Origin of the sequence: Ruminococcus sp. D54t1_190329_F1 (genome assembly GCF_015551645.1) — a bacterium.
Classification (GTDB): Bacteria; Bacillota; Clostridia; order Lachnospirales; family Lachnospiraceae; genus Blautia_A; species Blautia_A faecis.
In genome coordinates, this window is sequence record NZ_JADNDC010000019.1 from 1 (window position 1) to 57,671 (window position 57,671).

Below are 57,671 nucleotides of genomic sequence, written 5' to 3' on the forward strand. Positions count from 1 at the left end.
TTTCTACCACTTCGATTATACTCACGACTTAATGACTTCTTGAATACTTGCCGAAAAAGAAAAACTGCCATCGGTTTGACAGCAGTTCTTCTTCGGTTGGTATCCGTTAGGAATACACAATATCATTCAATACAATCTCATCGGCACAGGCTCGAATGTTATTCATCAATCCTATCCATCTCATCATATCCGTTGCTTTCAGTTCTTCCGTTACACCCTGCTTCTTTGCCATTTCCTTTATCAGATATTCCGCCATATCACGAGCCGAAGTATCAATTTCGGCAAGGTGTTCATATAACTTTCCGCTTGTCAGCAGATTAAAATATAGCACACGCTTATGTTCCCTCAAATATCGTTGCCGCAACCGTCCGTATTTTGAAAGGGGAGGACTTTCCTCTACTATCAGGCAGGGATAATAGTAATCTCCGATGAGTTCGTATCGGATACCTGTTCTTTCGTCTGTAATAAATCTTTGCATAGTGTTTTCTCCTTTTGCTTCTTGTGGTAAAACTCCAATGATTTTTTGTTGTGGTTTACCTTTGTACATTCATCTGAACAGAATTTCTGCTGACTGTGTGTAGGCCAGTAGGTACTGCCACACACAGCACATACACGCTGACGATAATAGTGATTGAAGAACGGTTACTGCGCTGTTGCAAAATGCCATAAATGTGTAACTCCTTGTACGATGCGCCCTAATGGGCTGATGAATAGTGAATGTCCCCCTGCATGTGCACCTGCAAAAGGGCAAAAAAATAGCCAGGTCTCCCATTTCAATCAGAAACCTGGCTATGTAAAAAGGGCGGCTCACCGCCGCCCTCATCGTTAATATTCTGTGCTCAATAGAAAATCTGCAATGTGCATACTCTTAATGCCCTGGTAATTGCCTCCGGCAAATTCATCGGTTCTTAAAACATACTTCGGATAGTTATCCCGGATTTCCAGCAGCCGTTCATATTCGCGCTTTTCTGTTTTTTCGGATTTAATCTCCTGTGTGACCTGCACATACAACCGGTCATTCTGCTTCTGCGCCACAAAATCGACCTCACCATCCGGCGTTTTTCCAATCGTCACGGTATATCCTCGTCTGCAAAGTTCCAGATACACCACATTTTCCAGACTGGAAGCGACGCTGTCTGGTGTGTAGCCCAGCACGCTGTAACGCAAAGCGGTATCGGCAAGATAAAACTTCTCCTGCGTTTTCAGAATCTCCTTTCCGCGCAGATCGTATCGAGAACAGCGATGAAGGAGATATGCTTTCTCCAGCTTTTCCAGATAGCTGTACACCGTTTCATTGTCGATAGAACGATGCTCTGATTTCAGATAATCAGAAATTGATTTTGCTGAGAATGAATTTCCCACATTCGCAAATGTGTACCGAACCACCCGTTCCAGCTGGTCGATCTTGCGAATCTGGTTTCTCTTTACGATATCCGAGAAAATCGTGGAATTATAGATATCCCGGACAATCGTATAAACCTCATCCTGTGAATACTCTCGCAGGTGCGTTGCAGGGAAGCCGCCCAAGCGGATATAGTCTGCCAGTTCAGCATGGATATCCTTTACCTGTGTATACTGCTTTTTAAATTCCAGATATTCCTGAAACGAAAGCGTATAGATACAAAAGGAAACATATCGTCCGGTCAAGTAAGTCGCTATTTCCGAAGACATCATTCTGGAATTGGAGCCTGTCACATAAAGGTCAACATCATAATCCGTTGCCAGGGAGTTTACTACTTTCTCCCAGCCTTCAATTTCCTGAACCTCATCCAGAAAGAGATACGTTCTCCCCGTTGGATTTAGCTTTTCTTTGACAGCCTTGAACATATCCTTCGCTGTCATATCCTCATAATCCATGGAATCGAAGCGCATGCTGACAATCCTCTCAGACGGAACACCATGCTCCTGTTGCAGCTTCTCCATGATCATTTTAAGGACTGTGGATTTTCCGCAGCGGCGAACACCCGTCAACACTTTTACAAAAGGTGTGTCGGTGTAGGCCATAATCTTATCGACGTAGAGCGGTCTGTCTATCATAGGAACCACCTCCATGGTTCCATAATACCGCAAGCACATAAAAAAATCAATATGTTTTGCGATTATAAACCGCAACTCACATTGATTTTCATTGACTTTTTCGGATGGTGTCGAATTCTGTTTCTTTGCAGTTTCAGAATATCGTAGTTTAACCAAAAAATCCAGAAAGCAGCGGCACCAGAGTCGTGCCGATCAGTGCCACGCCGCCAGCCATCAGCTGTTTTATCCCCAATTAGGTGTAAAACTCTGCTCGATGGCGGGCGGCGGCGTACAAAAAATCTATATGGTGTTTTTAAGAGAACCGTCCCGGCGGGACAGGTCAGGCAGTGACCTGTTCCACCTCCGGGATGGGTTTGAGATTAAAATGAATTTCGATAGAAATGTGTCTTGTTTTATCTTCGTCAATGCGCTCATGCACGACGATTTCTTTGATTAAGCGGTTGAGGGTGGCTGCGTCCAGTTCTGTAATGTTGGCGTATTCCTGAATGGCTTCCACCCATTGTTTTGCGTCATTGGCAAGCTGGACTTCATCGGACAGCCGCTTTCTGCCCTCGGACACTTTTGTTTTAAGTTCCGTCTGCTCGGTCTGTGTCTTTTCCAGCATGGTGTTGAAGTTCTGCTCACTGATACGCCCTGCAATCATATCTTCATAAAGCCGCATTACCATTTTGTCCAGAACCTCAATCCGTTCCTCGTCCCTTGTAAGGGAGCGTTCCATTGCTTCCCGCTGTTCCCGCTGCTCGGCTTCACAGGTATTGGTCAGGCGGTCAGCAACCGCTTTCCCGTCCATCAGGGCAGCTCTGGCACATTCCCGGATTTTCCGCAGCACATGACTGTAAAGGGTGTCATAATCAATCCGGTGCTGGGTGCAGTGGTTCTTTCCAAAGGCATTGTAGGTCTTGCAGGAGTAAATCTGCTGGGGATGTTTTGCGTTTGTGTAGCGTACCGTCAGAGACTTCCCACACTCGCCGCATTTTATCAGTCCGGCAAACAGGCTGATTTCATTGGTCTGCCCCGGACGCTGGCGGGATTTCAGCTTGTTCTGCACAATGTCAAAGCTCATGCGGTCAATCAGCGGTTCATGCTGTCCTTCCACTACAATCCAGTCCTCCGGCTTCTTTTCCCCAATCGTGCCGATTTTGAAACGGTAGTCCTTTTTCTGGGAAGCAATCGCCCCAGTGTAAACGGGATTCATCAAAAGGTCTTTGATAACGGAAAAGTCCCACATATACCGCCCGTTTTCCGGGTCTTTCTTTTCCCATTTGGTGCGGGTATTGCGAAGCCCCCGTTCCCGGTTCCACCATGTGGGGCAGGGGATTTTTTCTTCCTCCAGCCGTCTGCGGATATAGTTCGGACCATGACCGTTTAGGGCATATCCGAAAATCAGCCGCACAATCGGGGCGGTTTCCTCGTCAATGAGCAGATGGTTTTTGTCCTCCGGGTCTTTCCGATACCCAAACGGGGCAAGACACCCGGTAAACTGTCCTTTCTGCGCTTTCAGAAGATAAGAGGAATGGACTTTCTTGGAAATATCCTTGCTGTACATCTCGTTCAGGATATTCTTGAACGGGGCGATGTCGTTGTTATCCCGCAGGGTGTCGATACCGTCATTCATGGCGATATAGCGGACACCGTTTCTTGGGAAAAAGTCCTCAATCAAATGCCCTGTTTGCAAATAGTTACGCCCCAGTCGGCTGAGGTCTTTCGTGATGACAAGGTTGATTTGCCTGCGCTCAATGGCTCTCAACATTCTCTGTAAATCAGGACGCTCCATATTAAGACCTGTGAAGCCATCGTCCTGATAGACTGCCACAACCTCCCATCCCTGCTTTTCGCAGTATTTTTCCAGCATATCACGCTGGTTTGCGATACTGGCACTTTCGCCTTGCAGGTCATCGTCCTTTGACAGCCTGCAATAGACCGCCGCACGATAGCCCCCGGCAAGTGCTGAACCGATTGTTTTGTATTCCATTTCGTTCATCATAGCCATTTACCCACACAATCCAGACGGTATCTGGCTCTGTTGAACCTCATCTTCATTATACTTCAAATCTTTCTTTTTAGCAAGATATTCTTTTGTATTTGTTTTGCCGTATTTCTGGGAAATCAGGCTGACGAACACATCGGTGGCGTCCAGTTCCCCGTCAAATACGGTTGTCACTTCAATCTTGGTCTTATTTTTCGCCATAGGCAGTTATCCTCCATACATGAAAATAGCCAGACAGAGAACGGTCGGCAACGAAGTCCGGCAACGGGCTTCAAAAGACCTTGCAAACAATCTCAATCTGGCGTTGATTACTATTTATACTTTTCTTTTATTTTTCTGTTGTTTTGGTTGTCAGAGAGGGAAAAAGCCCGGAAATAAGGGATTTTCCCCGGCAACCGGCTCGGCAACGGGATAGCAACGAAGTCGGCAACGGGCTGTCATTTTCAGAATGGAAGCTCCATCTGCTCTGTGACCTCCACAAAACCGTCCATAGATTTTTCGGGCGGGTTGTCGGTGTCCGTTGCCGGGATTTCACGCTCCCAGCCCTTTTGTCTGCCGTATTCCGCAAACATCCTCGGATTGGAAAAGTAGTTCCACCCGGTAATGCACTGGTTCATTATCTCGTTGATTTCCCGGATTTCCCATTGCTTCGGCTCATCAAAGGTGTGGTTTAAGGCTTCCTTGTAGAGCTGCTTGGAGCAGACCGTTTCCCCGGTGTACTTATCAAGGTAAGCCTGTATCATCCCGGCTTTGGTGTCCTCCGGCATAAAATCCCGCTGGTGTTCTTTGAGATACCGCTGCATGGCTGGGCTGAATGACAGCTTGAACATGCCGCTTCGGTAAATCTCCATTGCTTCCGCCCACATCTGGCTGATATAGGCTCTGGAAGCGGCTTCGTCCTCCAAAATGTGAACCTCGGCTTGCTCCGGGTACACCATGACCGGGATAAATCGGCGGTTGCCGGAACGGTCAAGGGGGAGAAAGTCAAGGGCGTTGGAAGTGCCGCCGAACACGCATTGACGGGGGCGGTCTGCCGGGTGAGTTTCATAGGGAATTTTGTAAACCTCTTTCTGGCGGCTTAGAAAGGACTTGATTTCCTCAATGCTCTTGGCATTGGCGGTTGCCATCATTTCCGACATTTCAATTATCCAGTGACCTTGCAGCTTGCGGTACACGTTATCATCGTCCAGCTTCCGCAAATCATCGGAAAACCACTCGTCCCGGACTGCCAGCAGCCGGAAGAAGGTGGATTTGCCAGCCCCCTGACCGCCTACCAGACACAGCATGATTTCAAACTTGCTTCCGGGCTTAAATGCCCTTGTAATCGCCCCCAGCATGAACAGCTTCAAGGCTTCATAGGTGTAATCGTCCACATCAGCTCCCAGAAAGTGCCGCAGACAGAAGCGGATGCGCTCAGTCCCGTCCCATGCAAGGCTGTTCAGAAAATCCCGGATGGGGTGGTACTTATTCTCATTCGCCACAATCCCGATGGCGGTTTCAATCTTTTTCTCACTGGTAAGCCCGTAGGTTTCCTCCAGATAGAGAAGCAGATACTTCATGTCCGTATCGGTCAGGGCTGTGCTTTCTCTGTGAAAACCGATGGGCTTTATGATGTCCTTGCGGTCGGTCAGGATGTTGTAGGCGATTGCCCCGGCAAGCACAGGGTCACGCTGGAATACGGTCAGGCAGTTCCGTATGCTCTGGCGGACGCCGCCTTTCTCGGTGGTTTCCAGAGTTGCCTTTACTTCCTCAACGCTCTGGGGCGGCTGCATGGCGTTCATGGTGTTTTTTAGTTCTTGCTGCGTCTGCGGCTGCAAGCTCTGCCATTCGCTGTTCAAGCTGTATCACATCCTTTCCGTAGTCCATAATCAAAACCGCTTTTTCCTCTGTCTCCCCGAACAGCAGCACATCCAGCAGATATTCCACATGGGCTTGCTTCTGCAAGGCTTCCACGAACCGGGGATGAAACGCTTCCTCCGGGGAGTGCGGGGCATAGTCGGTTTTCCATACCCGTAAGAGGTGTAGATAATCGGCAAGGACACGGAAGCAATGTGCCTTTGCTTCCCGGAACTGTTCTTCCGGGGATTTCTGCCGGGGCTTGGGCTTCCTTGCCCTGCCCGGTGGCTTCCAGTCCTCATAGGCAAGCCCGAAGTCACTCGCCAACTGTGCGGCGGCTTCCTTTTTCCCCAGCCCGTACAGGGCAGCTACAAAATCAATCACATCCCCATCTGCACCACATCCGAAGCAGTGGAAACGCTTGTCCAGCTTCATGCTGGGGGTCTTATCGTTGTGGAACGGGCAGCAAGCCATCCCGTTTCTGTTTACCCGGATTCCGTAATGCTCCGCAGCCTGTCTTGTCGTAACGGACTGCTTCACAGCTTCAAATACATTCAAATCAATTCCTCCTTGTAAAAAAGAAAAGGCACTTATCATTCTCAATCTGAAAATGGCAAGTGCCTGTTAAAGTTCCATATCCTGTTGTTTGTGTTTCGTCTGCGCCGGGGCGTTTTTCTGTGCTTTCTTCTCGTCAGCCTTATCCTGCAAGACTTCTTTGAGGGGCTGCTTCTTGGGCGGCTCTTTGCTTTCCTCTGTGCCGGGTGTGGCTTTCCGTACCCAGTAGCGGATGTCCCGCAGCTTCTTCAAATCTTCCTGCACCTCGGTCAACGGTACTTTCAAGTCTGCGATTTCGCCCACAAGCTTCGCCTGTTCCTGCAAAAGCTCCTTTTTCGTGCTGTCCTTATCATCCGGGTGCTTGGCAAGGTAGGCACTGGCTTTCTCAAACCGGGCAACCTCCGGGTGTTCCAGCTTGAATTTTTCCTTAGTTTTCTTGAAAAATATCTTCTGGTATTTCTCATAAACGGGCTTACATTCCTTACAGTCCGTCCGGGCGGCAAGGATAGCGTCAATCACGTTGCTGCGGGTTTCCTTTGGCTTCATCTGCTTTCGGTAGTCGGCGGCAGATTTCCCGGACGTTTCTATAAAGTTTTCCAAATCCTCCACGGTGGAAAGTCCCTTTCTCTGAAGATAGGACAGGGCTTCGCTGACTGCCTTTAAGTCTTTGGAAGTTCCACGGTTTTGTCCCGCCCGTGTCCAGTCGCTCCGTTCTGCCTTTCGTACCTCCATGTACTTCATCAACAGATTGGGAAGAAATACCGCTTCCTCCGCAGCTTTTTCCGCAAGCAGTTCTTTTCGTTTTTCACTAAGCTCGATAATCCAGCCTTTGAGATTTTTAATAAGCTGCCGGATAGACTTCATCAGGCTGTTGGCGGCTTTGATTTCCCGGTTCAGATTTCCGATGTTGGTCTGAATCCCTCGCTTTTCCATCTGCCGGACAGCAGCACCCTCATGGACGGTAGGGATAATATCAAGCCCCTGTCTTTCATAAGAACGGAGATCCACCCGCTCCGGGCGGTTGTTGGCTTCCAGATAGCGGTTCTGGATGATCTCCCATTCATGCCGCCAGATTTCACAATACTTGCGGTCGTTCCAGTCAACCGTATCTTCCTTGTGACTTTTCCATCTGCCGGACGGAAGTTTTATCCGTTCCCCGTTCTCGTCAAGGTCATAAACCTTGCGGCTCTTGGGAAGCCATTTCCCATGTTCATCCATTGCCCGCATAGTCAGCATGACATGAGCGTGAGGGTTTCCGTCCCCTTTGTCATGGATGGCAAAATCCACGCACATTCCTTTGGAAACAAACTGCTGATTGCAGAAATCCCGGACAAGGGCGGCGTACTGGTCGGGCGGTATCTCTCTGGGAATGGAAAGCACCCACCGCCTTGCAAGCTGGGAGTTCCATTGCTTCTCAACAGCTTCGGCGGCGTTCCATAAGGTATTGCGGTCTGCATACTCTGGCGGGGCATTTGCCGGGAGCAGGATTTCATTATGGACGATACCACGCTTTTCTGGGTAGTGCTTCACTTGCTGGTCGTATTCACAGAACAGCTTTTCGCCGCTTTGGTAAGCAGCGGCGGCAACAGCAGACTGGCGGTTGCTACGCTGGACGATGGAGATTTGATTGTGTGGACAGGGCATTTAGTGTTCCTCCTTTCCGATTTTAGGTATAAAAAAAGCAGGAGACCTTTTTCAGATTTCCTGCTTGGTGTGCCGCTGGGGGCGGCGGGTATTTAGTTAAAATTCAAGATTACTTAACTTTATAATAGTTTTCTATTGCCTGTGCAAAGAAATCAGAAGCCCCTTCACCGTATTTTTCGTCTATCATTGGTTTGATTTGTTCATTGCGGTAATACTGCGTCTGTGCCATCATAAAGCCTTTTTCTTCTTTTATCTGGGCAAGCTGTTTCATAACAAAGCCATATTCTCCAACAAGCTCTTTTACTTCAAAAGAATCTATGTCACAATTCTGTTTTGCAATCAGTTTTTGCAAAATCGCTTCTATCCGTTTGTTATAGCTTTCTGCAACTTCTTTGCTGACGGGAGTTCGGGCAACAGACAGAAACTTGTCCTTTCCACCATACCATTCAACTACCTTTGCATAGCCTTTCTGCATTTCTTCCGAAGATACGACTTCCATATAATGCTTTTTCCATTGTTCAATGCTACCAAATTCTTTAATTGCAATGTTTCTCATATTCTCCGGCATATGCTCAAGCATGGTTTGGAACATTTCTTCTACTTCTGTTTTGGTAAAAATTGTAAAATCCATTTTGTTCTCTCCTTTCAGAATGTCATCAATGCTGGCAATCAGACGTTCCATTCGTTCTTTCTTTGTTACCAACATTTTTCGCTGTACTTGTAGAATCTGATTTCTTTCAAGAGCCGGATTGTCCAAAACAGCTTTGATTTCTTTCAAGGAGATATCAAACTCACGGAAAAATAAAATCTGTTGTAATGTTTCCAGTGCCTTATCGTCATAAAGCCGGTATCCCGCATCACTTTTTTCTGTTGGCTTTAACAACCCGATTTCATCATAATAGTGAAGCGTGCGAACGCTGATACCTGTTAAATCTGATATTTCTTTTACTGTCCTCATAGCTGCTGATCTCCTGTTCCTGATAAGGTAACTTTAATCTATGACGTTCCGTGAGAGTCAATAGGCATTTTCATTTTTTAGTATAACATTTTTCATTTCTTCTCAAAAGACAGAAAACTGATTCTGTAAAACTTGTCGGCTGGGAACAGCTTGCAACGCAAGGTGTCCCCAGATGGCAAGTCCACAAAAGGGTAGCTGGCGAAAGCCAGCGCAGGGGAAGTGTAGCGTCCCCTGTTTGATTTGGAGCAGTCCGTGGCTGCGGAAAATCACAGCCCTCCGGCGAGGAGCCTTCGGAGAACGCAATGCACCAACCTTTGGGTGGTGTATAATTGCGCCCTTAGTAAACTAAGGGGTTTCCAGCTTCTCCCGTTCCAGCAGTTTTTTCAATAGTTCCTGCGTGTCCTGCCTGTGAAAAATGAGTTTCAACAGCAGCATGACATCATCATCTGTCAGGCGTTCCGGCTCTTGCAGAAAACTTTCCAGCATACCGCCACGAGTACAGAGCCGATGCGTCCGTTCCTTTCGGGTAAGCTGCTTCAACTGGTGCTGCAATGCCTTTTCATCATTGATGGCTTTCCGCAGTTTCTTTTCGCTTTTTTCCAACTCCCGGTTGAGCTTTTCCAGTTTTGAGGTATCAGGCAAGGGCAGCGTCCTCCTTTCCCGGTATCAGCACATAAATCCTGTTTGGTTCTCCAATGCCCTGACGCACCCGCATGATAAGTCCGGCGGTTTCCAGTTCATTCAGAGAACGCTTGACCGTCATGGGGCTGCGGGACAGGACTGCGGCAATGGCTGTGATGGGGAAGCAGACAAACAGGATTCCGTTCTCGTCCTCCTTCCCTTTGGATAGCATAGCGTCCAGCATCCGGCAGTACATGACCTTTGCGGTGCTGCTGACTGGAAATCCTGTCAACGCTCTGGGAAATGGCATACAGGGCGGTAATGGTGTGTCTATCGTCATAAATTCAAAATTCATTCGGTGTGTTCCTCCTTTTTCTTTGCTCGTTTGGATAAATAACAGGGGCAGTCAATCACAACCGCCCGGAAGCTCTGCTTGCACCCATGCTGGCATTTCCGGCATAATTCGTTGTAAGTGACACGCCCCCGGTCATTGAGGTAAAAGGAAAGCTCATGCTTCCTCTTTTTGCTCATTCTCGGCATATTGTGTTTCCTCCCGTTTTAGTGTATGGTCTCGGGGCGATTTTCGGCAAAATTACAGCCATAGAGCCGCTTAAAATCTCCCGAAGTATCAGCGATAGGGTAGACTATCCCCCTATCAGATTGTCGTGTTTCGGTATCATTTCGGTGTCAGTTCGCCAGTTCTCCCCGGTGTCGTTCCTCCCCTGAATCTCACAGCGGCGTATCGCTCCCTTTGGTACGCTCGTTTCGGTCAGGGTTCCTCCATATCCCTGCCAAAATTCATGGCGCTACATCGCCGGGGAAGCATATCCCACACAGGCTGGTCATTCGATTGGAATAATCCATCGATGAACTACCTGTATCATAGAACATTTTTGTGCCCTGTGCCGTATGTCCACAAAGTAGGAATTAAGGGTAAAAATCAGAAATTTCCACGATTACGGAAAGTGTGATATAATCCAGATAAGCGGCAGCAATGAAACCGTTGGAAAGGAGCGTGTGCCCATGAAAGGAGCAACAAGCATACAGGAACGCCTTTGGGAACTCCGCAAGGACAAAGGCTTAAATCTGGAAGAACTATCAAAACTAACGGGTATTTCTAAATCAGCCCTTGGCAGTTATGAAAAAGAAGATTTTAAGGAAATCAATCATGGCAACCTTATCACGCTGGCAGACTTCTATGGGGTTTCCGTCGATTATCTGCTGTGCCGGACAGAGAACAGGGAGCAGATCAACACGCCACTGACGGAGCTGCATTTGAACGATGAAATGGTTGCACTTCTGAAAAGCGGACGGATCAACAACCGTCTGCTCTGCGAACTTGCCACCCATAAGGACTTTATCAAGTTTCTTGCGGACATTGAGATTTATGTGGATGGGATTGCCACCATGCAGATTCAAAACCTCAACACCCTTGTCGATACTGTCCGGCATGAAATCATAGAACGGTATCGCCCTGGCGAAGATGACCCACATTTGAAAGTGCTGCAAGCCGCCCATATCAGTGATGATGAATATTTCAGCCACATGGTTCTGGATGACCTAAACCTGATTATCCGGGATATTCGGGAAACCCATAAAAAGGATAGTGAGAGTGCGCCCCAGACCACTGTTGCCAATGAACTGAAAGAAAATCTGGAAGCGGTCGAAAATTTCAAGGGCAGCCGTTTGGAAAAACTGGCAGTGCTTTACTGCAAGCAGCTCGGTATCAACTATAAAAATCTGTCAGATGAAGAATTTCGCTGGCTTATTCGGATTCTCCAAAAATCAAAGAAAACGGGAACGCCTATCAACCAGAGGAAAAAACGGTAAAGGAAAACCGCTGTTGCATGGTTTGTTGGATTCCATGTAGCAGCGGTTTGTGCTGTGGTTATTACTTCATTCGTTTTCTTAATATTCGGCGATAATTTGTTTCTCCCTTTGGTGCGTCCTGTATAATTTCCAACACACCATCTTCAAGCATTTTATCAATGCGATTGGAAATCCATACATCACTAATTCCAAGTTGATATTTTCCTAAAACATTACCTATGACAATAGCCATTTTGAATTGCTCTGGCTGTTCCGCAATTTCACGAAGAATGAAACTATCATATATATCTTCTGAAACGCTTTGCAATTTACCATTTAACATTGCACGCAAAGGTGCATTTTCATTTTGAAGTTGATTCCATTTCATAGCACAAGCTGAAAGAAATACAGGATTAGCTTTCTCTTGTAGAGTTATATAGTTTCCCCATTCGCCAGGAGAGACCTCGCCCCATGCTATTTTGGATGTCATAGTATTTTCTTTTCCATATTCCCATGTAGGTAACTTAACCAAATAAATTGTTGTCTGGCAGTTTAAGGGTTGAAGTTGTTTCATAAGCCAATACATACCACAAAGCTCATCTGGATTATAGCTATACCAAATGCGAATTTCTTCCCCAGCTACATATCGTTCAATCACTGAGGTCAATGTAGTTTTAATTTTCTGTATTTTTTCTTCAACCTGATAATCTAAATCCTCTACAAAGCAGACAGACAGCATTTTCTTGAAAACATTTTTCCGCTGTTCGCCAATTCCATTATCAGAAATATCTCCCACACTAAGAGCCATATCAAAACAATAAACATCACAGCTCTTGCCTCCCAATGGAATAGCATTCTCCCAAGCAATGCGTTCTTGTTCCTGTGCTTGAAGCTGTGCTTTTTTCATTTCATCTGAAGATGGAACACTCCCGTCTTCATGCCTCATAAATATTGAAACAGCACTTCCTCTATACTTTCCCTTGCCGTAAGTTTGGGCAATTTTCAAACTTCCACAGGCACTTTCACCAAATACAATTTCAATCATCTTATATACCTCCGATTTAATTGCTCCCGTTATGAATAAATCATCTCATGCAAAACAATTTCTTCTGCCCGGTTATGAATGTTATTGCAACGCTGCACCCATTCCATTTGGTGGGTACGCTTCAATTCCTCGGTTACGCCCTCGGCAGTTTTCATCTGCTCCATGATGGTGTCTAACCGTTCCTGTGCCTGTTCGTTCAGGTCTGCAAGATATGTCCACAATTCCCCGGTCAGTATCAATGTATTCAATCTGGCTGGGTGGACTTCCCTTAAATATTCCCGGTGCATCCGTCCGTACTTTCCGATAGGGCGGTGTTCCTCCGGCAGTTTCAAGTCCGGGATGTAATAATCTCCGACAAGGATATAATCAATTCCGTTTTCCGTTATTCTTGGTTTCAATTCGCTCATGTTCCTTACCTCCTGTGGAAGCAGGCTCGTCTGGTACTAACTCAATCACATCGGTAATCTCACAATTCAGCGTTTCGCAGATACGGGCTAATGTATCCATGCTGATGTGCTTTCCCTCTTTGCTCATGTTGGCAATCATATTTGTTGTCATACCAGCGGCAAGCCTTAAATCCTCTTTTCTCATATCACGCTCTAACAGTGTGTGCCAGAGTGGTTTATAGCTGATGTGCATATTGTTTTCCTGCCTTTCTATCCATACCACCGGGGCGGCTGCCCCGGCAGGAACTTTTCTCTTATTATAGCACCAATCTTGTGAAATCACAATTTATTCTTGTAGCCTGCCGCTGATACCGTCTGGATTGTGCTCTTCCTTTCGTTTTTTGTTCCAACTAATTAGCCATGAACTGTTTCATGCCCTGAGACTTGGCACCGGATAGCGATAGGTAATCCTTTGAAGTTATCTCCGGATTTTCCCCCGCTCCACACCGTGCATGCGACTTTCACCGCACACGGCGCTCCATCGAATTCAGCCATCCAGGGCTTTTAAACACAACTTACACACTTCGTTACAGCATTAAATTCAAAGAATAATAGGTGGCATTTCTGCCATAATACGAAGTTTGTTAAGCTTTTCTATTTGTTTATTGTCAAGATTTAAGGATTTCAGGTACTTCTCAATCGTAAGTTCTGAAGAAGCATGGATAAGGATATGAACCGCTTTGCTGACAAGAATAAGATTTGCGTATTCATCCGAACCGCCATTGCTAACCGGCACTTTATGGTGGCAGTGAATATCGTGGGAATCCATCGGAATTCCTGTCACTGCACATTTACCATACTGTGCCGCATACAAAGAAATACGGTTATCCGCATATTCAATGGTTCTGCCCTTTACAGGATTTCTTATCAGCCATAACATTGTCGCTGTGTCGATTGCAAGATTCTTATGAATCTGTTCCCGACCTTTGACCGTATATTTATTGATGGATTTCCTTTTATGCTGGGCATTCTTTGACTGGACATATCCCAGTGGAACCACCGGACGTCCATGAAGGAACCTCATCTGTCTGCTTGCTCCATACTTTTCTTTAATGAACCCATTTCTGAGCTGTCCCTTTTTGGATAAGTCTCCTTTCAGTCTGTTTCTGAGCTGTTTGTTGATACTGAAGGCAAGTCTGCTGAAGTCATGGGATACTTCTGTAGAAATACAATAGTATTCATGAAGTCCGGCAACTACAGAGTTATATTTCTGAAGCTGCATGAACTGAGCATTATCATCTGACGAATGAGCCAGTTTCTTTACTTCTTCCGAGACTTTTTCATGAGCCTTTTTGTATGCTTTATCGCTCATATGAGACCGAACCACATATTTCTTATCCTTTTTACGAACTTTCAGCTTGAACCCGAGAAAATCAGAATTCTGTCTTTTGAGATTTACTACTTTGGATTTGTCAGGGCTGATTTCCAGTCCCAGCCTGTCCTTTAGCCATAACTCTGTTGCCTTGTATGCTCTGACAGCATCCTCATGTGTTGCGCAGAAAATTTTAAAATCATCTGCGTACCGAACTGCATGCATCTCTTTTAATCTGCTCCGGCGCAGAGCCCTGTAAGCGTGGCTCTTAATTTCTGTTCCCTGCGCATTGCTCCTCGTTTTGAATTTTGTTTTTGTTGGCATCTCCTCCCATTGTGAGGCAATCCACCAATCCAGTTCATTCAATACGATGTTTGCAAGCAATGGCGACAAAATACCGCCTTGCGGGGTACCCCGTGCGGGATATGTTTTCTTCCCATCTGGCAGAACAACAGGTGCTTTCAGCATCTCTTTTATAATGCATAACAGCTTTTTGTCCCGGATTCCCAATGCCCATATCTGACGAATCAGCTTTGTATGGCTGATATTATCAAAGAAGCCTTTAATATCGAGGTCAACCACATGGTACAGATGCTGTACCTGTATCAGCCTCATGCATTGCGCAATAGCAGTCTCAGCGGAACGGTTCGGGCGGAACCCGTTGGAGTTCTCACTGAATTTTGCTTCACATATCGGTTCCATGACCTGCAAAATACATTGCTGTACGATCCGATCTACGATAGTTGGGATTCCCAGAGGTCTGGTCTTTCCATTGGGCTTTGGTATCTCCACTCGCCTTACGGGTCGTGGATGATAATTACTGAATTGTTTCCGTATGAGATGGACGTATTCTTCCTCGCTTAACTTTGCGAGGTCGGCTATCGTCCTTTTATCCACTCCCGAAGTATCACTTCCTGTATTCTTCTTTATCGTTCTATATGCAAGCTTGATATTTTCTTCACTCTCGATGATTTCCGTCAGATGGTTGAAGGTTTTATCTTTCTTACTTTCTGCATACAGCCTGTCAAGAGTACCTTCCATGTCGTAATACTCTGAGTTGCGGATTTTTCTCTGTTTACTTTTCCTTTCTTGCTGCCCCGAAGTCAACACAGGCATCCTCTCCCTTCGGTTTGGATTTTCTTTGTCATACTCGAAGCTGTGTTTGTTGTGTTTTCATTTTCTTTGCTGAATTCGACTTGTGGCTATCCCTCCACCGCTTACTTATTCACGGCTTCACAGGTACTGTGCCACTACTCTCACTGGAATAAAGAATGGTTATTGCCCTCTCGCGAAGGTATTCCCATCCACCACATCACTGGCTTGCAACCGCCTCCGTGTTCCCAGCTTTCCACGTTCCGATATTCCTATCATTGGATATCTTTAGGTTCTTCCTCTAAGCCTGTATCTGGTCATGCATAACCGCACCGCCTGTAACGATGCATGGACTTTCATAACAACCAATTTTACTCGCCCACAGATACCACCATGAAAGGTGTACTGCCTTTCGACAGCATCAACGTTTAGACTCGTACATTCAGAATTTCGTCAGTATTTTCATACATTCTCACCATGGATATCCGACCCCCGGCATATAGGCAACACCATCCACCTCTGGACAGCTTTCGTGTCTGGTCTGAAAACCAGTCTTACGGTTGCTCTCTGCCGACTTCACCGAGCTCTATAAACTTTTGGAGAGAGCCGTTGCATGCTCCCCGCCATTCGGAGTATTAGGGTGGCGCTTCGGGACGTTACCCCCTCATTTCACCAATCGGAATATCAGTTCTCCAAAGTTTCGGGCTACAATTGCCCTTCGACTTTGTGCGTAAGCTTTTCACTTACGAACGTGTCGCACGGTTGTCGTTGCCGTAGCCTTCCAGCAGGTTGATGGCTCCCCAGATGCCGAGACCGGCACCCAGTGCGATGACGAGAGTCTGAAGAACTGTTACTGCGCTGTTGAAAAATGCCATAAATGTGTACCTCCTTGTACGTTGCGCCCTTATGGGCTGATGAATAGTGATTTTCCATCTGCATGTGCACCTGCAAATGGGCAAACATATAGCCAGGTCTCCAATCCCTATCAGAAACCTGGCTATGTAAAGAGGCGGCAGCTCGCCGCCTCTTCTTATTCTGTTGCCAGCAGCGCACCCATGACATCTTCGTCACCGGAATAAACTTACTTGGCATGATCTGCGTCAACCACTTCGTACTTATCGCCGGGCTTGAGCTTCAGCCGATGGTCGAGAAACGCCTCGATGCTGAATGTGTTTTTCTTATCAGCTCCGGCAGTGAGCTTGTAGTTCGGATGCTGGGTCAGATCGTACTTATCTGACTCAAACGGCCTGACACCGCGTAGCTGCAAAATGCACTTTCCGCCATCCAGCACAGCCAGTTCATCCACCGAAGCCAGGTCATGCCCAACCTTTTGGTAATTAGTGCCGTAAGATGGGCTGTTGCCTCTGGTATCGGAAGTGTTGTACAGATCAATCGTTTCTTTCCCCAGTGCCTGATTCAGCTCTTTTAGCGTAGTCGGCTCCGAACCGCCAAGGAAAATACGGGAATCCATATTGCCGATGATAGTATCAGCATTGTCCTTGTAGATCGCCTTCAGCTGGCTCTGCGCCTGAAGTACCAGACATGCCGAGATTTCTCTTGATCGGATGGTGGCTACCAGCTTTTCCAGATTCGGAATCTGACCAATGTTCGCACACTCGTCAATCAGACAACGCACATGCACCGGCAACCTGCCGCCATAAACATCATCCGCTTTTTCGCACAGCAGGTTAAACAGCTGTGTGTAGATCATGGAAATCAGGAAATTAAAAGTCGGGTCTGTATCGCTCATAATGAGGAACAGAGCCGTTTTCTCATCTCCCACTGTATCCAGGGACAGCTCATCATACATGGTGATATCACGAACTTCCTCAATATCGAAAGGAGCCAGCCGTGCGCCACAGCTCACCAGAATCGACTTTAAGGTCTTGCCAGTAACAAAATGTCAATAGTTTTTTAATCACTTTTTCAAAAAAGGCAAAAAAATAGAACGTATAGTTAATTTCCATACGCTCTATCTCACATTTCATATTAAATTTTTGAATTCTACAAACTTGGAGTTGTATCATCACTTATCTTTATCTTTTTTTGAAAAAATAAGACTGCCAGATATGCCAAAAGATATACCCAGACATATTCCAATTCCGGCCATGCTATTTAATGAGTTTATGAAAACAATGCTCCAAAGTATTGCTGCGACTATTCCGATAGTGACTCCTATAATTATCTTTTTGCTTTTCATAAGCTTTGTCCTTTAACTCCCGATTTTACTTTGTGACTATGACTTTTCCTTCCGAATCCAGAAGAGGTGTAATACTGGCTCCATATCCGGACTTCCAACAAAGGTAATTAACTCCCGTCTCTTTATCTACAAGAATTTGGCGAACTCCTTCATCCTTAAGCCCACCTCCATCTCTAAATATAACTTCAAATCTTTTTTCTTTCTTTGCCATGTTTATTCCTCCTTTTTTCAAGCGTTAAATCCCGATTTCCTTGATTCTGCAAACTTTATCGTCTTGTTCCATTCTTATCAAAATTCTTTTTTAATGCTATTTCTGTTGGGAGAATAGACCCAATTAAAGGAATAAGTTGAACACCACAGATAATTCCTCCCATACTCCCAACACAATCTTCATTTTTTCCGATTACTAAAAGCATGAATATTACTGTTATTGGCAACATAACCATTCCACAGACATACCAGACTTTACCACAATATTTATGAGCAAATTCCCATGTGTCTTTATTCTTCATAGACATCGAAGTTCGATATCCAAATACTGAATTTATTTCCTTTGGAGCCTTTTTCATAAAATATCTTCCAAAACCAATCATCGTAAATGGAAGAAGCAAATCCATAATCAACATAAAAATCCAAAACTCCATTGTAAATCTCCTTTACTATATTTCGTTTTTATTCTTTTTTGTGAAATTCTTTCAAATTTAATTCACGTTTCAATTCTTCCTCTGACGGCAGATAGGTGAAATATTTCGATGCAAATATCTGGTGATTATCTTCAGGAAGCGTATATTTTACAATAGAATCTCCCTTATCTGCACAAAGTACAATCCCAATAGGCTGCGTATCTCCTTCATTCATCATTTCACGAGTATAGTAATTCACATACATCTGCATTTTTCCTAGATCCTGATGGGTCAGTTTACCCATTTTCAAGTCAATGAGAACGAAACATTTTAAAATATAGTTGTAAAATACCAGATCAATAAAAAAGTCCTGTCCATCCAATGTAAATCTTTTCTGACGTGCTACAAATGAAAATCCTCTTCCAAGTTCCAAAAGGAAATGTTGAAGATGATCAATCAATGCCTGTTCCAAATCTCCTTCATATACATGTGTGTCAGGCTGAATCTGCAGAAATTCCATAACATAAGGATCTTTCACTATTTTCTCATATTCTGGTTTTGGCTCTGTTGTTTGAATTTCATTTGCAACCGCTATCTTATCCTGGCTTGCTAAAATACGCTGCTAATACATCGTATTGATCTGCCGTTCCAGTTGACGAACACTCCATGCTGCTTTTGCACATTCTTCCATATAAAATCTTCTTGCCTGTTCATCATTTATACGCATCAAGACACGATAATGTGACCAGCTCAATTCAGGACACAGTGTGTCTCGAATTGGAAAAGTGCAATAAAACTGCCTCATCTTACGAAGATTCGATTTATCAAAGCCTTTTCCAAACTCTGCGGTCAGCTGCTCAGAAAGATATTCCAATAATTTCTTTCCGTATTCTGCACGATCATTTTCTCCACATGCTTTAAAAATCTGTTCTCCAATTTTCCAATAAGTTGTTACCATAGCAGAATTTACCGCTGTGCTTAAACGATGTTGTGCCGACACAATAGAATTACGAATAGAATGATAAGTCTGTTCTGCATTTTGATTTTTTTGTAAATTATAATCCATGCTCTTTACTCCTCTGAATTTCTAAAATAGAACTTACTGTTCTTCTATTGATTCAATATTTTCAATCCGCATCAGCTTAACTACCTGCTTATCTTTTTTCTCTGTATAGCAAATTTTTATCCATTCATCATCTGCGTCTATTATCTTGCAGGATAATTCAGTTTTTCCCGCAAAACTAAAAATGAACTCTGATCTGATAATACATTGTTTTCCTACAAGATCATTAATCAGCTTTGACATATATGCCACTCCTCTCTGCTTTTTCTCCAATCGTTTTACTTTCGTTTCTAAACGCTTTACTTTTCCCGGATACGCCGAATAACAAAGTAACAGCAACAATGCTACAATTCCAAACCATTCCATATTATTCTCCTTAGCAAACTTAACGCTAGCATGGCATTTCTTTTGCTATATATAATATAACCTATCCAACACAGTCTTTCAATTTCTTTGCACAGCACCTACCTCTTCTCATAAATATTTTTGTTTTCCCTGAACTCTTTGTTTCTATCGTTGCAATAACTTTCTCCGCTGGGTATAATAAAAAAGAACTTTCTACAACCTCAAAGGAGGGATTTCTATGATAGAACAGCTCATTGCTGAAGCAACCGAATGTGATTTCAAAGTTGCACTTGAAATAAAGAAACCCAAAAGCTAGTTAAAAAGTGTCAGTTCCTTTTCTAATGGAATCGGCGGAACTCTGTTTTTCGGAATCTCTGATGACAGGAAACCTATTGGCTTGTCCGATGTTCAAAAGGATGCTGAGGCGATCAGCCGCTTAATCAAAGAACGAATCACACCATTACCTCAGTTTATCTTAAAACCATTACAGGAAGATGGTAAAAATCTATTAGCTCTGGAGGTTTCTCCCGGCCGCAGCACCCCATATTATTACAAGGCAGACGGCGTGATGGAAGCATATATCCGTGTTGGAAATGAAAGCGTAATTGCCCCTGATTACATTGTGAATGAATTAATCTTAAAGGGAACCAATCAGTCCTTTGATACCCTAACAACAGACGCGGTAAAAAAGGATTACAGCTTTACACTTCTGGAAGCAACCTATCTGGAACGAACCGGCCTCCGCTTCGAGCCATCCGATTATGTCTCCTTCGGTTTGGCTGACAAAAATGGGTTCTTGACCAATGCCGGAAAGCTCATGACCGATCAGCACACAGTTTATAACTCCCGTATGTTCTGTACCCGGTGGAATGGCTTGGAAAAAGGCTCTATCTTTGATGATGCGCTGGACGATAAAGAATACGAAGGGAATCTGATTTATCTACTGAAAAGCGGCAGTGAATTTATTCGCAATAATTCCAAAGTCCGTTTTGTCAAAGAGGCACAGTATCGTGTAGACAAGCCGGATTATGCTGAACGAGCTGTGACAGAGGCTCTTGTCAATGCGCTTATCCATCGTGATTATATTGTGCTTGGCAGCGAAATCCATATTGATATGTTTGATGATCGGGTGGAAATCACATCTCCTGGCGGTATGTTTGGCGGCGGCTCAATTCAGGAATACGATATTTACAGTATTCGTTCCATGCGACGAAACCCTGTGATTGCTGACCTGTTCCACCGCATGAAGTACATGGAACGCCGTGGAAGTGGTCTGCGCAAAATCGTCAGTGAAACCGAAAAGCTGCCTGGATACACAGAGGCATATAAGCCCGAATTTTCCTCAACAGCGACAGATTTCAGAGTCATCTTGAAAAATGTAAACTACAACTTAGAGGGTGATACCCACCAAGTTACCCACCAAGATATTGAACTATCAACGATGTCCAAACAGATTTTGGCTTTTTGCACAACACCAAAATCCAAGAAAGAGCTTGCAGTATTTTGCGGCTTCAAAGATTTAAGAAACTTCACTTTGAAGCATATCAATCCGCTTTTAGAATCCGGGCAATTAGAAATGACTATTCCCGATAAACCTAAAAGTCGCAATCAAAAATATATTACAGTTCGTTCCGAATAAATTATACAAAAAATTACCGCTTACATTCTCTGTAAACGGTAATTTTTATTATATCAGACCTCAGTATCCTTGGCAAACATCTGTATCCTACCCGCCATTATTTTGCTGTCAGTTTTGCATATTCTGTTTTCGCATTTTCCCATGCGTCTTTGAAATACTCCGTTACTTCATCATAGCCAAGTTCTTTTAACTGTTTCTGAATCGCTTCGTATTTCTGATCGTACGCATCCTGTGTATCAGACATTACCATATCCGGAACTGCCTGCTGCAAGTAATCTGCAATTTTTGTCATGCTTCTCTGAACGGCAGTAGGATTCTCTGCCGGCATCAAGTTAATATATCCTTCATAGATAGTAGACTGATTTTTTCTGTTTGTACTTACCTCAATCGGAGTCTCTGCATTATAATACGCACAATAATCCTTGTCTGCATCTGTCATATGTTCCTTCACATAATCATTATTTAATCTCAGATCAATGTACTGCCCTTCATTTGCTGCACTGATCGCATAGGAATCGTAATCCTGCCCAATCATGGACAGATAGCGGTTTGCTCCCTGTTCCAACAGATAATCCGGGGTCTCTTTCATTTTTTCAATACAGTCATCCGTAAACACCGCAACACCATTTTCGTCATAATCCCAGGTAACACCTTTAGGCCCGTTCATAATAGTACGTGCACCATCTTCTGAGAAAATAAAATTCAGTAAGCGCATGATGCCTTTCATCTTTGTCTCATCACATTTTGAGGAAACCACATACGTTCTTGCTGACATTCCAAACTCTGATGCTCTGGACACCCATGCTGGAAATTCTTCTGTGTCTGCCCATGGAATATCTACTACTTTATCTTCTCCTGTTTTGTTCAACTCTGCATTCAGTGTGTCCCAATCCCACTCCATAGAACTGAACAATATCTGTCCTTCATTGATTTTCTGCGTATAATTCTCATTTTTCTGTGTATATGTTTCCGGATCCAGCAGTCCCATCTGGTTGGCTTTAAAATACATTTCCGACGTAATCCAGTACATATGATTTTCATCATACAGATCTATATATTCAAGATCAAGTATACTAAATGATGCTACATCATTAATTCCATATTGTCCCATATATTTCCAGATTACCGGATCTGATAAAGCATGATTTAATCCCCAGTCATTAAATCTGGAAATACCATATGTTTTCTTACCGGATTCTGTTTCCGGATGATTCGTCTGGATCGTCTTTAAAAGATTCAGAAAATCATCAACCGACTGAATCTCCGGACTTCCTGCTTCTTTGTACCAGTCCCATCGGATAAAGTTTCCATATCTGGAAGTAGCCAGCGCCGAAGGCTCTGATTTTCCTCTTGCAAAAATTGCATAAACTTTCTCATTCCCTGCACTCATATACTCCTTACTATACTCAAGCATACCGGAAAAATTCTCTGTTAGATCTGGCGCATATTCCATATAATCATCCAGATTCTGCAACGCGCCGGCCTGAATCAACGGTGTGATATACTTGGCATCCATACGGTTCAGATCATACAAATCTCCACTAGCCGCCATAGCCTGTGCCTTTTCATTGCTGTATAAAACCACATTCAGCGTAACACCCGTCTGCTCTTTAATATACTGTGCAACCGGATCCTCCTGAATTCCCGCTGTCATCGGATTTTCTCCTGCGCTGTCGATAAAAATATCCAGTGTTACCTCTTCCACTCCATCTGTCTGCGCATCTGTATTATTTTCCTGCGTGCTCTGTCCGGAATCACCTGTCGAACTGCTGCTTTCTTCTCCTGTCCCTCCGCACGCCATCATATGTAACGCAAGAATGGCTGCTCCTGCCGTTGCCACGATCCGTTTTCTTCTGTTTTTCCGTTTCATATTATTTCCTCCTGTTCTTTCTTTTCTTACCCTTTTACCGCTCCAATCATAATTCCATTGATAAAATATTTCTGCATAAATGGATAGACTGCCAAAATTGGTATTGTGACTACCATCGTAATCGTCATTCTTAACGTAAATGGACTGATCGCAGCACCCGAAACTGCTCCTGCACCTCCTGTCCTGGCCATATTCGCTATATTGGTGGCCTGATTCAGATACTCCAATAAAGTCATCTGCAACGTTTTCAGATCTATATCATTTACAAGCAATAAGTTATCTGTCCAGGAATTCCATTGTCCTACTGCTGTAAACACAACAATAGCTGCCAGAACCGGCTTGCTGATCGGGATAATAATTTTACAAAAAATTGTAAAATATCCCGCTCCATCTATCATTGCCGATTCTTCAATTCCACTTGCGATAGATTCCATATAGGTTTTAATCAGAATCATACTGTAAGCCGAAACGGCTGTCGGCAAAATATACACCAGAAAATTATCTTTCAATCCGATACTGCGCATTGTCAGATACCACGGGATTAATCCTGCATTGATATACATGGAAATAATTGCAATAGAATAAAAGAATTTTCTGAACGGCAGTTCTTTTTTTGTTAACGTATATGCCAGAATACTTGTAAAATACAACGTTACCGCAGTCCCGACCACCGTCCTTGCAACCGATACAAAAAATGCACGGAGAATCCCATTCAGTTCAAAAATCTGCTTATAATTTTTCAATGTAGGTTCCAGTGGATACCAGGTAATGGTACTTTTCTGCACGGCATCCGGACTGCTGATCGATGCAATAAAGATATAGTAAAACGGATAAATGCAACTAAGTACTATGATGGAGAAAAGAACAATCATACAGACCTGAAAGACAACCTCCTTTGGCTGTATCTTCTTTTTGTTTCTCATCTTCTCATCCTCCTTTCTGTCTGTTACAAGATGGACTGTCCGAGTGTTTTTTTCGACAGTTTATTGACACCAAATACAAGCCCGACACTGATAAAAGTTTTCACCATACTGACCGCTGTTGATGCCGGAATATCATTGTTCAACATCCCGATCCGGTAAACATAGTAGTCTAATACTTCCATTTTTTCCTGGATCATCGGATTGACAAAGACATAATATTGTTCAAATCCGTTATTTAAAATTGCTCCGATTGATATGATCAGTAACGTAATCAGCGTTGGAAGCATGCCAGGTATTGTGATATGTAACATTTTTTTCCATCTTCCAGCCCCATCTACCGCTGCCGCATCATACAACTGGGAATCTATTCCAGTGATTGCCGCAAAGAAAATGATGGAGTTATAACCTACTGTTTTCCATATATTTGTTAAAATCATGAATAACTTTGCCGTATTGGGATTTGTCAGAAGCGTTGTAGTTGCTTCCGTTTCTCCGGTGATCCCCCGAATGACAGTCGTAAGTAATCCATCATTGGAAAACAGAGAAAACATAATTGAATAAATAATGATCCAGCTGATAAAGTTTGGAATCGTAATGGCTGTCTGCACTGTTTTTTTGAACATTCTTCCGCGTACTTCTGACAACAGAATAGCTATCATTCCTGCAAGCGGAAGTCCGAGAAGTCCTGCCAGACTGATAATCAACGTATTTCCGATTACCTTCAGTATATATGGGTCTCCGAATACATATCGGAAATTATCCAGTCCCACAAATTCACAGGTCGATAATTTGTAACCGATCCGGTAATCAAAAAAAGAATAAATCCATCCTGAAATTGGCAAATAGGAAAACACAATAATAAACAAAATTGACGGAACCGTCATCAGTAACAACGTTTTTTGTCCTCTAGTCATGTGTGTGTTTTTGTATCTCCCTGTTGTACTTTTACTACTCATATTACCCCTCCCTTTCTCTGTTTTGTTTTCCTGTTCTGCTTTTATTATCACATATTATCTTTTTTACTGCCATTTCAAAAATCATACATGAGATTACAAAAATTTTATTGTTTTATGCGATTATTTTTATAATTCATCCTATCTTTTTTATAATTTCAAACGATTGACGTAATTATCAATACTGAATATAATATAGATATACCACTTTCATCCTTTTACTCTTTAGAATCGTTTACAGGAGTGACTTTATGAGATCAACAGACAGACAATATAAGATGCACTTTATTTCAAATATCTACCGTTTTATATTTTTTCTTATTTTACTGGCCATCACAATCATTGGAATTATTACTTACTATAATTTTTCGCGTCAGAACCATACCTATAGTATCAACTATAATATGTCCGCAGTATCCGGACTGACCCATATGATTGAAGAACAGGAAGACAGTTTCATGCAGTGTATCAACAACGCTTATCTTGATTACTACTCTTATCGTGAAGGACTTTTCTTTATCTCACCGGATAGCGATGCTCCGATCATTCGCGAAAACTGCTATCGTTTTCTGAGTGAATCGTTTTCTCTGAACCAGCAGATAACGTCTATGTCCATTTATTCTGCATACGATAACCGTATCTATTCTGTGACCAAAAACGGACGATATGATTTTCCGGAAAATCAGGCCGAATTCAGCGCTATGCTTTCTACTTACCAGGATCCTTATACGCGCCTGGGCGTTATACCGTCCAAAGTATATAAGCTGCTCTGCACTTCCACCGGATACAGTTTCCTTTACTGTCTGAAAAATACAATTACTTTTCAGAACATCGGTGCTATTCAGGCGGATTACAGTGCAAAAGGGCTACAGAATTATCTTTCCACCAATTATCCCGGTGTAAAGGGGGCTTTTCTGGTTTTCGATAATGATAACAACATCCTTTTTGAAACGGATAACAAACTGAAGCCCTCAGAGAAAGAACAACTTGCAGCAACCCCTGCCAAAAGTTCTGATACAACCATAGCCTTTCATGGAGAACGATATTATATCAACACGGATAAAACGGAAGATTCTTCTATCCATGTTGTCGGTTTTATCTCTCGCGGCTCACTCTGGAATGATATCCGTTACCCAATTTTTCTGATTCTTTTGATTACGTTTACGGTTACTGTAATTACTTTAATCTGTGTGTATCTTTTTCTGAATAAAAGCACAAACCAGCTAAACAAAATTTATCTTTCTATTCTGGAAGTAAAACAGGGCAATCTGAATACCAGAATCCCTACACAACCGTTACCTAGAAATGAATTTGATGATATTTCATTCGCATTTAATGATATGTTGGAGAATCTGAACAGTTATATTGATAAAGTATATAAATCAGAGATTGAATCCCAAAAGTATCAGTTAAAGCTCCTGCAATCTCAGATTAATCCACATTTTCTTTTTAACACCCTGGAAACCATCCGTATGAACGCACTGTTGCATGGGGATTCTGAAACCACGGAAATGATCTACATTCTGTCAAAGATTCTCAGAAATTCCATCAAGGGAAACAGCATGGTTTCCGTACGGCAGGAAATTGAGAACTGTAAAAATTATCTGCGGTTGTGTGATATTCAGTACAAAAATCTTCTTCACTACAGCTTTGACATTGACAACAGACTATTGTCGGAAACGATTATCCAGCACGCACTGATCATCATGATCGAGAACTTCATTCTTCATGGTTTTGACAGTTCCCATGAGACTAATGTCATCACCATCACAGGAAAACTTCAGGACACCTTCGCCGTATTTCATGTGCGAGATAATGGATTCGGGATCACAAAGGAAGATCTCCATACGCTAAGACAGTCTTTTACCGAAAAATCGCTGGATCATATTGAACGTATCGGTTTAAAAAATATTTATCAGAGAGCACAGCTTTTATATGGACCCGAAAGCAATTTAGAGGTTTTATCGACCCCAGGGGAAGGCACGGAAATCATATTTATATTTCCAGTAAAAGTTTCTCAGAACTAGCAGGGAGGAATTGTTATGCTACATGTAATTCTTATAGACGATGAACCATTAATCCGCAACGGTTTGCAGAAAATGTTTTCCTGGGAGGACTTTCATATGGAAATATCTGCGGTTTTCCCAAACGGAAGTCTTGCATTCGAATATATTCAGACGCATCCTGTCGATCTTGTGATCACGGATATCAAAATGCCCGTTATGACCGGGATAGACTTTATGACAGCCTGCAGAAATCACGGCATAAAAACCAAATTCATTGTTCTGAGCGGTTTTTCTGACTTTGCTTACGTAAAAAGTGCCGCACAGATCGGTATTGAAAACTATTTGTTAAAACCAATTGATCATCAGGAAATGTCCCGCACACTTCGCCAGGTACAAAAGAAGATTGAGGCGGAACAGCGAAATAAAATATTTGTCGATGAAGGAATTCGGATTTTTAAAAACAATCTGCTGTTTCGACTGATCACCGGAAAAATTTCTGTGGAAGATCTGCAGGAACGTCAGGATTATGTAGATCTTCCCCTTGAAAACTGTAATTACCAGATTGCTGTCATCAAGTTTTCTGCTGCCACCATGGATTCCGCACAATTGCAGGGCAAACCGCCTCTGAATTCTGTGATTCACCATTTATCCTGTTATCCGGATATCTTTCCGATTACGGACTACACCGTGCGTTTTTTGTATCTTCTCTTTTGTAATTACGATGGACAGAAAAAACGGATAAATCCCTGCCTTTCCAGGCTTTCCCAGTACCTGTCCGTCACGTCCGACTTCCGTATCTCCATCGCGGTCGGAAAACTGGTAACCACTGTTGACGAGATTGTTGGCAGCTATCGTTCCGCTTTTCTTTTGATCAACACGGCTACTGTCTGTGAATCTGCGGATGAGATCCGCTGGTCGGAAGATCTGGAAAAGAACCATGCATTTATGCTCCCACATATTGAAATCGATCAGCTGGTTCATCTAAATGAAAAATGTCTGTATAAAAGCGAAGATTCGATTCAGGAAATCATTGCAGATGTTCTGTACAACAACCGCTTTATTCCACTGGAAGGACTGCAGATGCTTGCTGTCATGACTCTTTCAAAAGTATATGAAAATTACCTTGATTCCAAAGCAGACTCTGCTCCTTCCAAGACCGATATTCATGACCTGATCAATCCACTGGCCGATTGCACAGACTATCGTTCCATTCGCGATCAGACTTTTGCCATTATTCACACCATTTTCTTGTGCCAGCAAAATAACGGGGAATTTACTACCGGTGCTTCCTGTAAAATGATTCTGCGTTTTCTGGAATCCCACTACGCCGAAGACATTAATCTTAAAACGATCGCTGACCGTTTTCACGTAAATGCATTGTATCTTGGGCGAAAAATCAAAGCAGACACCGGATATACTTTTAACGATTATATCAATCAGTTACGTTTGAAAAATGCCGCAGAGCTCTTGCAAAACACCAGTCTTTCTGCGAAACAGATTGCCAAGCGGGTGGGTTACAGCAATGATAAATATTTCAGTATTCAGTTTAAAAAATATCAGAATATGACTCCAGGAGAGTTCAGAAAAAAATATACACAAATCAATTCATTTTAGGAGGTACTATGGAAACAAGAATTCACGAAGCCCTGAACGAAACTTATCAAAACTACATCCTGCCTTTTTTCTGGCAGCATGGCGAAACCGAAACAGTACTCAGAACGTACATGAAGACCATCCAGGATATGGGAATTCAGGCTGTTTGTCTGGAATCCCGTCCACATCCTGACTTCGCAGGCCCCGGCTGGTGGCACGATCTGGATATTATCCTTGATGAGGCAAAACAGCGGAATATGAAAGTATGGATTCTGGATGACAGTCATTTTCCTACCGGCTACGCAAACGGTGGAATGAAAAAAGTGGGAAAAGAACTGCAAAAGTGCTCAGTCTATCATCTCTGTGTAGATCTTGTCGGTCCGGCTCGAACCTACGTGGATGTAAATGCATTGCTGGGTGAATTTTCCTCTGGATTTCCACTCCCTGAAAACCATCCTCTCGCAAAGGAAAAAGAACTTCTTACAGCTGTTTTGTATCGACGAAAAGATGAGGTATCCGATGATCTGACCAATGAGTGTATTCCCCTTACCTCATCTATTAAAAACGGTCTTTTACCGTTGGAAGTCCCTGATGGTTTCTATCGTTTATTTCTTATCTATAAATCATACCATGCAGGACTTGCCTACAACGATTACATCAATCTTCTGCAGAAAAAATCTGTAAAGGTTTTACTGGATGAAGTATATGAACCTCATTTTGCACATTATCATGAATATTTCGGTAATACCATTGCAGGATTCTTTTCAGATGAGCCTGGATTTTACAATTGTATTGATAGCTTGTTTAATTTTTCCGCGATTGTTGGCAAGACAGATATGCCTCTGCCATGGTCAGATGAACTTGAAAAACTTCTTTATGAAAAAAACATCACTCGTGAAGGTCTTGTCCGTCTCTGGTTTGATGTTTCTCCTGAAACAGATTCTCTGTTTCGTTATCAGTACATGAATCTGGTGACGGATCTGTATAAAAAGAATTTTTCCATGCAATTAGGTCAGTGGTGCCGTGCACATAATGTTGAATATATCGGACATATTCTGGAAGACAATAATTCGTCTTCCCGTCTTGGTCCAAGCGCCGGACACTATTTTCGCGCTATGGCTGGCCAGGATATGGCAGGTATCGACATTGTAACCTCCCAGGTCATGCCGGGGCGTACGCATACACATACCACTCACGCCTCTGTGAATACTTATTCTGACGGAGAGTTTTATCATTATGCCCTTGCGAAACTCGCTTCCAGCGATGCCCACCTTGAACCGGCCAAGAAAGGGCGGGCTATGTGCGAACTATTTGGCAACTACGGCTGGTCAGAAGGACTGGAAATGATGAAATGGCTGACAGATTTTATGCTGATCCGCGGAATCAATATCTTCGTTCCACATGCCTTTTCCGCAAAAGATTTTCCGGATCCGGACTGCCCGCCCCACTTTTATGCCCATGGACATAATCTGCAGGCTCCATATATGAAATACTTATTTACCTATATGAACCGTATGGCACATATTCTGAATGGTGGACGAAGTTGTTCACAAGTAGGTATCCTTTACCACGGCGAAGCAGAATGGGCCGGTGATGCCATGCTCTTTCAGAAGCTTGGAAGGATCTGTATGGAACAGCAGGTAGATTACGATGTTATCCCGGCTGAGAAGATCAGTTATCCAGATCTTCTCTCCTGCCTCAATGATAATCAGGAACTGATACTTGGTACACTCCACTTAAAGTATCTGATCATTCCTTATGCACAGAAACTTCCAATTTCTGTTCTTCATGGGATCGCTGCACTGTCCGAACATGGTTTTCCGGTTCTTTTTATCGATGCTTTTCCGTCTGACTCCTGTGAACATGTTGATGCCACAAAGCTGCTTTCTATCATTCGTAAAAAAGCCACTTGTCTTCCACTCACTGCATTTGCTGCTTTTTTAAAGAATCAACAGCTTCCTATGGTACATATTCTCTCCGAGAAGCCTTACAAAGATTTGCGGGTTTATCAGTATCAGGGGGATGACTATCAGTGTATGATGCTTCGAAACGAATCCATCTGGCAGCCGATTCATGAAGACATAACATTTTCGTTTTTTAAACCTTCTGCGGAATATGATGTCTATCATAACTGTATATACGCACTGAAATCATCTGCTGAAAGTTATATGCTGGATCTCGAACCCGGCGAATCCCGCCTGCTTGTCTCCGGCATAGACACTACTGGAATTCGTATCAAAAAAGTGGATACTTCACTTGTAAAAGAGCGCTATAAACTCGAAACACCCGTAGCTATTTCCGTTTCAACCTACGAAGATCACGGGAGTTTTCGTCCCGTACACGGTCGGAGTTCTTTCGAAAATCTGTGCATAGAGCCAGGCTTTGAAAGCTTCCACGGTATCATACGATACGAGACAACCTTTACCATAGATTCCCCTGCAAAGAGCAATTCCGGTGTATTCCTTGTTATCGAAGGTGCCAATGAAGTCATTCAGCTCACCGTCAACCAACATACATTGTTTCCGGCCATCGGTGCACCTTATCGCTTTGATATTACCGACTATATCGTCCCCGGGAAAAATCAGCTAATTATCGACAATACCACAACTGTTTTTCCGCTGATCAAAGATGCACCTTCTGTCAATACAGGTCTTCATCCTTTGGGAATTGACGGAGCTGTCTGGTTCGAATATATCAACTAAAAACTTTTCTAAATAGAAAAAGCCGCCACTTCAAAATTAACAGTGAAGTGACGGCTCTTTCTATCGCCGGAATACGAGTTCCTGAAATGAAAAAAACACCCAGCATTTATACTGTGTGCTACATCAAATTCATATTTAATTATTCAAATTAGCTCAAACTATGCCAAACTGCCACAGCCAAAAAACGAGGGGAAGGAGGGCTGAAAAGCACCCCAAAAATCGGCTCTCGGTTAACCACTTCCCCCTCTTTTTGGCCAGTTAACCACTTGCGGACCACTAAAAATTGGATGAAATCGGCTCTCGTTTTGCCAAATTTGGTCAAACCATATCAGCCCGTTTAGATATAGCAAAACCCCGGAAAACCTTGATTTTCCGGGGTTTTTGAACCATTTTGATATAGTCTGAGCAGTCGATTATCGTTTGCTGAACTGCGGAGCGCGACGAGCTGCTTTGAGACCGTATTTCTTACGCTCTTTCATACGAGGATCACGAGTAAGGAATCCAGCTGCTTTAAGAACTGGTCTGTACTCTTTGTCTGCCTCAAGGAGTGCTCTGGAGATACCATGTCTGATAGCACCAGCCTGTCCTGTGTATCCGCCACCGTGTACGTTTACAAGAACGTCAAATTTTCCTTCTGTCTCGGTAGCAGCCAGTGGCTGACGAACGATAACTTTAAGTGTATCTAATCCGAAATACTCATCAATGTCTCTTTTATTGATAGTGATTTTACCAGTACCTGGGGTAAGGTAAACTCTTGCTACTGATTTTTTTCTTCTTCCTGTTCCGTAGAATTTTGCGCTAGCCAATGTTTTCTACCTCCTAATTAAAATGTTAAAACTTCCGGTTTCTGAGCCGCATGTTTGTGTTCAGGTCCGGCATAAACGAAAAGTTTTGTGTACATTTCTCTTCCTAATGGTCCTTTTGGAAGCATACCTTTAACTGCCAGCTCAACAACTTTCTCAGGTTTCTTAGCCATCATCTCTTTTAATGTAGTCTCTTTCATTCCACCTACATAATCAGAGTGATTGTAGTAGATCTTCTGATCCATTTTCTTTCCTGTAACTTTAATCTTGTCAGCGTTAACAACGATTACATAATCACCTGTGTCAACGTGTGGTGTAAACTGAGGTTTGTTCTTTCCTCTTAAAACGCTTGCTACGCCAGAAGCCAGACGGCCAAGGGTGCAGCCTTCAGCGTCAACTACATACCATTTTCTCTCGATTTTATCTGGATTAGCCATATAAGTCTGCATGGTTTTACCTCCTGTTATTTATCAACGATTGTTTGTATAAATGCGAATTCTCGCATATGTTAGTAATATGGAAACGATGGTGCAATTACTGCGGAAATGTCCGAAACCGCTGATAAATACCGTCGCCGGGGCTATTGGCTAAAGTATCTCGCACTACGTCACATTGAGTTATTATATTATAAGCCTCCGTTTCTGTCAACCACTTTTTCCCCATATTTCCATCTTTTTTTCAAAAAGTTTTCCACATTCTTCCTGGATTGCTGATCAGCTTTTCCACAAAGCCTGCTTGCTGTCTCCACCTTATACACGCCCATCCACAACAAGTGTCTTTTAGAACAACGATTTATCCACACTTTAATCAGACATTTTATAAATTTTCTCTGGTATTTTTCTCCGCAATGTGCTATATTAGAAAGAATTTATCCACAGGATACACAGTAACTATTTTATTTTTTCAGGTAACTATTCAGCAAGTACTATTCCGCGGAACATTTTCACTATGAAAGCCCCAGGTGGCAGCTGTGGGAATACCGCAGAAAGGTTCACCTTTCTGTGCATCACAAAGCGCGTAACTGTAAAAGAACTGAACAGTTCCTTTTCTTCTTATATTTGAGGTGAAGTTTTTATGATAACATTTTTATCCCGTTTTTTCATCAAAGATTACAAAGACTACAGCTCCCCCCAGGTTCGCCAGTCTTATGGCATGCTCTGCGGAGCTGTGGGAATTGCCTTGAACATTTTTCTTTTTATAGGAAAATGGCTTGCCGGAATCCTAAGCGGCTCTATTGCCATCACGGCGGATGCCTTCAACAACTTATCGGATGCAGGCTCCTCTGTGATCACTCTGGTGGGCTTCAAGCTCTCCGGACAAAAACCGGATACAGAGCATCCCTTTGGACATGGACGCATGGAATATATCTCCGGACTTCTTGTCTCAGTTGCGATTCTGATCATGGGCTTCGAGCTGATCCGCTCCTCCATTGACAAGATCCGCACCCCGGAGCCCATTGAATGCAGCCCGGTTATTATTGCTGTCCTTATTGCATCTATTCTGGTAAAAATATATATGTACTACTATAACCGCACTATCGGTCACAAAATCGACAGTACTGCCATGCAGGCTACAGCCGGAGACAGTTTAAGTGACACAGTTTCCACCAGTCTGGTTCTTCTGGCAACTATCATCAGTCAGCTTACCGGACTGGTGCTGGACGGATGGTTCGGTGTTCTGGTTGGCATTTTTATCTTCTATACCGGAATCACTACAATGAAGGATACCATTGATCCCCTTCTCGGACAAGCCCCGGAGAAAAATTTAGTAGAGGAAATCGAAGAGATCGTTCTTGCCCATCCCCTTGTCCACGGCATGCATGACCTGATTGTCCATGACTACGGTCCAGGCAGACTGATTCTTTCCCTCCACGCTGAGGTTCCCGCCCACGGAGATCTGCTGATCATCCACGATGAGATTGACAACATTGAGCATGAGCTTCAGGACAAACTGAATTGTTCTGCCACCATCCACATTGATCCCATTGTTACAGACAACAAGGAGGTCAATGAAATGCGCAGCCAGATTGAAGAAATCACCCGCAATCTGGACCGCCGTCTTTCCATTCACGATTTTCGCATAGTAGAAGGTCCTACCCACACAAACCTGATCTTCGACGTAGCGGTTCCTTTCGAATGCAAACTCACAAACGTAGAGATCACCAATCTCCTCAAAGAGCGCATCCGCAATATGGACGATGGCAACTATTGTGCTGTGATCCAAATCGACAGAGTATATGCATAAAAAATTCTTTTCCCCCATACAAAAAAAGGCTAGTTCTTCCTGCAGCTACATGAAGAACCAGTCTTTTTGTTATTTCGTCCGCACTGCGTCCGCTTTGAAGCACCTTTCCTTATCGAATATTCAAATAAACATCCTCTCTCGTATGAAATCCCCCATCAATGATCACCTTATCCATATTTTCCGCTGTCACCGCAATTGGATCGATTTTATAATAAGGAATGTCATATGTCCCGTCATTGAAAGTTTCTACCGCCTTGTATTCCCCTTCTCCTGAAGTAATATCCTCTCCTTTGCCAAGCGCTACAGCGAACTCTGCCGCCGTATTCGCTTCCAGTTCAATAGGCTTATAGACGGTCATTTCCTGTGTACCTTCCACAATCCTCTGACAAGCTGCCAGATCCGCATCCTGAGCCACCACAGCAACCTTCCCTGCCAACCGGTTCTCCGACAATACCTTCACTGCCTGACTTGCCAGATCATCATTTCCGCACATCACTCCTACAATATCTTTTGTAACTTCCAACCCCTGAGTCACATAATTTCCGGCCAGCTCTGCCATCCAGTTATCGCAATATTCCGTATAAACCACATTCAGATTACTGCCTTCAATGGCTTTATTGAACCCCCTCACAACTTCATCCACATTTCTGTCTGTAGGAGATCCATTGATGGCAAAAATATTTCCTCCCTCCGGACAAGCCTGGATCAGCGCCTCTCCCATAAGGGTTCCAACCTTTTCATTATCAATGGTAATATACAGATCTGCATTAACATTTTCCACAATGCGGTCATAGCAGATTATATAAATCCCCATTTCCCGGGCTTCCTTCAGCACATCATACAGAGCATTTCCATCAATAGGGATCACCACGATCACATCCATCTTTTTCTTAATGAAATACTCTATCTGGGAGATCTGCTCTTCCACAACGCCTCCGGCCACCTGCACATTCACCTCAGCCCCAAGGCTCTGGGCAGTAGAAACAAACATATCCCGGTCCCGCAGCCATCTCTCAATTACAAAAGAGTCAAAGCTAAGCCCGATCTGCAGCTTATCTTCCTCTTTTGCTTCTTCCTTCTGCGGCTCCTGAGGCTTACTTCCGCAGCCTGCTGCCAATGCAGCTGCCAGGATCAAAACCAGCGACAAGATCAGCCAACGACACTTTCTCATTTTCCATACCTCGCTTTATACTCACTTGGAGTCATATCCATCTGCTTCTTAAAAATCCTGCTGAAATAATTTGGATCTGAATAGCCGCTCTGGATTCCCGCTTCCTTTACGCTCACATTTTCATCCACCAGAAGCTCTTTGGCTTTATCGATCCGGACTCTGGTCAGATACTCAATAAAATTCTCCCCAGTCTCCTCCTTAAAAATCTTGCTGAAATAATAAGGACTGATATTCACCTGGCTGGATACATCATCCAGAGAAATATCCCTGCTGTAATTTTCCTGAATATAAAGCATGGCCTTCTTTACCGCGGAATTAGACTGATCTTCCTTCTGATCCCGGATTGCCCGGCATACATTTACCATCTTTTCCTGAAACCATTTACGAAGATCCTCATAAGTAGAAAGCGACATGGCAGTATCCAAATAGTCTCTGCGGTAACTAAATCCATAATTGATCGCGCCGCTTTCAAAAGCAATCTTCTCTCCCCAGATAATAAACTCCAGTATTTTCAGGCGGATATTATTCATATCCTGTGAATAATGCTCCACCATCCAGTCACAGAAGAAGTTCACCTCCTGGAGCATACCCTCTTCATTTCCTTCCTCAAGGCAGCGGAACATCCGCTTCTCATCATTGCCGGGAAAAGCCTCGTCATAGACACCATTCTGGGAAAGATCCTCTATATGAATTACCCGGCTCAGGCTTCCGTTTAATGCCCGGAGTGCTTCACGGTAAGATCTCTCAAGCTCTTCCATTTCCCATACTCTTCCAATTCCCACACGGAATTTTGCATCCAGTCTGCCTTCCAGCCTTGCCACCAGTTCTCTTGCCTTTTCCACCAGATCAATGCGGTCTTCATAAGGATTCTGAAAAATTTCACAAGGTACTACTACAGGGATACGATTGGACATAATATTTCCAACCACACAAGGAAAAGCAGACTTCACCACATCCCGGAATTCCGGATAAAAGCTCTGGGCTTTCACATTCATTCCAACCGGGCTTACCAGTCTTCCATTTTCATAGCTTTGTCCAAACTGCACCACCATAACATAACCCTGGCTGTATTCAATATCAAGAAGCTGCTGGTAATAATCTGCTGCTGCCATCTCTTTCTGGAAAAGAAGAGAATTTACATAACCAGATTCCACAACCGGGATAACTGTCTCCAGCTTTTCCTGGATTTTCAACAGATTACTTCTCTGATCACGCACCTTATCCACCTTTGCTGTCGCTTCTTCCACCACAGAAATAATCTTACTTTTCGAAATCGGTTTCGTAAGATACTGTTCCACACCAAGATTAATGGCTTCTTTAGCGTAATCAAATTTGTCATATGCGGAAACCACATAAAACAAGGCGGAATTGTTGAACTTCCGGATTTCCCGCATGGCCTGGATTCCGTTAATTCCAGGCATGTGAATATCCATAAACACAATATCCGGGTGAAAAGTCTCCGCCTTCTCGATTACCGCCCTTCCTGTTTTCGCAGTTTCCACACTGCATTTATCTCCGAATTCAGCCAGAATCACTCCTTTAAAAGCCTCCAGCATAAGTCCTTCATCATCTGCTATCAGAATACGGTACATTTTTTTGCTCCCCTTTATTCAGCCTCTGTTCACTGCTCATTGCAGCATACTCCGTGCTATCACTTTTTACTCATTCACTGGTACCTTCAACCTCCACCGGTAAGGTGATATGCACACTGGTTCCAAGTCCCAGACCATCACTTTCTATGGTAAGAAGACCTTTTTGTTTATAATACAGTTCCAATCTGTCAATTACATTTCCTACTGCTATACCTGTAGAATAACGGTCCTCTCCATTATTTCGTGCTTTCCCTGCCATAACAGACCTGATCATCTCCTGTGTCATTCCGGCGCCATTATCACTGACTGTGATTTCCAGATCATCTCCATCCTTGTGAATAGACATTCTGATTTTTCCAGTTTCCATACAGTCGTGGATTCCATGTTGCACTGCATTTTCCACCAGAGGCTGCAAAATCATACTTGGAATCCTGAAATTCCCGATTCCCTCATCCACATCTTTTTCATAATTGATATCTCCGGCAAATCGGACATTTAAAATATAAATATAATTGTCAACTGCATCCACCTCTTCCCAGAGAAGTGCGTCATCCTCCATTTTCCGTACATTATATCGAAAAAAGTCTGCCATCTTTTCCAGAAAAACACCAGTACGCTCTGCATCCTCCAGCATGGCAAGCTGGGCACCAGCATTCAGACAGTTAAACAGGAAATGAGGATTGATCTGAGCCTGAAGATACTTCAGCTGTGCTTCCTTCAGATGGGTCTCCATAAGAAGCTCCCTCTCCTTCATCTGAGCCTGCTTCTCTATACTTTCACGCTGTTGTTTAATATGAATGCGTATGCTGTCCAGCATCTGATTAAAGCTCCGTGTTACCACGCCAACCTCATCCTCGCAGACAACAGGCAGAATTGGCACATTCAGATTTCCCAGGGCAACCTCATGAGCAGTACTGGAAAGCTGGGTCAGCGGCCGGATCATGGATTGCACAAACAGAATGATAATAGCCACGCCTACTGCTGCCACAATGAAAATAACCACCAACGCCAGCCGATACAGTACATCCATAGAAGAAAGCAGGAGCTGGTAATTGGAGGAATTCATCCGGAAACGCAGATTATTCAGCTTGTAAATATAAGAATTGATATATTTATAAAGCTGCAGTTCTTTTTCATAAGAAGCCTTGTACTTCTCAATATTTCTGCCTCGCTTGGCCTGAACAGTCTCGCTGGTCTGATTCAGATAGCTTTCTGACATTCTGCGTATATTTTTTTCCAGCATTTTTACTTCATTGTCCACATTCCGGTCATTCAGCTTATCCAGAAGCTCCCGGTAATCCTGCTCATAGCGATAGTAATTTTCCAGAGCCTTGGTTCCCTTTATATTCAGATATTCGTAAACCGTTCCTTCCAGCTTGTTTAAGGTATCCGAGAGATCATTAATCGCTGCATTGCTGGAAAAAACAGCATCAATCCGGTCTACACCGGTATGGATCTGTTCAAAGATAAAAAAATTGATGCATACTACAAACACCATGACAAGGGCCATAACAAAGCTTAATCTTGTCTGTATGGAATTCTGGACGGAAAGGCTTCCTTTTCTCTCTCTCATTTAATTCCCCTCCGTTCTGTAAGCACCAACATTGCTTCTGGTGATCACATGCTGACCCACACTGTAATAGTTGCTGGTATGTCCCAAGGAGGAAAACTCTTCCAGGGCATTCACGCTGTATCTTCCGATTTCATCCATATCCAGAGCGATAGCTGAAGAAATAATCCCTTTGCTGATACCATCCAGAATTACATCGGAATAATAAAAACCAACTACATCCACATTTCCAACCTGGTTATAGTCAACCAGAGCCTGGTAAACGCACTCTGTCACAACCTCGTCCATGCACACCAGCACATCTGGCAGGTTCTCCTCGCTTACAAAAATATCCCGGACAAATTCCTCTGTATCAAAGCCAGAGCTGCTGTCAATGTTGTATTCTGAAATCGTTACGGTCTGATAATCCTTCTTTTTTTTCTCCAGTTCTTTTTTAATCTGGTAATAGATCAGATTGGTCTCCTGTGTCTTGGACTGGGAATTTGCCAAAAGAAGGACCTGCGTATTCTCATGTTCCTTTAAAAGTCCAAGGATCTGTTCCGTGTAAGCATTTCCCAGCTGATAACTATTCAGTCCAACAAAGCTGATTCTGGCACTGGAGGAATCATCTGTCAGCACCGTAACTACCGGAATATCCGCATCTGAGGCTTCCTGGATCAGTTCCTGCTCTTCATCGCTTCCATCAGCTTCCAGAATGATCCCGTCCACCTGGGAGGCAATTCCAATACGCAGATAATCCGCCTGATTATAATTGGAATCGTGCCCGGGCTCGATCAATTCCAGATAAGCATCTGCATCCTTTGCCGCCTGGCTGGCGCTTTCATAGATAGAATCCCACATCAGGGTATTTTCCGCTCCTGCTATCATCAGATAATGTTTTGCGTAGCTGGATGCACCCTCGCCTTCACCAAGATCCACCTGATCCAGTTTTTTCTGGAAATAAATCCAGATTCCAGAGAGAAATAACATACAGCCTACTATAATAAAAAAAACAGTCAATGTGGATTTTTTCATAATTAATAAGTTCCTTTATTGCCCGCGCTTTTGCCTGTAGGCAAACCGCCATTTTATTATAAAATAAATATGCTTTCAAACATCTACAGTTTACCATATTTGCATGCTATATGCAAAAGAAGCCATTGCATTTCTGCAACAGCTCCTTTCTGATTACTGTTTACTGCACTCTCAGCAGTTTTTTGGCAATTATTTAGTTGGATTTTCTATTAGAGATAACATCAAATACAACTGCGATCAGAAGTACGGCACCTTTTACAACATACTGCCAGGAATCACCGATACCCATGATTGACATACCCATGTTGATAACACCAAGGAGAAGAGCACCGATTACAACACCGCCTACAGTACCACTTCCACCGTATGCAGAAGCACCACCGATGAAACAGGAACCGATTGCATCCATCTCGAAGGATGTACCTGTACTACCATTTACAGAACCTACACGTGCTGCGCAGAGAAGACCGGCAAGACCAGCAAGTAAGCCCATGTTTGCATATGCAATGAAATAAACCTTATTTGTATCGATACCGGAAAGCTGTGTTGCTTTCTCGTTACCGCCGATTGCGTAAAAGTAACGTCCAAACGCTGTCTTGGATGTGATGAAGTTGTAGATCATGCAGATTGCAACTACCCATACAAGCATTACGGAGATACCTTTGTACTGATACAATTTGTAGCAATACCACAGAATAACAACTGCAATCACGGCTGCTCTGCTGTAATCAGAAGCTGCTGTATTCTGGCGATAACCTTTTTTCGCTTTGTTTGCTCTGGAACGCATGGTAGAGAAAATAATGTAGCATGCGATCAGAACACCAACGATCAGTGCTGAATATTTCTTTCCATCATCAAGTCCCGGAATGTTAATGTAGGATGTAAATACATTCAGGAAAGATTTGTTCTGGATAGATACTGTCTTATTATCCAGTACCAGACGTCCAAATCCACGGAAAATGAACATGCCGGCAAGTGTTGTGATAAATGGAGGAATTCTCTTATAACCAATCCAGTAGCCCTGCCATACACCAACCAGAAGGCCGATTACCAGGCAAAGGAGAATGGTGATAAATGGATTGAAGCCCTTGCTGCCAATCAGGACAGCGGCAACACCACCTACAAAACAGATAACAGATCCAACAGAAAGATCGATGTTACCACCAGTTAAGATACAGAGCAACATACCACATGCAAGAACCAGGACGTATCCGTTCTGGAGCATAAGGTTTGACATGTTCTGTGCAAAAAGAAGTCGTCCATCAGTCAGAGCACAGAACAGGATAAATACGATTACAAGCGCAATGACCATCGTATATTTTCTTAAAAAATCCTTGATTTTGGAATTCATAGTGTTTTCCCCTTTCATTATTTCTTCTGATTCTGCATGATATGTGCCATGATGCCTTCCTGGGTTGCTTCCTTTGCATCCAGTTCACCGGCCATCTTACCTTCATTCATAATATAAACCCGGTCGCACATACCAAGGATTTCAGGCATTTCAGAGGAAATCATGATTACAGATTTTCCCTGTTCTACCATCTGATTGATCAGACAGTAAATATCATATTTTGCACCTACATCGATACCACGGGTAGGCTCATCCAGAATCAAAATATCCGGTTCTGTGAACATCCACTTTCCAAGAAGGGCTTTCTGCTGGTTACCACCAGACAGGTTACCAATACGCTGCTCATTGGAAGGTGTTTTCGTTCCCATTTCTTTTGTCATCTGCTCCGCCAGCTGTACCTCAAGGTCCGTGTTGATAATTCCATTATCACAGACTTTGTTCAGACGGGCAAGAGTTGTATTGAAACGAATGGACTCATCAAGGATCAGTCCGTTTGTCTTACGGTCCTCAGTTACATATGCAAGACCATGCTGGATGGCTGCACGAGGATCTTTCAAATCTACTTTTTCACCCTTTATGTACAATTCTCCGGAAATTGCACTTCCATAGCTCTTACCGAAGATGGACATTGCCAGCTCTGTACGGCCTGCACCCTGCAGTCCTGAGAAACCAACAACCTCACCTTTATGTACTTTAAAGGAAATATTGTCGTCTACTATTTTTTCCGGATACAGAGGATGATGAACCGTCCAGTTCTTTACCTCCAGCATCACTTCTTTACTTACATTGTGCTCACGTTTCGGATAACGATCTTCCATAGGACGTCCAACCATTCCTTTGATGATCCTGTCCTCGCTTAAGTCATCCACGCCTTTTGTAAGTGTCTCGATTGTGCTTCCGTCTCGAAGAATGGTACAACGGTCTGCACAGTAAATGATCTCATTCAGTTTGTGTGTGATAATAATAGATGTCAGTCCCTGTTTTTTAAATTCCATAAGCAGGTCCAGAAGCATCTTTGCATCTTCATCATTCAGGGATGAAGTCGGCTCATCCAGGATGAGCAGTTTAACATCTTTTGAAAAAGCTTTCGCAATTTCTACCAGCTGCTGTTTGCCGGTTCCGATATCTTTGATCAGGGTCTGGGCAGATTCATGAAGACCTACCTGAGCCATATGTTTCTCAGCCTCGCTGTATGTTTTATCCCAGTCGATGGCTCCTCTTTTATTTTTGATCTCGTTTCCGAGAAACATGTTTTCACCGATGGAAAGCAGTGGGATCAATGCAAGCTCCTGGTGAATAATAACGATACCTTTTGCCTCGCTGTCATTAAGCTTTTTAAACTTACACTCTTCACCCTCGTAGGTAACCGTTCCAGTATAGCTGCCGTATGGATACTGACCACTTAATACGTTCATCAATGTGGACTTTCCCGCACCGTTCTCACCGATCAGCGCATGAATCTCGCCACGCTGAACTTCAAGGTTAACGTTATCCAAAGCTTTGACACCGGGGAATTCCTTCGTAATGTGTTCCATTACTAAAATATTGTCAGCCAAAATGGCGCCCCCTTTCCCATAAAACAGGCGGGGCTTTTCACCCCGCCCACATTTAAACCTTTATTTTTGATTTGTATGACGTTTTCGTTCAGCCTTCATTAGTTTGCCGGATGAAGATATCCGTCATCATCCATTGTGTAGTATCCTGGGTCAACCAGTGCTTCCTGAAGGTTGTCTTTTGTTACAACTGTAGGAACCAGAAGGAAGGATGGGCATTTGTTGCCTTCAGATGTCTCATAGGACTCTGTATCATATGCACACTCGAAATCCCAACCAGATTTTTCAATCAGAGACTCATCAACTGTATCACCAGCCAGCATTGCTTTTGCAAGGTCAAGTGTTACGACTGCTTCATTGGCAACTGCTTTGTAAACGGTCATGGACTGTTTTCCGTCAACGATGTTTGCAAGGTTTGCTTCATCACCATCCTGTCCTGTGATCAGGACTGTGTTATCACCAGCATAGTCAGACTCGATTGCCTGTGTTACACCAAGTGCTGTGGAGTCGTTGGAGCAAAGAGCTACGTCAAGCTGTGTTCCGTCTGCATAATAGGATGCCAGAATATTCTGCATTCTTTCAAGTGCTGTCTGGGTATCCCATGCAGGTGTTGCAACAGAATCAAAATCAGTCTGTCCGGAAACTACATTTAAGGTTCCTGCATCAATGTATGGTTTTAATACATCAAATGCACCGTTGAAGAAGTATCCGGCATTGTTATCAGCAGGATCACCAGCTGTAAACTCGATATTGTATGTCTTGTCTCCAGCATTGTCCAGATCCAGAGAATCTACTACGTACTGTCCCTGAAGGGTACCTACTGTGTAGTTATCAAAAGAAATATAATAGGAAACAGCGTCGGACTTGATCAGACGGTCATAAGAAATAACCGGGATTCCTGCATCTGCTGCTTCATCCATAACTGTATTAAGAGCCTCGCCATCGATAGCTGCTACAACTAACAGGTTAACTCCATCGGAAATCAGGTTCTGAATATCGTTTACCTGACGGTCTGTCTCGTTGTCAGAGTATGTAAGCTCTACTTCGTATCCAGCATCTTCGAACTGTTTCTGCAGATAGGAACCATCACGATTCCAACGCTCCAGAGACTGTGTAGGCATTGAAATACCGATCTTTCCGCCAGCTGCTCCGTCTTCTGCCATTACCGGAACTGCAAGTGAACCAACTGCCATTGCTGCTACCATTGCCATTGCTACTTTTCTCTTCATGAAAAAACCTCCCGTATCATTTTTATTTGCTATGTTCTATAGCTTTTTGATGGGATTATAATATCATATCGGTACTCTGTGTAAAATGGACTAATTTTGGATTGCTCTTTCAATTTTTGTGTTATGATATGCACAAAATTGTGCTGGACTGGACATTTTTGTTGTGGAATAGTGCTAGATTGTAATTATGTGCTATTGACATTTTTAAGATATGAAGTGTTATAGAATTCCCGAATGTAATTTTGCTATTTAATGTGTTAAAAGTTCTTTAGGAGGGACGCATTTGGACAATGTGTATTACTCACTCGCCGGCGCAACGCTCCAGCGAACTAATCGCTAACTGCGACTAATGCGTTCGGGAGAGCCCTCACGCATAAGTCTACGTAAGCGCTGGATTTCGCTTACGCTAAGAACGCGCCTGAAATGGCTCGCTGGAGTAATACACATTGCCCAAATGCTGTGTGTCGGCTGAAACTGATGCTGTTTAGGAACTTTTAACAAGGAGGTGGTGGGAGTGATTGGTTTCCCGATACTTTCTTGGCAATGATAGATTAGGTAAAACTAATAAATCTGCGAAGTATCAACCATCTAAATGGGATATCGAAGGCGCATAAAATAATATGTCAAGTTTTTTACTTGCAAAACAGCCTTAAAATGTGCAAATACTTCATCGAAATTGTAAAAGCCGCTAATTTCCGACAAGTTCCCCATAAACTTTCGTTTCCGATACAGTATAGGGAAGCCAATCACTCCCCCTCCCCACCTGTTGAAAGTTCCTATGTACAAATAAGTCCCAGCCAGTACACAGCATTCGGACAATGGTGATTGCTCTAGCGAGCCATTTCAGGCGCGGTTTTAGCGTAGGCGAAATCTACTGCTTACAGAGACTTAATCGTGAAGGCTCTCCTGAACGATTTAGTCGCAGTTAGCAGTTAGTTCGCTGGAGCGTTGCGCCGGCGAGTGAGCAATCACCATTGTCCAAATGCGTCCGCCTTGAACAACTTTCAACACACTAAATACCAATTTTCATATTAATCAAAGAACTGTATCCCCATAAGCGTCAACCCCTGTGCGGGAGCGGTAGGACCGGCGGCGGAGCGGTCTTTGGCGTCAAGGATTTTTTGCATGCGTTCCGGAGGATACTGACCGTTTCCTATCTCAATCAGGGTGCCGGAAATGATGCGGACCATGTTGTAGAGGAAACCGGTTCCGGAGACACGGATGGTGACAATGTCGCCGTCGCGGAAAACTTCGATTCCGGTGACGGTGCGGATGGTGGTCTTTACCTGGGCGCCAGAGCCACAGAAGCTGGCGAAGTCGTGGCGGCCGATCAGATAGGAGGTTGCCTCGCGCATTTTGTCTACATCTAATTTATAGTGATAGAAATAGGAATACAGGCGCTCTGTAGGAACCGGAAATTTGCGGTTCAGAATACGGTATTCGTAGGTTTTCTCGCTGTCGCAATATCTGGGGTGAAAGTCTGGTTCCACTTCTTCGGACATCTGAATCCGGATGTCTTCAGGGAGACGCTGGTTCAGGGCATAGGATATTTTGTCGCCGGGGATGCGGGTGTTTGTGTCAAAGACGGCTACATTTCCCAGAGCGTGCACACCAGCATCTGTACGGCTGGCACCGATGGTCTCGATTTTTTCGCCCAGAAGATTGGAAAGGGTATCATTAAGTACACCCTGCACTGTAATTCCATTAGGCTGTGTCTGCCAGCCGCAGTAATTGGTTCCATCGTATGCTACAACAAGTCCAATTCGTTTCATAATCTTCTCCTTGTGAAAATTCCCTCACCTGCTGTATCATGCAAGTGAGGGAATTGTATAAACATTTGTAACTATTTTGTACCTTCACAATTACAAATCAAAGTGCATTTCAAATCACTTTCTTTGAAATCATTTAAGCTTGTATCTCTCGGCAATCTGACATATTCAAACCCGATTGCCTCACAAAATACCACTTCTTAAACAGTTACATATATCATTGATTACTAGAGCGTGTTTGAAAAAGGTTTTCTGCAAGATGTGCGTCACAATTTGTGGGAGATTTTGTCCGGATGAGGGCGCCGTAGCGGGCTACGGCAACCGAATTTGGGCAAAATATACCGCAAAGTGGGGCGTGCAGATTGCGGGAATGATTTTTCAAACAGGCTCTAAGTTTCTTTGAATAAAGCACAAGGTGTCTTGTCAGCTTTATTTCATTCTATCAGATTCCAGCCGCCCGGAACCCAATCGCCACAGCCAGATACGCCACCAGCACCACATAAGCCACATGATCTCTCTTCTTATAAGTAAGCGGTTTCATCTGCGTCCTGTTGTCACCGCCATGATAGCACCTTGCTTCCATGGCCATGGCCAGATCATTTGCCCGGCGGAATGCGGAAATAAACAGTGGCACCAGAAGGGGAACCATGTTCTTCGCCTTCTGGATCAGATTCCCATTCTCGAAATCAGCTCCGCGGGCAATCTGCGCTTTCATGATCTTATCCGTTTCTTCCAGAAGAATAGGGATAAAACGTAGGGCGATCGACATCATCATAGCAATATCATGTACTGGTACATGGAGCTTATTCAGCGGGCGGAGCAGACGCTCCAGGCCATCAGTCAGCTGGTTAGGCGTCGTCGTCAATGTCATAATGGAAGAACCGATCACCAGATAAACCAGTCGGATCGCCATAGTACCTGCCAGCACCAGACCTTCCTTTGTTACCTTAATAAATCCCAGCTTCCATACCACCTCACCAGGGGTAAGAATCATATTAAAAAATATGGTGATCAGAAGCAGCATGAAAATGGTCTTCAGACCTTTAAAAATAAACTTCACCGGAACCTTGGACAACAGGATCATTCCTGCAAGAAATATAGTAGCCACTGCATATCCTGCGAAGGTGTGGAACAAAAATACAGATACAATAAATCCAATGGTTCCTACCAGTTTGGTTCTTGGATCCAGCTTGTGAATCACGGAATCTGCCGGATAATACTGTCCGATCGTAATATCTCTGATCATTCGCTTCTGCCTCCCTTCTTAAGAAGTGAAGGCTTCTGCCTCTTTAAAGCTTCCAGAATCGTATCTCTGGCTTCCTCCACAGTGGTAGCTGTGGTATCCACATTCAGGCCATTTTCGGAAAGCGCATGCATGATATAGGTGATCTGCGGTGCCGCAAGTCCCATTCCTTCCAGTTCCTTATAATGGGAAAATACATTCTTCGGTGTATCGTCAAATACCATTTCCCCATGATTCATAACGATCAGGCGTTCCACATATTTGGCAATGTCCTCCATGCTATGAGAAACCAGGATAATGGTAATTCCTCTCATCTTATGAAGAGCCGCAATCTGATCCAGAATGTCATCTCTTCCCTGTGGATCGAGCCCTGCAGTAGGCTCATCCAGGATCAGGATTTTCGGGTTCATTGCCAGAACACCTGCAATGGCAACCCGTTTCTTCTGGCCTCCTGAAAGCTCGAAAGGAGACTTGGTAAAATTCTCTTCCTTCACACCTACATGGGCAAGGGCCTTTTTTGCCTCTTCCTCAGCCTGCTCCCTGGAAAGTCCCTGATTCATAGGGCCAAAGCAAACATCTGCCAGAACTGTATTCTCAAACAGCTGGTGCTCCGGGTACTGGAATACCAGCCCCACCTCACTTCGAAGAGCCCGGCGGTTATAATTCTCCGCCCACACGTCTTCTCCATTATAAAGGATCTGACCGCTTGTAGGCTGGATCAAAGCATTAAAATGCTGGATCAAGGTTGATTTTCCGCTTCCAGTATGACCAATCACACCAATGAACTGTCCATCCGGAATTACAAGATTTATATCTTTCAGGGCGTGGCTTTCATAAGCAGTACCCTGACTGTAAGTATAGGTCACGTTCTTAAGCTCTATCGACATAATGCACCCACCAATTCCTCTTTCGTCAGTATTCCTTCCGGAATGTCCACGCCAGCCTTGTGAAGCTCATGGGCGAGCAATGTCACCTGGGGTACATCCAGCCGGTATTTCTTCAGTGTCTCTACCTGGGAAAAAATTTCTCTTGGAGTTCCCTGCATTACCACATTTCCACCATCCATCACATAAACCTTGTTGGCATGGATCACTTCTTCCATATAATGGGTAATGAGGACAACGGTTACATTTTCTTTTTTATTGAGCTCGGAAACGGCTTTCAATACTTCTTTCCTGCCATTCGGGTCAAGCATTGCAGTTGGCTCGTCCAGTACAATACAGCTTGGACGCATCGCCACAACACCTGCGATGGCAACTCTTTGTTTCTGGCCTCCGGAAAGCTTGTTCGGAGACTGATAACGGTAAGCGGTCATTCCTGTCTTTTTCAGACTGTCATCCACACGCTTCCAGATTTCGTCTGTAGGTACTCCCATATTCTCAGGACCAAAGCCTACATCCTCTTCCACAACCGTACCAATGATCTGGTTGTCCGGATTCTGAAAAACCATCCCCGCTTTCTGGCGGATTTTCCACAGCTCCGGCTCCTTGGCTGTGTCCATATCATCCACCCACATGGTTCCCTCTGAAGGGATAAGCAATGCATTTATCTGCTTCGCCAATGTGGATTTTCCGGAACCATTGTGCCCCAGAACGGCCACAAAATCGCCGGCTTCAATGTCCAGGTTTACATCATTGACAGCACGCTGCGTTGCTTCCACATTGCCGTCCTCATCATACTTGAGATAGTCAAATCCCAGCTTGAATGCCTTGATAATTCCCATATTCTTTTTCCTCGTCTGTCAGGCCTTCAGCTCGTCCGTAGCTGCCGGAACTGCACCGGTCAACTCGTCCATTAACGCCCAAATTTCATCTTTTCCCTGCTTTGTCTCAGCGGAAAAAGGAATGATCTTACTGCCCGGGCGCAGCTTCAGTCCGTCCTTGATAGCCTTAATATTCTTCTGTACCTGACTTCTTTTCAGCTTATCCAGCTTGGTTGCAATAATGATCGGATTGTATCCGTTATTTACGATCCAGTCATACATCAGCTTATCGTTTGCAGATGGATCGTGCCGGATGTCGATCAGGAGAAATACTGCTTTCAGGGTCTGTGAGGTATGAAGATAACGCTCGATCATCTTTCCCCACTTCGCCTTCTCGGTCTCCGGAACCTTGGCATATCCATAACCTGGAAGATCCACAAGGTACATAAAATCATTTACATTATAAAAATTGATAGTCTGTGTTTTTCCCGGCTGGGAACTTGTTCTTGCCAGCGCTTTTCGGTTCAGCAGACCGTTAATGAGGGAGGATTTTCCCACATTGGATTTCCCTGCAAAAGCAATTTCAGGTCTTCCTGTGTCTGGCAGTTTGCTGGTGATACCACAAACGATATCCAGTGAAACATTTTTAATTACCATTTTTCCTACCTCTCATTTCAGGCAAGTGCCCGTTCCAGCACTTCATTCATATTTTCCACAAACGTGATCTTCAGTCCGTCTGTGATCTCCTCATCCAGTTCTTTGATATCCGGTTTATTGGACTTTGGAACCAGTACTTCTTTAATCTTGGCGTACTTAGCTGCAAGAAGCTTCTCTTTCAGTCCGCCGATTGGAAGTACACGACCTCTTAAGGTGATCTCACCAGTCATGGCAAGATCCGCTCTTACCGGCTTGTCAATAATGGCAGAAAGCATTGCAGTTGCCATGGTAATTCCGGCTGACGGACCGTCCTTTGGCACTGCCCCTTCCGGAATATGTACGTGAATGTCATTTTCCTGGAAAAATTCCTGATTGATTCCATATCTGGCTGCTACAGAGCGGATGTAGCTGATGCCCGCTGTTGCAGACTCCTTCATCACGTCTCCAAGCTGTCCGGTAAGCACAAATTCCCCTTTACCCGGCATAATATTTACTTCGATCTGAAGGGTATCGCCGCCTACCTGTGTCCAGGCAAGACCTCTTGCAATACCAACCTCATCCTTTTTATTCGCCATCAGGTAATTGTATTTCTCCTGCCCCAGAAAGCTCTCAAGGTTCTTGCCTGTGACCGTTACCTTCTCTTTGCCATCTTCCATGATCAGACGTGCTGTCTTACGACAGATCTGACTGATCAGACGTTCCAGATTTCGGACACCGGCTTCTTTCGTATAATTATTGATAATTTTTCGAAGAGCGCCGCCCTGAATGGAAAGTTTGCCTTTCTCAATTCCATTGGCTTCCATTTGCTTGGGAATCAGATGCTCCTTTGCAATGTGCTCTTTCTCATTCTCCGTATAACCGCTGATCTCAATGATCTCCATTCGGTCAAGAAGCGGTCTTGGGATTCCTTGAATATCGTTGGCTGTTGCAATAAACAACACCTCTGAAAGATCCTGAGGAAGCTCCACATAATGGTCATTGAAATGACTGTTCTGCTCCGGATCCAACACCTCAAGAAGTGCAGAAGAAGTATCTCCCTTGTAATCACTGCTTGTCTTGTCAATTTCGTCCAGAAGCATAAGCGGATTGGCAACCTTTGCCTGCTGAAGGGCAACGGTAATCCTTCCCGGCATAGCACCCACATAAGTCTTTCTATGTCCGCGGATCTCAGCTTCATCCTTCACACCACCAAGGCAGATACGGACATAACGTTTGCCAGTGGCTTCTGCAACAGATTTTGCAATAGAAGTCTTACCGGTTCCAGGAGGTCCCACAAGGCAAAGTATAGGAGATTTTCCTTTATGTGTCAGCTTACGTACAGACAGGAATTCCATAATACGCTCTTTTACATCCTTCAGACCATAATGACCTTCTTCAAGAATCTTCCAGGCTGCTTTCAGATCTTCAGAATCTTCAGAGCACTTATCCCACGGAAGGGAAAGAAGTGTCTCAATATATCCCCGCAGAATGCTGCTCTCAGCTGCATTGGTGCTGGTGATTTTAAAGCGGCCGATTTCTTTGAAAATACGATCCTTTACTTCCTGGGAAGCAGTAAGCTCTTTGGCTTTTCTGCGGAACTCCTCAGCCTCATCAGCAGTATTGTCCTCGCCAAGCTCCTCCCGTATCAGTTTCAGCTGTTCTCTCAAAATATATTCACGCTGGTTTTTATCTACACGCTTTTTCAGTTTCTGCTGAAGGTCGTGGCTGATATCCAACACATTGATCTCATTGCTCAAAATGGCACCAAGAAGCTCATATCTGTCTGTCAGTCTGGCTGCCTCCAAAAGCTTCTGTTTGCTCTGCCAGGAAAGAGGCAGATTAATTACGATCTGGTCGATCAGCTCCGGTGCTTTCTCTATATTCATGATCTGGGCAGCCAGTTCTTTTCCAATCTTTCCACCCTTAGCGCAATAAGTTTGGAACAGCTCCCTGATACTTCTGTACATTGCCTCCAGCATCGCCTGAGGCAGTTCCTCTTCTTCCTCATTAACAAGAACAGTCTCTGCTCTTAAATATGGTGTCTCCTGTTCCAGGCCAAGAAGTTCTGCCCTTCTTTTTCCCTCAACAAGAACACGCAGCAGGTTGTCAGGAAGTTTCACAACCTGCTTAATATATGCAATAGTTCCTACCTGAAACAGCTGTACAAATCCAGGATCTTCAATCTGGGGATCCTTCTGGGTTACCAGAAAGATCTTCTGATCCTGAAACATTGCCGCTTCGATTGCCTTTTTGGAACGTTCCCTGCTTACATCGAAATGAATGATCATTTCTGGAAGAATGGTAGTTCCGCGAAGGGCAAGGGCAGGAAGTACATTGATTGGCTCACTCATTTGTAGTCAAATCCCTTCATCAGGCTGTTTCCGGAGTGCCCTTTTTGTGTGCACGCTGGCTTCTTCTGCCTGTATTTGCCGGATTCACCGGCTGTGCAGGAGCTTCCCCATGAACGATCTGAGGTTCACCAGTTCCCTCTACAGCTTCTTTTGTAATAATGCATTTACGAATGGTGTCGTCAGATGGAGTCTTATACATCAGATCCATAAGAGTGCTCTCCATGATCGCACGAAGTCCTCTGGCTCCGGTTTTACGTTCCATGGACTTTCTCGCCATAACACGAAGTGCTTCATCCTCAAAATCAAGCTCTACTCCATCAAGTTCAAACAGTTTATGGTACTGCTTGGTCAGTGCGTTCTTCGGCTCCTGAAGGATGCGAAGAAGTGCGTTTTCATCAAGTCCGTCTAAGGTTACCACTACAGGCACACGTCCTACAAACTCCGGAATCAGTCCATAACGGATCAGATCCTCAGGCATTACCTGCTTGAACAGTTCACCAACATTCTGTTCCTCTTTGGAAGCGACTTCTGCGCCAAAGCCAATTGCCTTGGTATCCTGTCTTCCCTCAATGATCTTCTCCAGACCGTCAAAGGCACCGCCACAGATAAACAGAATATTTGTAGTATCAATCTGGATGAATTCCTGATGCGGATGCTTTCTTCCACCCTGAGGAGGAACACTTGCAACAGTGCCTTCCAGAATTTTCAGAAGTGCCTGCTGTACACCCTCTCCGGAAACATCACGAGTGATGGAAACATTCTCGGATTTACGTGTGATCTTGTCGATCTCATCTATATAAATAATTCCGTACTGCGCTCTGTCAATATCATAATCAGCAGCCTGGATGATCTTCAGAAGAATATTCTCAACATCTTCACCTACATATCCTGCCTCTGTCAGGGTAGTGGCGTCTGCAATGGCAAACGGTACATTCAGAAGTCTTGCCAGTGTCTGGGCAAGAAGTGTCTTACCGGAACCAGTTGGTCCAAGCATAAGGATATTGCTCTTCTGAAGCTCTACATCCAGATTCCTGGAAGCAGTAACACGTTTGTAATGATTGTATACAGCAACAGAAAGTGCTTTCTTTGCCTCATCCTGTCCGATTACATAGTCGTCCAGAATTGCATGGATTTCCTCTGGTTTCATCAGATTGATCTCAGATCCAAGAATATCTTCCTGATCGTATCCTCCAAATTCTTCCTCCATGATCTCCGAGCAGATACCTACACACTCATCGCAGATGTAGGCACCATCAGGTCCGGCGATTAATTTGCGGACCTGATCCTCGGTTTTCTGGCAAAAGGAACATCTTACTTTTCCTTCTCTTATCTTCTCAGCCATGAATCTTTAACTTTTCCTTTCTTTTAAATAAAGCGACCTTATTCAGAGCTATTCTGAAAAAAGTTTTCTTTATTTCTTAAAATTTGAAATTATTCTGTAAAATATACCTATTTTACAAAATTATCCCATTTTACAAGATAAGACTCCTGTTAGTTCAGGAGTCTTTTCTTACAGTAGCATGCAAAAGAAAACTCCGGCTATTAGAGTTCTAAAAGCTCCAGGGGGATTTCTTTTGTTTTCAGTTTAGGCGGGAAAGTTTATACTGGAAATACACAAATATACTACATCTTCATCAGTGTACACTCGGTTATCCAGTTACAGTTTTTCCCTATTTGTGGGTTACAACACCATCGATCAGACCATAAGCCAATGCTTCCTCTGCGGACATGTAATTGTCACGGTCTGTATCTTTCTCTACTACCTCAAGAGGCTGTCCGGTGTTTGCAGCCAGAATTTCATTTAATGTTCTCTTTGTCTTGGCAATGTGATCTGCCACGATCTGGATCTCAGTAGCCTGTCCCTGGGCTCCGCCAGATGGCTGATGGATCATGATCGTAGAATTCGGCAGTGCAAATCTCTTACCCTTTGTACCACCAGCAAGAAGGAATGCTCCCATGCTGGCAGCCATTCCCAGACAAATAGTGGAAACGTCGCACTTGATATACTGCATGGTATCGTAGATAGCCATACCAGCTGTCACGGAACCACCCGGGCTGTTGATATAAAGCTGGATATCCTTTCCAGGATCCTCTGCTTCCAGAAAAAGCAACTCAGCAACTACCAGGCTGGCACTTACATCGTTTACTTCCTCTCCCAGGAAAATGATTCTGTCCTTCAGAAGCCTTGAATAGATGTCGTAGCTTCTCTCCCCTCTGCTTGTCTGCTCAATGACATAAGGCACTAAACTCATATATTCCCTCTTTTCTTATCAGATGCGCTCCACCTGGTCTGCATTATAATGCGCCAGAGAGAGCGCTTTCATAACAAAATAATTTTTCCCTCTTGGGATGTGCAGTTATCTGCCTGCTGATTATTCAGCGTCTGCTGCTTTCTCAACTTCAACTGCTGCATCAGCGATAACAGTAACAGCCTTCTGAACAGCCATATCTTTCTTCATCTGCTCAAGTCCGCTCTCACCGATAGCTTCTCTGATCTTGTCAGCTTCCATCTTGTAAGCATCTGCCATCTTCTGGATTTCTTCTGTGATCTCTTCTTCAGATGGCCGGATGTTCTCAGCCTCAGCTACTTTCTCAAGAACCAGTCTTGTCTGGATTCTCTTGAGAGCCTGTGGCTTCATGTCTTCCATCATCTTGTCCATGCTCTGGCCTGTGAACTGGAAGTACTGCTCCATGGATAATCCCTGCTGCTGCATTCTTCTGGAGAAATCGTCCATCATCTGACGGCACTCAGTCTTTGTCATAAGCTCCGGAATATCCATCTGTGCATTCTCGATTGCTTTATCTACTGCAGCGTTCTCTTTTGCAGTTCTTGCTTCTTTCTCTTTCTTCTCTGTCAGTTTCTTCTTAACATCTTCTTTGTACTCAGCAAGAGTATCAAATTCAGATACGTCTTTCGCAAACTCATCGTCAAGCTCCGGAACCTCTTTGGTCTCGATCTTCTTAACGTCACACTGGAATACAGCTTCCTTGCCAGCAAGCTCTTTTGCCTGATATTCCTCTGGGAAAGTAACCTTAACTTCTACATGGTCACCAGTGTTTGCTCCAACAAGCTGATCCTCGAATCCCGGGATAAATGTACCGGAACCAAGTGTAAGTGCGTAGTCAGTTCCTTTACCGCCGTCAAATGCAACACCATCAACAAATCCTTCGAAATCGATTGTTGTGATATCGCCGTTTGCAGCTGCACGATCCTCAACTGCAACTGTTCTTGCATTCTTATCCTGCTCTTTCTTAACCTCAGCGTCAACTTCCTCGTCTGTTACAGCGATCTCAGACTTCGGAACCTCTACACCCTTGTAATCTCCAAGAGTAACCTCTGGTTTCACAGCTACATCAGCTGTGAAGATAAGAGCTTTACCTGGCTCCATCTGTGTAACATTGATCTCCGGCTGGGAAACGATCTCAAGATCGCACTCGCCAAGAGCTTTTGTATATTCCTGTGGTACAAGAGAATTAACAGCGTCTTCCATAAATACACCCTTGCCATACATGCTCTCGATCATCTTTCTCGGAGCTTTTCCTTTACGGAATCCTGGAAGGCTGATTCTGCTTTTCTGTTTCTGGTAAGCTTTCTCCATTGCTTTGTCTAAATCTTCAGCGGAAACTTCGATGGTAAGCTTCGCCATGTTTTTCTCTAATTTCTCCACCTGTAAACTCATTTTCGTGTTCCTCCTTAATATATATCTCTCTGCATTCTTTCTGCGGTTATAAATGCGCAGGGTTTCCCCCTATTATTACAGTCATTGTAGAAGTATAGCACACCCCAATAAAAAACGCCAGTGTTTTTTATGGTTTTCCCGGTTATTTTTTTGGGGATTTTCCCTGTTATTCCTTGAAAATCAAGGTTTTTCAGAATATTTCCTACTTGTATACTACGGATTCTGCAATCTGCTCTGCTTTTTCCTGTCCAAGGAGCTGGGAAATCAGGGAAAGGGAAAAGTCAATTGCAGTTCCAAGTCCACGGCTTGTAGTAATATTTCCATCAATTACAACCTTTTCTTCAGACTTCACAGCATCTCCAAGACCGTCCATGCAGGCCGGGTATGCAGTGGCCTTCTTTCCATGTAAAAGTCCGATTTCTGCAAAAACAGTAGGTGCCGCGCAGATGGCTGCTATCTTACCTCCATTATTATAGAAGCTTTTAACCAGATCGGTAAGTGGCTCGAATCCTCCAAGATAAGTGGTTCCAGGCTGCCCGCCTGGGAGAACCAGCATGTCCGCGTCGGAGAAATCCGCCTCACAGAAGGTGGTATCGGTCAGCATGGTGATACCATGGGCTGTAGTGATCTGTTTGGTGTTTTTTATAGAAACGGTTGTAATAGTGATTCCTGCTCTTCGCATAAGATCAACTACAGTTAAGCCTTCAATGTCTTCGAAACCGTCGGCGAGGAAGATGTATACTTTTTTGCTCATAGTGGAACCTCCTGATTCATTTTCACAATTATTTACTTATAGTTACTGCTCACTGGTAATATTCCGCGAGGTGTTTTTTGTAGGCAAAGCTCACATTTTCTTTCCTTTATCAGCAGCTCCCTGCAATGCTTCAAACACAGCACTGCGGAAACCATTTTTTTCCAGGATACGCACACCCTCAATGGTCGTTCCTGCCGGGGAGCATACCATATCCTTCAGTTCTCCCGGATGCATACCTGTCTCCAGAAGCAGCTTCGCACTTCCAAGTACAGCCTGGGCAGCAAACTGATAGGCCTGTTTTCTTGGCATTCCCTGTGCCACAGTGGCATCTGCCATTGCTTCAATAAACATAAATACATAAGCCGGAGAGCACCCACTGACTGCGCTGACTGCGTCCATCAGTCTTTCAGGTACCACCTCTGTGCGACCGAAGCTGTTTGTAATGGCAAGAATCTGATCCAGATCCTCTTCTGTTACCCGATCATTGACACAGGCACCTGTCATTCCTGCCCCTACCTGTGCCGGGGTATTCGGCATAAGACGTACCACCTTTAACGGCTGCTCACATTTTTCTTCCAGCCATGCAAGAGTTTTACCGGGCGCAATTCCTACGATCATATGCTGTGGTGTCAGGAAACTTTTAATTTCACCGATTACCTCCTCATAGAATTGAGGCTTTACTGCTAATATAACAATATTTGCATTTTTCACAACTTCACAATTATCCAGAGTTGTCACAACTCCAAGTTTTTCCCGACTTCTTCTGCTTCCTTCTTCTGTGAGATTTGAAACAATAATCTCATTTTTTTCAAACACACCATTTTTCAGGATTCCACCGATCATTGCAGAACCCATATTTCCACATCCGATAAATCCGATTTTCATATCTTCTGCTCCTTTCATGTAGGTCGTTGTTTAGAGCGTGTTTGAAAAAGGCTTTCTGCAAGATGTGCGTCACGATTTGTGGGAGATTTTGCCCGGATGAGGGCGCCGTAGCGGGCTACGGCAACCGAATTCGGGCAAAATATACCGCAAAGTGGGGCGTGCAGATTGCGGGAATGATTTTTCAAACAGGCTCTAGTTAAGGTTCATTATAAAATAAAAATTTTATCTCTTTTTCCCTTTACTTAAGGTACTGTTGTGATACTCTGTGGAATACGTCACATCCTCCCCGAACCACTTTGGCGGCTGGTAAGCGTGGGCGGCTTCTTCGGTGGGGAATTCCACTTCTGCCAGGAGAAGACCTTCGTAGGGGGCTTTGAATACGTCCAGTTCAATGGATAAACCGTCTTTCTCAGGAATCACATAACGTACCTTGGAGATCACGATTCCGTCTGCTTTGGGTTTTAAGTGCTCATAAGCTTCTTTTGTCAGCGGCAGATTGTATTCCTCTCTTGCCAGAAGTCCCTTTGATTTATAAGTCAGATAGTAATTGTCATTGGATTTGCGGATTCGCACTACCGGCTCTGTGCACAGATAGCCTTGCTCAATTGCCTTGTTTGGATACTGTTCCAGGTTTTCCGGAAGGTTTTCTCTCTTAACAAGAAACTTTCTCTCAATTTCCAACTTAGTTTCCTCCTCATGTCTTTTTATGAAAAGCACAAACTTTTCAGCTCTCCGTATATACAAAATTGAGGGCAAGCACCCTTGCCCTCAATTTTACTCTTCTACCTTTTTTTATGCAACAACTGATTAAATATTAAATTTATTCCATTTTCTCTTTCACCGGATCCGGGGTCCAGTTTTTCCT

The 57,671-nt window shown here is 43.9% G+C and carries 53 protein-coding genes and 6 pseudogenes (1 of these 59 running past the window's edge); 8 read left to right on the forward strand and 51 right to left on the reverse strand.

What is annotated here, in order from left to right; all coding sequences use genetic code 11:
- Positions 1–106 precede the first annotated feature (106 nt).
- The 12 genes and pseudogenes from I2D69_RS10225 to I2D69_RS10280 all read right to left on the reverse strand — a co-directional run bounded on the left by I2D69_RS10225 (position 107) and on the right by I2D69_RS10280 (position 10,178).
- Positions 107–478 carry a TnpV protein gene (locus tag I2D69_RS10225; protein WP_173769856.1) on the reverse strand — a complete coding sequence of 124 codons (372 nt, stop codon included), beginning with the start codon at positions 476–478 and terminating at the stop codon, positions 107–109.
- A 347-nt stretch (positions 479–825) separates the two neighbouring features.
- Entirely contained in the window at positions 826–2,037 is a 1,212-nt protein-coding gene (locus I2D69_RS10230) for an ATP-binding protein (RefSeq protein ID WP_195379856.1), read from the reverse strand.
- Positions 2,038–2,185: 148 nt separating this feature from the next.
- Positions 2,186–2,266: pseudogene (locus I2D69_RS10235) on the reverse strand (Maff2 family mobile element protein); the annotation flags it as partial.
- Between the two features lie 90 nt (positions 2,267–2,356).
- Positions 2,357–4,027: a recombinase family protein gene (locus I2D69_RS10240; RefSeq protein ID WP_195379857.1), complete on the reverse strand. Its 1,671-nt coding sequence runs from the start codon at positions 4,025–4,027 to the stop codon at positions 2,357–2,359.
- Positions 4,028–4,225 carry a hypothetical protein gene (locus I2D69_RS10245; RefSeq protein WP_002595176.1) on the reverse strand — a complete coding sequence of 66 codons (198 nt, stop codon included), beginning with the start codon at positions 4,223–4,225 and terminating at the stop codon, positions 4,028–4,030.
- A gap of 242 nt (positions 4,226–4,467) precedes the next feature.
- Positions 4,468–5,805: a virulence-associated E family protein gene (locus tag I2D69_RS10250; protein ID WP_008394605.1), complete on the reverse strand. Its 1,338-nt coding sequence runs from the start codon at positions 5,803–5,805 to the stop codon at positions 4,468–4,470.
- Positions 5,774–6,418 carry a CHC2 zinc finger domain-containing protein gene (locus I2D69_RS10255; RefSeq protein WP_025544160.1) on the reverse strand — a complete coding sequence of 215 codons (645 nt, stop codon included), beginning with the start codon at positions 6,416–6,418 and terminating at the stop codon, positions 5,774–5,776. Before I2D69_RS10255 ends, I2D69_RS10250 begins: the two co-directional genes overlap by 32 nt.
- A 66-nt stretch (positions 6,419–6,484) precedes the next feature.
- Positions 6,485–8,059, reverse strand: coding sequence for a MobQ family relaxase (gene mobQ / locus I2D69_RS10260; RefSeq protein ID WP_025544159.1), 1,575 nt, complete (start codon positions 8,057–8,059; stop codon positions 6,485–6,487).
- A 109-nt stretch (positions 8,060–8,168) separates the two neighbouring features.
- On the reverse strand, positions 8,169–9,017 hold the full coding sequence (locus I2D69_RS10265) for a MerR family transcriptional regulator (protein ID WP_025544158.1): 849 nt from the start codon (positions 9,015–9,017) through the stop codon (positions 8,169–8,171).
- Between the two features lie 345 nt (positions 9,018–9,362).
- Positions 9,363–9,659, reverse strand: a complete 297-nt coding sequence (locus I2D69_RS10270; protein ID WP_117628259.1) for a DUF3847 domain-containing protein — start codon at positions 9,657–9,659, stop codon at positions 9,363–9,365.
- Complete coding sequence (locus I2D69_RS10275) at positions 9,652–9,993, reverse strand: DeoR family transcriptional regulator (RefSeq protein WP_005924748.1); 342 nt, start codon at positions 9,991–9,993, stop codon at positions 9,652–9,654. The genes I2D69_RS10270 and I2D69_RS10275 overlap by 8 nt, the downstream gene beginning before the upstream one ends.
- Positions 9,990–10,178: a hypothetical protein gene (locus I2D69_RS10280; protein WP_117536679.1), complete on the reverse strand. Its 189-nt coding sequence runs from the start codon at positions 10,176–10,178 to the stop codon at positions 9,990–9,992. The genes I2D69_RS10275 and I2D69_RS10280 overlap by 4 nt, the downstream gene beginning before the upstream one ends.
- A gap of 483 nt (positions 10,179–10,661) precedes the next feature.
- Between I2D69_RS10280 and I2D69_RS10285 the strand changes: the two genes are divergently transcribed.
- Positions 10,662–11,468: a helix-turn-helix transcriptional regulator gene (locus tag I2D69_RS10285; protein ID WP_005924756.1), complete on the forward strand. Its 807-nt coding sequence runs from the start codon at positions 10,662–10,664 to the stop codon at positions 11,466–11,468.
- A gap of 61 nt (positions 11,469–11,529) precedes the next feature.
- Here I2D69_RS10285 and I2D69_RS10290 read toward each other — a convergent pair whose 3' ends face one another.
- The 12 genes and pseudogenes from I2D69_RS10290 to I2D69_RS10340 form a co-directional block, all read right to left on the reverse strand.
- The gene (locus I2D69_RS10290; protein WP_005927687.1) at positions 11,530–12,492 is read right to left on the reverse strand and encodes a DUF3658 domain-containing protein; all 963 of its coding nucleotides are present in this window, start codon (positions 12,490–12,492) and stop codon (positions 11,530–11,532) included.
- Between the two features lie 29 nt (positions 12,493–12,521).
- Positions 12,522–12,899, reverse strand: coding sequence for a TnpV protein (locus I2D69_RS10295; RefSeq protein WP_005927690.1), 378 nt, complete (start codon positions 12,897–12,899; stop codon positions 12,522–12,524).
- Positions 12,859–13,131: a helix-turn-helix domain-containing protein gene (locus tag I2D69_RS10300; protein ID WP_002593556.1), complete on the reverse strand. Its 273-nt coding sequence runs from the start codon at positions 13,129–13,131 to the stop codon at positions 12,859–12,861. Before I2D69_RS10300 ends, I2D69_RS10295 begins: the two co-directional genes overlap by 41 nt.
- A gap of 348 nt (positions 13,132–13,479) precedes the next feature.
- Positions 13,480–15,366 (reverse strand): group II intron reverse transcriptase/maturase, encoded by a 1,887-nt coding sequence (gene ltrA, locus I2D69_RS10305; RefSeq protein ID WP_062807140.1) that lies wholly within the window; start codon positions 15,364–15,366, stop codon positions 13,480–13,482.
- A 737-nt stretch (positions 15,367–16,103) separates the two neighbouring features.
- Positions 16,104–16,217 (reverse strand): annotated as a pseudogene (locus I2D69_RS10310) (Maff2 family mobile element protein); the annotation flags it as partial.
- A 206-nt stretch (positions 16,218–16,423) separates the two neighbouring features.
- Positions 16,424–17,233, reverse strand: a pseudogene (locus tag I2D69_RS10315) (VirD4-like conjugal transfer protein, CD1115 family); the annotation flags it as partial.
- Between the two features lie 135 nt (positions 17,234–17,368).
- Entirely contained in the window at positions 17,369–17,542 is a 174-nt protein-coding gene (locus tag I2D69_RS10320) for a hypothetical protein (protein WP_187565451.1), read from the reverse strand.
- A 25-nt stretch (positions 17,543–17,567) separates the two neighbouring features.
- A complete protein-coding gene (locus tag I2D69_RS10325; protein WP_187565450.1) occupies positions 17,568–17,753 on the reverse strand; it encodes a DUF6440 family protein in 186 nt (61 codons plus the stop codon).
- Positions 17,754–17,808: 55 nt separating this feature from the next.
- Positions 17,809–18,186 (reverse strand): SdpI family protein, encoded by a 378-nt coding sequence (locus I2D69_RS10330; RefSeq protein ID WP_161276517.1) that lies wholly within the window; start codon positions 18,184–18,186, stop codon positions 17,809–17,811.
- 28 nt (positions 18,187–18,214) lie between these two features.
- A complete protein-coding gene (locus I2D69_RS21015; RefSeq protein WP_330608443.1) occupies positions 18,215–18,703 on the reverse strand; it encodes a PDDEXK nuclease domain-containing protein in 489 nt (162 codons plus the stop codon).
- Between the two features lie 84 nt (positions 18,704–18,787).
- Positions 18,788–19,231, reverse strand: coding sequence for a DUF1016 N-terminal domain-containing protein (locus tag I2D69_RS21020; protein ID WP_330656033.1), 444 nt, complete (start codon positions 19,229–19,231; stop codon positions 18,788–18,790).
- Between the two features lie 33 nt (positions 19,232–19,264).
- Entirely contained in the window at positions 19,265–19,594 is a 330-nt protein-coding gene (locus tag I2D69_RS10340) for a hypothetical protein (RefSeq protein ID WP_015515227.1), read from the reverse strand.
- 217 nt (positions 19,595–19,811) lie between these two features.
- Here I2D69_RS10340 and I2D69_RS10345 point away from each other — a divergent pair.
- Positions 19,812–21,212 (forward strand): annotated as a pseudogene (locus I2D69_RS10345) (ATP-binding protein).
- 97 nt (positions 21,213–21,309) lie between these two features.
- Here I2D69_RS10345 and I2D69_RS10350 read toward each other — a convergent pair.
- From I2D69_RS10350 to I2D69_RS10360, 3 genes are read right to left on the reverse strand one after another with little or no spacing between them, the layout of a single operon-like run.
- A complete protein-coding gene (locus I2D69_RS10350) occupies positions 21,310–23,082 on the reverse strand; it encodes an extracellular solute-binding protein (protein ID WP_195379858.1) in 1,773 nt (590 codons plus the stop codon).
- Between the two features lie 26 nt (positions 23,083–23,108).
- Positions 23,109–24,005 carry a carbohydrate ABC transporter permease gene (locus I2D69_RS10355; protein ID WP_195379859.1) on the reverse strand — a complete coding sequence of 299 codons (897 nt, stop codon included), beginning with the start codon at positions 24,003–24,005 and terminating at the stop codon, positions 23,109–23,111.
- Between the two features lie 23 nt (positions 24,006–24,028).
- Positions 24,029–24,961, reverse strand: coding sequence for an ABC transporter permease subunit (locus tag I2D69_RS10360; protein WP_195379860.1), 933 nt, complete (start codon positions 24,959–24,961; stop codon positions 24,029–24,031).
- A 248-nt stretch (positions 24,962–25,209) separates the two neighbouring features.
- Between I2D69_RS10360 and I2D69_RS10365 the strand changes: the two genes are divergently transcribed.
- Genes I2D69_RS10365 through I2D69_RS10375 form a run of 3 tightly spaced genes read left to right on the forward strand, consistent with a single transcriptional unit; the run spans position 25,210 to position 31,259 of the window.
- Positions 25,210–26,985: a histidine kinase gene (locus I2D69_RS10365; RefSeq protein WP_195379861.1), complete on the forward strand. Its 1,776-nt coding sequence runs from the start codon at positions 25,210–25,212 to the stop codon at positions 26,983–26,985.
- Positions 26,986–27,000: 15 nt separating this feature from the next.
- A complete protein-coding gene (locus tag I2D69_RS10370) occupies positions 27,001–28,578 on the forward strand; it encodes a response regulator (protein ID WP_195379862.1) in 1,578 nt (525 codons plus the stop codon).
- A gap of 8 nt (positions 28,579–28,586) precedes the next feature.
- Positions 28,587–31,259 (forward strand): glycosyl transferase family 2, encoded by a 2,673-nt coding sequence (locus I2D69_RS10375; protein ID WP_195379863.1) that lies wholly within the window; start codon positions 28,587–28,589, stop codon positions 31,257–31,259.
- 413 nt (positions 31,260–31,672) lie between these two features.
- Here the strand turns inward: I2D69_RS10375 and rpsI are convergent, their stop codons facing one another.
- Positions 31,673–32,065, reverse strand: coding sequence for a 30S ribosomal protein S9 (rpsI, locus tag I2D69_RS10380; RefSeq protein WP_118580486.1), 393 nt, complete (start codon positions 32,063–32,065; stop codon positions 31,673–31,675).
- Positions 32,066–32,082: 17 nt separating this feature from the next.
- On the reverse strand, positions 32,083–32,511 hold the full coding sequence (gene rplM / locus I2D69_RS10385) for a 50S ribosomal protein L13 (protein WP_117853326.1): 429 nt from the start codon (positions 32,509–32,511) through the stop codon (positions 32,083–32,085).
- A 625-nt stretch (positions 32,512–33,136) separates the two neighbouring features.
- Between rplM and I2D69_RS10390 the strand changes: the two genes are divergently transcribed.
- Entirely contained in the window at positions 33,137–34,306 is a 1,170-nt protein-coding gene (locus tag I2D69_RS10390) for a cation diffusion facilitator family transporter (protein ID WP_173717156.1), read from the forward strand.
- Positions 34,307–34,415: 109 nt separating this feature from the next.
- Here I2D69_RS10390 and I2D69_RS10395 read toward each other — a convergent pair whose 3' ends face one another.
- From I2D69_RS10395 to I2D69_RS21025, 9 genes are all read right to left on the reverse strand, one after another.
- Positions 34,416–35,477: a substrate-binding domain-containing protein gene (locus I2D69_RS10395; RefSeq protein ID WP_173717155.1), complete on the reverse strand. Its 1,062-nt coding sequence runs from the start codon at positions 35,475–35,477 to the stop codon at positions 34,416–34,418.
- Positions 35,474–37,069, reverse strand: a complete 1,596-nt coding sequence (locus I2D69_RS10400) for a response regulator (RefSeq protein ID WP_173717154.1) — start codon at positions 37,067–37,069, stop codon at positions 35,474–35,476. The genes I2D69_RS10395 and I2D69_RS10400 overlap by 4 nt, the downstream gene beginning before the upstream one ends.
- Positions 37,070–37,139: 70 nt before the next feature.
- On the reverse strand, positions 37,140–38,642 hold the full coding sequence (locus I2D69_RS10405) for a histidine kinase (RefSeq protein ID WP_173717153.1): 1,503 nt from the start codon (positions 38,640–38,642) through the stop codon (positions 37,140–37,142).
- Positions 38,643–39,653, reverse strand: coding sequence for a substrate-binding domain-containing protein (locus tag I2D69_RS10410; RefSeq protein WP_173717152.1), 1,011 nt, complete (start codon positions 39,651–39,653; stop codon positions 38,643–38,645).
- A gap of 193 nt (positions 39,654–39,846) precedes the next feature.
- A complete protein-coding gene (locus tag I2D69_RS10415; RefSeq protein ID WP_173717151.1) occupies positions 39,847–41,004 on the reverse strand; it encodes a sugar ABC transporter permease in 1,158 nt (385 codons plus the stop codon).
- Positions 41,005–41,021: 17 nt separating this feature from the next.
- The gene (locus I2D69_RS10420; protein WP_118580468.1) at positions 41,022–42,560 is read right to left on the reverse strand and encodes a sugar ABC transporter ATP-binding protein; all 1,539 of its coding nucleotides are present in this window, start codon (positions 42,558–42,560) and stop codon (positions 41,022–41,024) included.
- A gap of 98 nt (positions 42,561–42,658) precedes the next feature.
- Complete coding sequence (locus I2D69_RS10425; protein ID WP_148461696.1) at positions 42,659–43,786, reverse strand: sugar-binding protein; 1,128 nt, start codon at positions 43,784–43,786, stop codon at positions 42,659–42,661.
- Positions 43,787–44,817: 1,031 nt separating this feature from the next.
- Positions 44,818–45,558: a tRNA pseudouridine(38-40) synthase TruA gene (gene truA, locus I2D69_RS10430; protein WP_173719373.1), complete on the reverse strand. Its 741-nt coding sequence runs from the start codon at positions 45,556–45,558 to the stop codon at positions 44,818–44,820.
- Between the two features lie 214 nt (positions 45,559–45,772).
- Entirely contained in the window at positions 45,773–45,895 is a 123-nt protein-coding gene (locus I2D69_RS21025; RefSeq protein WP_308768463.1) for a DUF6783 domain-containing protein, read from the reverse strand.
- On the opposite strand from I2D69_RS21025, the pseudogene I2D69_RS21030 reads away from it, so the two are divergent.
- Positions 45,854–45,958 (forward strand): annotated as a pseudogene (locus tag I2D69_RS21030) (DUF6783 domain-containing protein); the annotation flags it as partial. The gene I2D69_RS21025 and the pseudogene I2D69_RS21030 sit on opposite strands and share 42 nt — an antisense overlap.
- A gap of 39 nt (positions 45,959–45,997) precedes the next feature.
- Here the strand turns inward: I2D69_RS21030 and I2D69_RS10435 are convergent.
- The 11 genes from I2D69_RS10435 to I2D69_RS21035 all read right to left on the reverse strand — a co-directional run bounded on the left by I2D69_RS10435 (position 45,998) and on the right by I2D69_RS21035 (position 56,949).
- Positions 45,998–46,801 carry an energy-coupling factor transporter transmembrane component T gene (locus tag I2D69_RS10435; protein WP_173770240.1) on the reverse strand — a complete coding sequence of 268 codons (804 nt, stop codon included), beginning with the start codon at positions 46,799–46,801 and terminating at the stop codon, positions 45,998–46,000.
- Complete coding sequence (locus tag I2D69_RS10440) at positions 46,798–47,685, reverse strand: energy-coupling factor transporter ATPase (RefSeq protein ID WP_195379864.1); 888 nt, start codon at positions 47,683–47,685, stop codon at positions 46,798–46,800. Before I2D69_RS10440 ends, I2D69_RS10435 begins: the two co-directional genes overlap by 4 nt.
- Positions 47,676–48,521 carry an energy-coupling factor transporter ATPase gene (locus I2D69_RS10445; protein WP_118582720.1) on the reverse strand — a complete coding sequence of 282 codons (846 nt, stop codon included), beginning with the start codon at positions 48,519–48,521 and terminating at the stop codon, positions 47,676–47,678. Before I2D69_RS10445 ends, I2D69_RS10440 begins: the two co-directional genes overlap by 10 nt.
- A gap of 18 nt (positions 48,522–48,539) precedes the next feature.
- A complete protein-coding gene (yihA, locus tag I2D69_RS10450) occupies positions 48,540–49,157 on the reverse strand; it encodes a ribosome biogenesis GTP-binding protein YihA/YsxC (protein WP_118582717.1) in 618 nt (205 codons plus the stop codon).
- A gap of 17 nt (positions 49,158–49,174) precedes the next feature.
- Entirely contained in the window at positions 49,175–51,487 is a 2,313-nt protein-coding gene (gene lon / locus I2D69_RS10455; RefSeq protein ID WP_195379865.1) for an endopeptidase La, read from the reverse strand.
- Positions 51,488–51,506: 19 nt separating this feature from the next.
- Complete coding sequence (clpX, locus tag I2D69_RS10460) at positions 51,507–52,829, reverse strand: ATP-dependent Clp protease ATP-binding subunit ClpX (RefSeq protein ID WP_118582711.1); 1,323 nt, start codon at positions 52,827–52,829, stop codon at positions 51,507–51,509.
- Positions 52,830–53,157: 328 nt separating this feature from the next.
- Positions 53,158–53,739, reverse strand: coding sequence for an ATP-dependent Clp endopeptidase proteolytic subunit ClpP (gene clpP, locus I2D69_RS10465; RefSeq protein WP_118582708.1), 582 nt, complete (start codon positions 53,737–53,739; stop codon positions 53,158–53,160).
- 120 nt (positions 53,740–53,859) lie between these two features.
- On the reverse strand, positions 53,860–55,167 hold the full coding sequence (gene tig / locus I2D69_RS10470; protein WP_195379866.1) for a trigger factor: 1,308 nt from the start codon (positions 55,165–55,167) through the stop codon (positions 53,860–53,862).
- Positions 55,168–55,369: 202 nt separating this feature from the next.
- Entirely contained in the window at positions 55,370–55,921 is a 552-nt protein-coding gene (locus I2D69_RS10475) for a DJ-1 family glyoxalase III (RefSeq protein ID WP_195379867.1), read from the reverse strand.
- Positions 55,922–56,011: 90 nt separating this feature from the next.
- On the reverse strand, positions 56,012–56,806 hold the full coding sequence (proC, locus tag I2D69_RS10480) for a pyrroline-5-carboxylate reductase (protein WP_173772751.1): 795 nt from the start codon (positions 56,804–56,806) through the stop codon (positions 56,012–56,014).
- Between the two features lie 14 nt (positions 56,807–56,820).
- Positions 56,821–56,949: a DUF6783 domain-containing protein gene (locus I2D69_RS21035; protein WP_308768464.1), complete on the reverse strand. Its 129-nt coding sequence runs from the start codon at positions 56,947–56,949 to the stop codon at positions 56,821–56,823.
- Between I2D69_RS21035 and I2D69_RS21040 the strand changes: the two are divergent.
- Positions 56,908–57,006 (forward strand): annotated as a pseudogene (locus I2D69_RS21040) (DUF6783 domain-containing protein); the annotation flags it as partial. The gene I2D69_RS21035 and the pseudogene I2D69_RS21040 overlap by 42 nt on opposite strands.
- Positions 57,007–57,028: 22 nt before the next feature.
- Here the strand turns inward: I2D69_RS21040 and I2D69_RS10485 are convergent.
- Together I2D69_RS10485 and malQ are read right to left on the reverse strand one after the other, a co-directional pair.
- A complete protein-coding gene (locus I2D69_RS10485; protein ID WP_195379868.1) occupies positions 57,029–57,487 on the reverse strand; it encodes a CYTH domain-containing protein in 459 nt (152 codons plus the stop codon).
- Positions 57,488–57,626: 139 nt separating this feature from the next.
- A protein-coding gene (gene malQ, locus I2D69_RS10490) for a 4-alpha-glucanotransferase (protein WP_195379869.1) crosses the window boundary here: on the reverse strand, positions 57,627–57,671 show its final stretch. Its footprint extends 1,491 nt past the window's final position; 45 of the gene's 1,536 nt are visible here — the last part of the coding sequence; its start codon lies beyond the right edge, outside the window; it ends in the stop codon at positions 57,627–57,629.

Excerpts from the sequence above, each read along its gene's own strand:
- clpP (WP_118582708.1), bottom strand. The coding sequence starts at position 53,739 with ATGAGTTTAGTGCCTTATGTCATTGAGCAGACAAGCAGAGGGGAGAGA.
- I2D69_RS10240 (WP_195379857.1), bottom strand. The coding sequence starts at position 4,027 with ATGGCTATGATGAACGAAATGGAATACAAAACAATCGGTTCAGCACTT.
- I2D69_RS10340 (WP_015515227.1), bottom strand. The coding sequence starts at position 19,594 with ATGGAATGGTTTGGAATTGTAGCATTGTTGCTGTTACTTTGTTATTCG.
- mobQ (WP_025544159.1), bottom strand. The coding sequence starts at position 8,059 with ATGCCCTGTCCACACAATCAAATCTCCATCGTCCAGCGTAGCAACCGC.
- truA (WP_173719373.1), bottom strand. The coding sequence starts at position 45,558 with ATGAAACGAATTGGACTTGTTGTAGCATACGATGGAACCAATTACTGC.
- I2D69_RS10445 (WP_118582720.1), bottom strand. The coding sequence starts at position 48,521 with ATGGGAATTATCAAGGCATTCAAGCTGGGATTTGACTATCTCAAGTAT.
- I2D69_RS10355 (WP_195379859.1), bottom strand. The coding sequence starts at position 24,005 with ATGAGAAACAAAAAGAAGATACAGCCAAAGGAGGTTGTCTTTCAGGTC.
- clpX (WP_118582711.1), bottom strand. The coding sequence starts at position 52,829 with ATGGCTGAGAAGATAAGAGAAGGAAAAGTAAGATGTTCCTTTTGCCAG.
- I2D69_RS10330 (WP_161276517.1), bottom strand. The coding sequence starts at position 18,186 with ATGGAGTTTTGGATTTTTATGTTGATTATGGATTTGCTTCTTCCATTT.
- I2D69_RS10295 (WP_005927690.1), bottom strand. The coding sequence starts at position 12,899 with ATGAGCGAATTGAAACCAAGAATAACGGAAAACGGAATTGATTATATC.
- I2D69_RS10405 (WP_173717153.1), bottom strand. The coding sequence starts at position 38,642 with ATGAGAGAGAGAAAAGGAAGCCTTTCCGTCCAGAATTCCATACAGACA.
- I2D69_RS10410 (WP_173717152.1), bottom strand. The coding sequence starts at position 39,653 with ATGAAAAAATCCACATTGACTGTTTTTTTTATTATAGTAGGCTGTATG.
- proC (WP_173772751.1), bottom strand. The coding sequence starts at position 56,806 with ATGAAAATCGGATTTATCGGATGTGGAAATATGGGTTCTGCAATGATC.
- I2D69_RS10265 (WP_025544158.1), bottom strand. The coding sequence starts at position 9,017 with ATGAGGACAGTAAAAGAAATATCAGATTTAACAGGTATCAGCGTTCGC.
- I2D69_RS10300 (WP_002593556.1), bottom strand. The coding sequence starts at position 13,131 with ATGCACATCAGCTATAAACCACTCTGGCACACACTGTTAGAGCGTGAT.
- I2D69_RS10230 (WP_195379856.1), bottom strand. The coding sequence starts at position 2,037 with ATGATAGACAGACCGCTCTACGTCGATAAGATTATGGCCTACACCGAC.
- I2D69_RS10225 (WP_173769856.1), bottom strand. The coding sequence starts at position 478 with ATGCAAAGATTTATTACAGACGAAAGAACAGGTATCCGATACGAACTC.
- I2D69_RS10400 (WP_173717154.1), bottom strand. The coding sequence starts at position 37,069 with ATGTACCGTATTCTGATAGCAGATGATGAAGGACTTATGCTGGAGGCT.
- I2D69_RS10475 (WP_195379867.1), bottom strand. The coding sequence starts at position 55,921 with ATGAGCAAAAAAGTATACATCTTCCTCGCCGACGGTTTCGAAGACATT.
- yihA (WP_118582717.1), bottom strand. The coding sequence starts at position 49,157 with ATGGTAATTAAAAATGTTTCACTGGATATCGTTTGTGGTATCACCAGC.
- I2D69_RS10370 (WP_195379862.1), top strand. The coding sequence starts at position 27,001 with ATGCTACATGTAATTCTTATAGACGATGAACCATTAATCCGCAACGGT.
- I2D69_RS10280 (WP_117536679.1), bottom strand. The coding sequence starts at position 10,178 with ATGCCGAGAATGAGCAAAAAGAGGAAGCATGAGCTTTCCTTTTACCTC.
- I2D69_RS10290 (WP_005927687.1), bottom strand. The coding sequence starts at position 12,492 with ATGATTGAAATTGTATTTGGTGAAAGTGCCTGTGGAAGTTTGAAAATT.
- I2D69_RS10285 (WP_005924756.1), top strand. The coding sequence starts at position 10,662 with ATGAAAGGAGCAACAAGCATACAGGAACGCCTTTGGGAACTCCGCAAG.
- I2D69_RS10425 (WP_148461696.1), bottom strand. The coding sequence starts at position 43,786 with ATGAAGAGAAAAGTAGCAATGGCAATGGTAGCAGCAATGGCAGTTGGT.
- rplM (WP_117853326.1), bottom strand. The coding sequence starts at position 32,511 with ATGCAGACTTATATGGCTAATCCAGATAAAATCGAGAGAAAATGGTAT.
- I2D69_RS10250 (WP_008394605.1), bottom strand. The coding sequence starts at position 5,805 with ATGAACGCCATGCAGCCGCCCCAGAGCGTTGAGGAAGTAAAGGCAACT.
- I2D69_RS21020 (WP_330656033.1), bottom strand. The coding sequence starts at position 19,231 with ATGGATTATAATTTACAAAAAAATCAAAATGCAGAACAGACTTATCAT.
- I2D69_RS10360 (WP_195379860.1), bottom strand. The coding sequence starts at position 24,961 with ATGAGTAGTAAAAGTACAACAGGGAGATACAAAAACACACACATGACT.
- I2D69_RS10245 (WP_002595176.1), bottom strand. The coding sequence starts at position 4,225 with ATGGCGAAAAATAAGACCAAGATTGAAGTGACAACCGTATTTGACGGG.
- I2D69_RS10435 (WP_173770240.1), bottom strand. The coding sequence starts at position 46,801 with ATGATCAGAGATATTACGATCGGACAGTATTATCCGGCAGATTCCGTG.
- I2D69_RS10320 (WP_187565451.1), bottom strand. The coding sequence starts at position 17,542 with ATGAAAAGCAAAAAGATAATTATAGGAGTCACTATCGGAATAGTCGCA.
- I2D69_RS10415 (WP_173717151.1), bottom strand. The coding sequence starts at position 41,004 with ATGAATTCCAAAATCAAGGATTTTTTAAGAAAATATACGATGGTCATT.
- I2D69_RS10275 (WP_005924748.1), bottom strand. The coding sequence starts at position 9,993 with ATGAATTTTGAATTTATGACGATAGACACACCATTACCGCCCTGTATG.
- lon (WP_195379865.1), bottom strand. The coding sequence starts at position 51,487 with ATGAGTGAGCCAATCAATGTACTTCCTGCCCTTGCCCTTCGCGGAACT.
- tig (WP_195379866.1), bottom strand. The coding sequence starts at position 55,167 with ATGAGTTTACAGGTGGAGAAATTAGAGAAAAACATGGCGAAGCTTACC.
- I2D69_RS10325 (WP_187565450.1), bottom strand. The coding sequence starts at position 17,753 with ATGGCAAAGAAAGAAAAAAGATTTGAAGTTATATTTAGAGATGGAGGT.
- I2D69_RS10350 (WP_195379858.1), bottom strand. The coding sequence starts at position 23,082 with ATGAAACGGAAAAACAGAAGAAAACGGATCGTGGCAACGGCAGGAGCA.
- I2D69_RS10390 (WP_173717156.1), top strand. The coding sequence starts at position 33,137 with ATGATAACATTTTTATCCCGTTTTTTCATCAAAGATTACAAAGACTAC.
- I2D69_RS10375 (WP_195379863.1), top strand. The coding sequence starts at position 28,587 with ATGGAAACAAGAATTCACGAAGCCCTGAACGAAACTTATCAAAACTAC.
- ltrA (WP_062807140.1), bottom strand. The coding sequence starts at position 15,366 with ATGCCTGTGTTGACTTCGGGGCAGCAAGAAAGGAAAAGTAAACAGAGA.
- I2D69_RS10440 (WP_195379864.1), bottom strand. The coding sequence starts at position 47,685 with ATGTCGATAGAGCTTAAGAACGTGACCTATACTTACAGTCAGGGTACT.
- I2D69_RS10395 (WP_173717155.1), bottom strand. The coding sequence starts at position 35,477 with ATGAGAAAGTGTCGTTGGCTGATCTTGTCGCTGGTTTTGATCCTGGCA.
- I2D69_RS10365 (WP_195379861.1), top strand. The coding sequence starts at position 25,210 with ATGAGATCAACAGACAGACAATATAAGATGCACTTTATTTCAAATATC.